This is a genomic window from Helicobacter sp. 23-1048 (genome assembly GCF_053654545.1).
Genome location: NZ_JBSIUT010000001.1, coordinates 1,094,646 through 1,152,316 on the forward strand (window position 1 = coordinate 1,094,646; position 57,671 = coordinate 1,152,316).

The following is a 57,671-nucleotide window of genomic DNA, read 5'->3' on the forward strand; positions in this document are numbered from 1 at the left end:
TGGGTTTTGTGGCTCGCCTTGGACGCTGGCGACTTATATGATTGAGGGCGAGGGGAGCAAGACTTACACAAAGAGCAAAAAAATGCTCTATACCAATCCCAAACTTTTGCATAAACTTCTTGCAAAATTGAGCGATGAACTCAAAGGCTATCTCTCTAAACAAATAGAATCTGGCGTAAATGCGGTGCAGATTTTTGATAGTTGGGCGGGTGCATTAGAGTGCAGTGCATATATGGAGTTTAGTTGGCGTTATATGAGCGACATTGCGCATTTTTTAAAGGGCAAGTATCCACACATTCCTGTAATGCTATTCCCCAAAGGAATTGCTGGCTTTTTAGAGCATATCAACGGGGATTTTGATGTCTTTGGCGTGGATTGGAGCACGCCTATGGAGCTTGTGAAAGCAAAACTTGGAAGCAAATATGTCTTGCAGGGGAATCTAGAGCCCGCGAGATTATATGATAAAGAGGCGATGATAGCAGGTGTGGAGGAGATTTTACGCGTGGTGGGTAATGAGCCCCATATCTTTAATCTCGGGCACGGAATGTTGCCAGACTTGCCAAGAGAGAATGCCATAGATCTTATACAAATCGTGCGCGAAAAGACAAAGCGTTAAGCGTGAATTTAGAGTGTTTTGCCAAGTAGATTCTCAACGCCTATTTTTATCATCTCATAGACCATTTCAAACCCCTCCACATCGCGGAATCCATACGGGTCTGGCACATCTTTATTATCCAATCCAAACTCGCCAAGTTTTCGCACTTTAGCAGATTCAAACCCGAGATTGAGAATATCGCGGTAATTTTGAGAATCTAGCGCGACAACCATATCAAACTCCAAATCGCTATACACGCTAATTTGTCTCCCGCGCAAGTCATCAATGCTAAAGCCGTGCTTTTTAGCGACATTGCGTGAGCCATCGCAAGGTGGCTCATCGATATGCCAGCGACTTGTCCCAGCGGAGTCAATGCGCAAACCCAAATCGTGCTTTTTGTTGATTTCTCGTGCAATCCCCTCCGCAAGAGGCGAGCGACAGATATTACCAAGACAGACAAAGAGAATGGAGTGGGGCTTTGGTGTGGGCATTTGGATTCCTTATAAATTTTTGCAATTATAGCTAAACAAGCGCGCAATGCAAAGTCAAAACACCAAAAGCGATAAAATATTTAATAAGATTTGATTTGCTAGATTTATAAGAATCTAACAAATCAAAATTTGTAGTTTTTTATGGCGTCATTTGCGAGTTTTGTTAGGCTGTATTCTGATTTTAACAATACAATGACTGCGATGGTTAAAATACTTGAAATAACACCGCCCATAAAAATCCAATAAACTGGAAGACGAGATGGATAACCACCCTTCAATGAATTTAATATATCAGGGAAAAACTCAGGAATTATAAAAAATAAAACTCCAACAAATATTTTAAATCCTATGCTTTTAATTTTTTTAAAAATAAAATAGCCAAACAAGGTATAGGCAATAAACAATAGACTAAATATCCAAGTAATGTATTTGTATGAATCGACTAGAGTGACATAGCAAAGTATACCTATAAGTCCAAATATCGCGATAGCAGGGATTGTAAGCATAAATCTTACAAAAAAGCTTTTTTCAAACAATAATCCTTTGGTATTATTTTTTAAACTCTGCACCTCGTATCGTCCATTGAATGTAGGTGTAGCACATACTACGACTTCATCGCCATCACTTATGGGATTATTGCCATTCCATACAAAACTTGTATTGCCAATGTCGAAATATGTAGAATGATTGTGTGTGGTAGTTATTTTGCCACCACCAGAAACTACACCAAACATATTTGTGTTGACACTTACGCGACCACTTGTATCACTTACCACTTCTTTGTTGCTATTACTTACAATGCCACTAAAAACAAAATCATCAACATTATCTGCACTAATTTTTTGCTGATTTACATTTGGTTTGAGATTATTATTGTTTGCGTTTGGAATTTTTTTTGGTATATTTCCGAGCTGATTTATTAAACCAATAGCTCCCAATCCACCCAAACTACCAGCCAGATTCCCTAAATTACCCAAAGTTTGCCCTAGTGCATTGTTGTTTTGTTTAGATTCGCTGCTAGATTTACCACTTTTGATGATGAAAATATCCACCGCCTTGCCATTTTCAATCTCAAAATCCACTTCACAACCATTGATATTTTGCACATCTTGTAGATTTTTGATTGCACCTTCATCGTAGTAGTATCTCACGCCATCTTCACCACGAATCGCCCCTTGTCCTAAAATTTTGCCTGTCAATTTGAAATCCTTGCGTTTGAAATTTTAAAATGCGTATTTTAGCAAATGGGGGGGGGTGTCAAGTGGTTGGCGCAAAAAATTGCTATTTTTACAAACAATGATGAGAGATTGAGCGAATTTATCCAAAATAGCCAACAAACACAACTAAATCAAAATCGCTAAGCCAAAATAATAAAGCGAAGCGTGGCTACAAAATGGCAGAATCTCCCCATATTTTGTCGTAATTTTTCTCAATTATTTTAATATTATAATTTTTACACATAAATGACAATCTACTAATAAATACAATTCAAATGTTACTTTTTAATACATTTAAAATAAATATTGAAATATTTAGATTTTTGTTTTACTTTTTTAAACATAATAACTTTATGGACTTCAACTCCAATAAGTCCATAAATCAAACTATAAGGAGTCAATATGAAAGAAATCACGCAAAAAAATGCAAAAGCGAGATTCTACAAATTTGTTTCATTTAGAAATAAATTTTGCCTATATCTCTCGCTTGTGATTTTAGTTTGTTACTATGGTTTTGTAGCAAGTGTAGGATTTTTCCCCGAAGTGTTAGGCTATCGTTTGGGACCTAGCTCTATCACGCTAGGCATTATACTTGGCATTGCGATTATTGCCATAAGTATCGTAAGCACAGGTATTTACACGCTTTTTGCAAACAAATACTTTGACAAAGAGCAAGATGAAATTTTAGAGGATTTAAAAGAGAGTGGCGCATTAGAAGAAATGATAGCAGGCGATACGCAAGGCGCACACCGCGCAAATAAAGATTCCACCAATGGAGGTGTAAAATGAAAAAATTGCTAGTCTTTATGGCATTTATCGCGCTTGGGTTTGCGAGTGTAGCAAACGGCGCAGGATTGGATACGGCGAGCTTCACGCAGGGCGAGCGCAATTACTTTGCCATTGGAATGTTTTTGGTATTTGTCCTTGCCACGCTTGGCATTACTTATTTTTCGAGTAAAAAATCACAATCCGCCGCAGGATTTTACACCGCTGGGGGCAATATCACGGGAATGCAAAATGGCATTGCCATAGCGGGGGATTATATGAGTGCAGCGAGCTTTCTAGGCATTGTAGGGCTTGTGTTTGCAAACGGCTTTGATGGACTCATCTATGCGATTGGCTTTTTGGTAGGGTGGCCCATTGTGCTCTTCCTCATCGCTGAGAAGTTTCGTAATTTAGGCAAATACACCTTTGCAGATATTATCGCCTATCGTTTGGAATCAAAACGCGTGCGCACGATTTCGGCGATTTCTGGCTTAAGCGTGGTGGTGTTTTATCTCATCGCACAAATGGTGGGCGCAGGCGGACTAATCCAAGTGCTTTTTGGATTGCCTTACTCGTATGCTGTCATCATCGTGGGAATCTTGATGATTTGCTATGTAACCTTTGGCGGAATGCACGCCACTACTTGGGTGCAAATCATCAAAGCGTGTCTTTTACTCGGTGGCGCGACATTTATGGCGATAATGATTCTTTATTTAAGCGGATTTGACTTAACGCGTTACTTTGAAATGGCAATTAGCAATCACGCTAAAGGCGCGGCGATAATGGAGCCGGGCACTTTCTTGCCAGACCCTGTGAGCGCGATTTCACTAGGGCTTGCGCTAATGTTTGGCACGGCGGGATTGCCCCATATTTTAATGCGATTTTTCACGGTCAAAAACGCAAAAGAAGCGCGAAAATCGGTGTTTTACGCCACAGGACTAATCGGGTATTTCTACATTCTTACCTTTGTGATTGGCTTTGGGGCGATTGCATTTTTGCTTGGCAACCCTGATTTTATCAATGAAGCAGGGCAATTCACAATCCCGCCAAATATGGAAGCTGTGCTTTTGGCAAAAGTGCTTGGTGGCGATATTTTGCTAGGCTTTATCTCAGCAGTGGCGTTTGCTACGATTCTCGCGGTGGTGGCTGGGCTAGCGATTTCTGGAGCGAGTGCGATAAGCCACGATTTGTTTGTCAATGTCTGCAAGGACGGCAAATGCGACCCAAAAACCGAAATGCGCGTAACAAAGGGCGCGACTATCGGACTTGGAATCTTGGCAATCATTTTAGGGCTTGGCTTTGAGGGGCAAAATGTCGCCTTTACTGTGGGACTAGCCTTTGCTATCGCAGCAAGCGTGAATTTCCCCATAATTTTGCTTTGTATTTATTGGAAAGACTTAACCACAAATGGCGTGCTTTATGGCGGAATCATAGGATTAGTAGCTGTCCTTGCGCTCGTGGTGCTAAGTCCTAGCGTGTGGGTGAGTGTGCTAGGATTTGAGAGTGCGATTTTCCCATATAATCACCCTGCGATTTTTTCTATGCCTCTCACATTTGTGGCGATTTGGGCGATTTCAAAGATGGATGTAAGCAAACGCGCTAAAATCGATAAGGCTGGATTTAGCGCACAAGACTTCCGCGCTCAAAGTGGCATAGGTGCTAGCGAAGCAGTGGCGCATTAAACCTCTACGCTACCGCTATGTTTGCAAGATTCTGTCTTTTGACAGAATCTTGCGCCAGATTTTTAAGAAATTCCTAACTTTTTACTTACTTTAAGCCTTTTTTAAAGTTTTTTTTACTACAATTCACGCTTATCTTTAAATTCACACATACCAATCCTTTAAGTGGTTGCGCGTGCAACAAGTGTGCGCTAATGGGTATGGCGGATAAACCAAACTTACAAACAAGGAGAACAAATGGTAACAATGAAAGATTTGCTAGAATGCGGTGTGCATTTCGGGCATCAAACAAGAAGATGGAATCCAAAGATGCAACGATTTATCTTTGGCGAGCGCAAGAATATCCACATTATTGACTTACAAAAGACCTTACGATACTTTCGATATACTTACAATATCGTCAAGGAATATGCTGCTAGTGGCAAGACGATAATGTTTGTAGGCACAAAAAAGCAAGCAAGCGAAACTATTAGACAATATGCAGATTCTATCAATGCTCCGTATGTGAATTTCCGCTGGTTAGGCGGAATGCTTACAAACTTTAGCACGATTAGAAAATCTGTGCGCAAACTTGAGATTATCGAACAAATGGAAGAAAGCGGACAGATTGACTTACTTACAAAGAAAGAAAAACTTATGCTTATGCGCAAAAAAGATAAACTAACAAAGTATTTGGGTGGTGTGAGATTCCTTAAAGGTGTGCCTGATGTGTTGTTTGTCATCGATGTGGTGAAAGAGAGAATCGCCGTAGAAGAGGCAAGACGACTGAATATCCCCGTAGTCGCGCCACTTGATACGAACTGCGACCCAGACCTTGTGGATTATCCGATTCCGGGAAATGATGATGCGATTCGTTCTATCCAGCTTTTTTGTAAAGAAATCACAGAAGCTATCGTAGAGGGTAGGGCGCAAAATAAGGATAATATAGAGCAAGAATTCACGCAAAATGCACCATTAAGCACGAGTGAAGAGGAAATGCAAGAAGTCATAAAAGAAGCAATCGAAGAGACTTTGAGCGAGAATCCAGAAATGTTAGAAAGTGAGTTGCAAGAGGAAAAAGAAACCAAACCAAAGACAAGAAAGCCTCGCGCAACCAAAAAAGCTAGCACAGCAGAGTAGTGTAAAGGAGCTAGGCAATGGAAATTTCAGCACAATTAGTAAAACAACTGCGCGATATGACTGATGCAGGAATGATGGATTGTAAAAAAGCCCTTGTAGAAGTCGGTGGAGACATTGATAAGGCGGTAGAATATCTCCGCGAAAAAGGACTAAGTAAAGCAGCAAAAAAAGCCGATAGAGTAGCGAGCGAGGGTATTATTAGCGTGGAAGTCTCAAGCGATTTTTCTAAAGCCTCAATGCTTGAGATTAACTCTGAAACAGACTTCGTAGCGAAAAATGATAACTTCAAAGAACTCGTAGCAAAAAGCACAAAAATTGTCTTTGACAATGGCTTAAGCGAGATTGATTCTTTGCATAACGCGAGTATTGATGGCACAAATTTTACGGAGTTTTTACAGCAAAATATCGCTAAGATTGGTGAGAATATTGTCGTGCGCAGGATTGATAGTATCCAAGTGCAAGGAAACGCGATAGTCAATGGGTATGTGCATTCAAACGGACGCGTGGGCGTGCTTATAGCAATGAAGTTTAATAACGCAAATTCTAAGTCAAAAGCAAGCGAGCTTGCAAGAAATCTCTGTATGCACGCTGCAGCGATGAAGCCACAAGTGTTGAGCTACAAGGAGCTTGATAGCGAATTTATCCAAAAAGAAAAAGTTGCACTCATCGCAGAACTTACTAAAGAAAATGAGGAGTTGAAGCGACTTGGCAAGCCGTTACACAAAATCCCACAATATGTAAGCGCGAGTGAGCTCACACAAGAAGTGTTGGATTCTATGAAAAAAGAACTCCAAGAGAATCTTAAAGCACAAAACAAGCCCGAAGCAATTTGGGATAAGATTTTGCCCGGACAAATGGAGCGATTTATCGCAGATAGCACATTATTAGACCAGAGACTTACACTTTTAGGGCAGTTTTATGTAATGGACGATAAAAAGACCATAGCCCAAGTGCTCCAAAGTGTGTCAAAAGAAATCAACGATGAGCTAGAAATCACAAAATATGTGCGCTTTGAGCTTGGTGAGGGTATTGAGAAAAAGGTCGAGGACTTCGCTGCTGAAGTCGCAGCACAGCTTTAATTTTGACACAATATGGCAATGTGGCACTTGAGGTGTGTCGCATTGCTTTAAGAATCTAAATCTCCACAACAAAACAAGTTATTGCTTCCCTAAAATATTTTTCATCATCATTTTGCCTTTTTGTGTGAGCACAGATTCAGGGTGGAATTGCACACCAAAAAGCGCGTAATCTTTGTGTTCTAATGCCATTATTTCATTATCATTACTTCTAGCAGTAACAATAAGCTCTTGTGGCAGAGTGGATTCTACCACGGCTAAAGAATGGTAGCGTGCTACACTTGTCATAGATGGGAATCCTGCAAAAAGTCGTGAGCTTGTATCAAGCGTAACTTGTGAGGTTTTGCCGTGCATTATACTTTTGGCATAGCTTACTTTCGCACCAAAGGCTATGGCGATTGCTTGGTGTCCTAAACACACGCCAAAAATAGGAATCTTCCCCGTGAAGTGTTTTACCACATCTACGCAAATCCCTGCATTTTCAGGCTTACCCGGACCCGGTGAGAGGACGATAAGGCTTGGAGATAGTGCTTCGATTTCACTCAATGTCAGCTCATCATTTCGCACTACACGAATTTCTTGGTGGCTTTCATCGCCTATTTCACGCAAGGAATCTCCGAGCAACTGATAGAGATTATAAGCAAAGCTGTCGTAATTATCGATAAGTAATGTCATTGTTTCCCCATTTTCTTTGTTTTATTAGCTACTTAGATTCTGTTTGTTTTGCCACTTTGTGTCTTTTCCACGGGGCATACCATTTTGGTGGATTATATCGCAATGGCGAGTATTCAAACATCCACGACATATTTTGGACTTTTGCAATATTCCACGATTGTATGTTTTGGTTGAAAGAATGCGCGTGAGCAAACATAAAAGACATATCCCTTACATTAGCGACATTCCACGATACCAAAGGCTGATTAAAGGACTTCGCCTCAAAAAACATATTTGCCATATCTGTAACCTTACTCACATTCCATTTATCTAATGGCTGGTTAAAATTGTGCGCGTAGCTAAACATATTATACATTTTTTCTACTTTGCTGACATTCCAATTATTGAGCGGTTGGTTAAAGGCTTGCGCGTAAGAAAACATATAGCTCATATTTTTAACCTTACTCACATTCCACGATACTAAAGGCTGATTAAAGGACTTCGCTCCGCTAAACAAAAGTGCCATATTTTCCACATTGCTTACATTCCATTTATCAAGTGGCTGGTTAAATGACTCCGCATAGGCAAATAACGAATCCATATTTTTTACATTAGCGACATTCCAAGATTCTAAAGGCTGGTTAAACGATTGTGCTTTGGCAAATGTAGAATCCATATTCGTAACCTTACTCACATTCCATATTTGTATGTCTTGGTTAAATGTAGGTTGGTTGTAAAACATATAGCTCATATTTTTGACCTTGCTTGTATCCCACGATTCTATCCCGCTAAAATCCCTTCTATATGACGCGGAGTGTTCGCATTTTTCTTGTTGTTTTTTTGAAAATGTAGAAATTTTATCACATAGATTTTTCCCATTTTCATCATTGAAATTAGCAAACAAAAAACTCATATCAGTAATTTTGCTCGTGTCAATGTCGCTTAAAGAGACATTTTGATTTTTAAGGAGTCTTACGAGTTTATCTCTCGTGTTGGGGCAGTATTTTTTGGGACAGGAAGATTTAGATTGTATTTGTGAATCTGGCTTAGCATTTGTGCCTAAATCCATATTTTGCAAGTTTTGTATAATCGAGCACCCGTTTATATAGCCTGCTACAACGAGAATCCACGCAAGTGTCATAATGTTATATAAACGCATTTTTACTCCTTAAATCATCTCATTTGAGAATTATTGCACCAAGGCACATCTCTATTTAGAAACAAAAACTCATATCTGTATGCTACTCGTGCTAATCTCGCCTTGTTTAACTTGTATGATTGTAGCATTTTTGGGCTTTAATTAGTGGAATCTAAAAATTTTTTTGCCAGATTCTCGTATTTTTAGGTGTTTTGACTTTATTGTATCCCGTCATTTGCTTCATTGAGTGCATTTAGGACGGCTTTGGCTTTGTTTAGGCACTCTGTATGTTCGGTTTCACCCACGCTATCAGCTACGATTCCCGCACCTGAGCGCACCACAAGCTCATCACCCTTTTTATACACCAGCCGAATCGCAATGCAACTATCCATATTTCCGCTAAAATCCAAATACCCAATCGCCCCGCCATACACACCGCGCGGACTTTTTTCTAGCTCGTTGATAATCTCACACGCGCGAATCTTAGGCGCACCAGAGAGTGTCCCCGCAGGTAGCACCGCGCTAAGTGCATCAAGTGCGTCCAAATCCTCGCGTATTTCACCCAGCACACTTGAAGCGATGTGCATAATGTGAGAGTAGCGCACGATTTGCATATATTTTTCCACCGCCACAGAGCCTATTTTAGCCACTTTGCCAATGTCATTGCGCCCCAAATCCACGAGCATATTATGCTCCGCGCATTCTTTTTCATCGCTCAAAAGTTCGCGCTCTAAGGCTTTATCCTCGATTTCATTTGCCCCACGCGGACGCGACCCAGCGAGCGGATAAGTATGCAAAATCCCATTTTGAAGTTTGGTAAGCGTCTCAGGCGAAGCCCCAGCCATTTCGATACAATCGCTACTAAAATAAAACATATACGGCGAAGGATTTGTGCTACGCAAGATTCGATAAGTATCAAAGAGGCTACCACTCGCCTTTGCGCGAAGTGGGTTGCTAAGCACCACTTGGAAAATATCGCCCTCTTTAATGTAATCCTTTGCTCTCTCTACCATAGCACAAAATGCGTCTTGCGTGAAGTCTGGCGTAATGTCGCTTGTGAGTTTGAGTGGCAATGGCGGAGGAATTGTGCCTAATGCCTTGCGTTTTGTGAGAATCGCGCATAAATTTTCGAGCTTATCTTGCGCCTTTTGGTAAGAGTTTTCCAAATTATCAAGGGCGACATTTGTGATAAGGACGATTTTTTGGCGCAAATTATCAAAGGCGATGAGCGAATCAAAGAGCATTAAATCTATGTCGTTAAACGGGCTAGATTCTGTGTTTCGCGCAGAATCTGCAAACATTTTATCTAATTTAGGCTCGCTATATCGCAAATATGAATATGAAAAATACCCCACAAGTCCGCCACAAAATGGGGGCAACGAATCAATCTTTGGGCTTTTGTATTCCGCGAGAATCTCGCGTATTAGTGCATTTGGATTGCCATTATGTGCGGGAGATTCAACGCCATTTAGATAGACGATTTCGCCCTTCGCGGTGATTTCTAGCGTTGGCTCAAATCCCAAAAAGCTCCATCGCCCCCATTGCTTCCTATCCTCCACGCTCTCAAGCAAAAATGTATGCGTGGAGTGTGATTTTAAAATCCGCATAGCTTCTATGGGTGTGATAAAGTCGCTCAAAAGCTCCATTGCCACGCTTACACGCTTATATATGTGTAGATTTGGAATCGCACGGATTTCACTAATCGTAGGATAGATTTGTGGCATTTAGTTTCCTTATGTTTAAGTGATTTGTGTGTGAATTATAGCAAAATCAAGGAATTTATTAGGTTATAATGTTAAGTAAAAATTAGGAGTGCAGGTATGAAAAAATTTCTCTCTTGTGTGATAGTAGCAGTGGTGTTTATCGCGTGCGGGGAAAAGGAGCAGGGCGAGGCAAATAAGGCTCTAGCGTTGCATAATGACTTTGTCGCGCAAAAGCAAAGTGAAGAAGTCGTAGCACTACAACAAAGAGCAAACGCGAGCGGATATAAGCTCATCACTGCGCCACAACTTGAGGAGGCACAGGAGGCGATTATCATCGCTACCCTTCCGCGTGGAATCTACAATCTAGGACTTATAGAGGGCGCGAAGCATTTTGAATTTGCTAAAAGCATTACATTTAATGACAATGGGAGCGAGTGGAATTGGGATAAGGACGCGTTAAGCAGGGATAAAAGCGAGTTTGTTGAATTTTTGGGAGAGGATAAGGGTGCGATGATTGTCTTTTATGATGAGGGCGAGGATATTTTCGCGCCTTTTGGTAGTGCGCACACAGCGTTGATTTGGGCGCGACATTTAGGATATGAGAATCTCTATCGTTTGGTTGGAGGATTTGGTGCGTGGAAAGGGCTTGGGTTGCCTATTACTACCCAAATGCCAGAATGCTGTGTGAATCCACACGCCAAAGATTCTCACACAAGCGAGCATAAATACTAATGTTTGTCATCACAGGTGGTGGCACAGGCGGGCATTTAGCGATTGCTAAGGCATTGGCTTTAGAGCTCAAATCCCAACAAATCCCCTGTATTTACATAGGCTCGCTTAGCGGGCAGGATAGGCAGTGGTTTGAGGGGAGCGATGTATTCACGCAGACACATTTCCTTGATAGCACGGGCGTGGTAGATAAGCGCGGACTTGGCAAAATCAAGGCTTTGTATAAAGTTTATAAGGCTGTGTGTGAGTGTAGGGCGATTTTTAAGGCACATAGTATAAAGGCGGTGATTAGTGTCGGAGGATTTAGTGCGGCTGGTGCGTCTGTGGCAGCGATAAGTAAGTCAATCCCGCTTTTTATCCACGAGCAAAATGCCGTATCTGGCACGCTTAATAGTGTGCTTTTCCCTTTTTGTAAGGCGGTTTTTGGCTCTTTTGCTTTGCCTAGTGCGAAGTTTGTGGCTTGTGATTATCCCGTGAGAGAGGAATTTTTCACTAAAGCGCGCACAAGAAGCACGATAAAGCACATTCTATTTTTGGGAGGCTCGCAGGGTGCGCTAGCGATTAACGATTTAGCATTAGAGCTCGCGCCTATGCTTATCAAGCAGGGATTAAGCATAGCACATCAATGCGGAGAGCGCGATTTTGAGCGAGTGAGGGAGCAGTATAAGAATCTTGGATTGCTCGATTCTATCAATCTCTTTGCCTTTAGTCCTAATATCGTAGAAGCACTTTGTCAAGCTGATGTGTGCGTTGGACGAGCGGGTGCTTCTAGCGTATGGGAATCTTGCGCGAATGGACTTCCGTGCTTTTTTATCCCCTATCCTTACGCGCATAAAAATCATCAATATCTCAATGCGCGGACATTAGCCGATGAGTGGCTATGCGGGCTTTGTCCGCAAGCGGAGTTAAGCGCGCAAAAGGTGTTGGAGTTTATAGATTCTCTTAAACAAGGCAATATAGCGGATATTTCAAGCACCCTACAAAGCAAAATCACTCCAAATGGTGCGAGGGAAATCATCGCACGCATTAAGGATTTGACTTCTTAAGGTAGCGGGATTTGTGATTTGCCTCTCAACCCCCATAAACTTCAAATTTACTGAAATAAACGCTGTTTTCTCTCTTAAATAAAAAGTTTTTCGCCTATTTTTGTAATTTTTATATTTCATTTATTATTTATATTATTATCTTATTTTAGTTTTATTTATAAAATTTATATTTTGTTAATTTATTTATTTTAATTTACTTTTATTTAGTAGAATTATAGCATTTTTATACCGCCTAGATTCTTTGCATTGAGATTTTTGTGTTTTTAAGGAATGCTTAGGCAAAATACCACTTAAAGGAGTTACTATGACTTACATAGATGCGATAAATAGGGACTTTGAGACCCATACATTACAAATGCTCTCCGCACTCACCGCGCTTAAAAAGCAACTCGAAGTGCTCGAATCTCTCAATCTCCAAGAAAAAATCACAAGTTTGGAATCTCGCATAGCCCAAGCCAGCGATTTAACCCACAAAATCAAACTTATAGAATCTCTCGCCCAAGAAAAGCAATCTCTCAAAGAAATGCTCGCCCAAGTAGAGCAACCACACTTTGAGCTTAGCACTCAAACAAATGACGATAGCACAAACGCAGGCGTGCCGATAGTCGAGGAAAAAAGGCAAGTCAAAAAGGTGCAAAAGCGTGTGGCGACTTGGATTCACAAATATTTCGCTGGGTTAAACCCTTGCAACGGGACAATTTTGGTGCGATTTTTAGAGCTCTCCGCGCAAAATACGCGCCCCGTGAAGCGATATGAGCTCGAAGAATCGTGTAAAGATGTCTCAAATTTCATCACCAACTACCATAATATGCGTAATATGCTTCCCACCAATCACGGCAAAGTTTTTGAGGAGGAGTATGGCGAGATTACGCTATGGCAGCCTGTGGCAGACATCGTGTTAGAAGCGTATAATAGGGCGCGAGATTCCAGACATTTATCGCATTAAATTACAATAAAGTATTAACTTTTTATTAACCATACTACACGAGAATGCAACTTGCCTTTAGTGGTGTTTTTTTTTTTTTATAAAAATTCACAAAAGTGCTACATTTTCATAAAGAAGTTGAAAAACACTTCAAAAGGAGACAAAATGCAAAATTTCATTGCAAAGGTTCTATTTCGTGTAGTCGTTGTGGCGGGCGTGGGCTTATCAGGTTTGAGCACGCTGAAGCCAGCTGATAGTGGAGCAGGGTTTTTTATCGGTGGTGAGCTAGGATACAGTGCGATATTTAGCAAGACTACACCAGATAATGAATCTGCTTCAACTTTCCCACTTGGGAATCTCGGTGCGAAGTTTGGCTATATAGCCCCGCTTAATGATAAATTTGGGCTAAGGGTGTATCTTGGTTATAATTGGGCTTACAACACAAGCAATACCAGCACTCCAGCAGACCCAGCGCAGGGGACTGCAGCTAGTAGCACAGGGACTTTGCTTTCATATCATCAAATCGCGGGTAATATCGATGTGCTATGGAAATTTACAGATATGTTTGGCGCGTATATAGGTGCGGGCGTGGGCTATGGCTCTTATAGTAGCGTTAGCACTACGGATAATGTAACCACCACGACTAATGTCGCAAGTGGAATGGTTATCCCTGTGAATGTCGGTGTAGAGACTTACATAGGAGGCAATCACACTTTGGGCTTAAACTTTAAGATTCCAACGATTGCTTACAAAGGCACAGATACCGCCGCTACTACGACAGAGGTGAGAAATCTCATCGTTACGCTAGGATATTCTTATAAATTCTAAGAATCTTAGGGCAATGCTTGAGTAAGTGGCATTGCCCTCTTGCCGTGCTTATTGTTAATTGTTATGGGAGATTCCCTCTTTACATACTTTTAGATACTTTTTGCGTATTCGTGTGCGTTTTTCATAATATCAATGACACTAATCCTGCTTTGGTTTTGGAGCTCATCTTTTTGCGCATTTTCTAGTCTGGCTTCATCGCGAAATGTCGCACGCACCAAGTCCATTCCCGCGTAAAATTCTTTCATCAGCACCACGCAGACATAATGCCCAAAATCCGTGCATTGCAATATCTTCTCCCCCGCGCTATTTGTCGCATTTGTTATCGCCCCGCTTAGGCGCAAGCCCGCTATCTCTAATGCCAAATCCCACTCCAAATTACACTGCATATTTGCGTTAAACTCCGCTACATTGAGCCTGCCTTCAAACAGCTCACACAAAAACACATAGCGCAAAATATCGCGCCTGCTAAATTCCGCGTTTGCCATATTTGCATTGTGCTTGTGCGCGATAGCCGAGCAGTAGTCTTTGAGGTTAAATGTATTGATATACAGTTTGCCATTGATAAAGCTAAACGCCCCACTGCCCGCGCCCAAATATTGATGATTGGAGCTTACATATTCATCGCTTAGATTGCTTTGTGGGGTATCGTCATTGATTTTTTCATTAGGATTTATTTTGCCAAACCCCCACGCATTGTTGCGCTTCCACCCGCTAAATTCCGCGCAAATGAGCTCATAAAATTCGCGTTCATTGTCGCTTAGAGCCACGCCTAGCGCGGATTGGATTTTGGAGCGCGTGAGTGCGGAGCGCATAAGCGGGTAAGTGGTGATTTGCTCTGCGCCTAGCGATTTAGCGATAGCTAAATCACGCAAAAGTTGCTCTTTTGTTTGGTTTGGGAAGTTAAAAATTAAATCAATGCTTAAAGTTGGCAAGATTCCTTGCGCTTTTGCGAGCTTTTCTTGCAACTGCGCGCTTGAGCCAAATTTCTCATACCGCCCAATTTTGCGTAAAATCTCATCATCAAAGCTCTGCACCCCACAGCTTAGACGCGTGATAAGCCCCTTAAATCGCTCTAATTGCGCAGGCGCGATATGTGTCGGGTCGCTCTCACACGAAATCTCTTGTATGCCAAAGAGATTCTTACACAGCTCCAAAGTCTTTAATAGCTCGTCCTCATTGATAAGCGTAGTCCCGCCACCCACCACAAGCGTGTGGAAATCAAAGCCCTTTGCCTTAATGAGTTTTAGCTCTTCTCTCAATGCCTCAAAATACGCCCGCGCTAAGCTCTCATCATAAATGTATTTGTGGAAACTACAATAGGGGCAAAGCGTGTGGCAAAAGGGAATGTGGATATAAAGCATTGTGGGCTTGCCATTTGGGAGAATCTCGCTCGCGTGCAAGCGCACTTTGAAACTGCGCTTAAGCACTCTTTGCATAGAGTGGCTCGCATAGCGCGTAGCAAGGGATTGGATAAAAGTGGCAAACATAGCTTAGCTCCATTCGTTTAAATATAAGGCGTGAAATTGAAATTTGAGGCTATTTGAAACAAAGAGGCGATTATAACCAAAATAAATCAAAAAGATACAAAGGAATTGTAAAATCCACATAAATTCCCTGCGATTAGAGAATCTATGTGGTTTATAGGATATGAGAAGTTAATTGATTTTGATTTGTGCTTTAGAGCGGAGCTCCATAATTTTATCATTGATGACTTTGCCTACGGCTTGCATTTGCGCATTTTGCAAGATGATTTGCTTTGCCTGCTCGTAGGGAATCGTCTTAGCCTCGCTCTTGCTCTCTAAATAAATGATATGGTAGCCAAATTGTGTCCTCACAGGCTCTTTAGTATAAGTGCCCGGCTTTAAGTCAAACGCTGCTTTGGAAAATATAGGGTTCATAGCCGAGCGGTGAAACTCGCCCAAGTCGCCACCATTTTTTTGTTGCTTTGCTGCTGGGTCGAGCGTTTTTTGGTTTGCTAAGTCGATGAACTTCGCTTCAGCCTTGCCTCGCACCTTGTTAAGCTCGGCGATGATGTTTTTTGCTTCAAGCTCGTTATTTACGAGGATATGACGCGCTCTACCTGTTTGGTCGACAAATTGGTCTTTGTTGTTGTTGTAGATTTCTCGTAGTTGAGAGTCGCTGATGTTTGGCATTTTTGCCTTTTTGGCAAGATTTTGTTGCCACATTTGGAAGAGCATTTGCATTTTGAAGCCCTCTAATGCCTGCGTGTAGTCTTTGCTCCGCTCGATTCCCTCAGTGCGGGCAGATTCTAGCACGAGTTTATCATTGATGATAGTGTTGAGGAATGCTTCTCTTTGCTCTTTTGGGAGTTTTTCAAAGTCAGATTGCTTGACATTATACATCTCAAAGTCCTTTTCCGTGATAGCCTTGCCATTAAGCGTGGCATAAGTTTTCGCCATAGCTGGCAAACTTAATAGGCTTAATAAACATACGATAGCGAGTTTTTTCATTGACAGCTCCTTTAGTTTGAGTGGATTTGTGCGATTTGTGCTATGACAATCACGCGCATTCTATCCCGCGAAAGCTAACAAAAAGTTAATCTCTTTTCTTTTGCGTGAATCTTTGTTGTGAAATCATTGTGAAATCATAATGTAACATTTTTACCCCCCTCCTCATAACTCTTTATAAAAATTTCACTTTTCTTTCACATTTCGTTATAATGACTCCTAAGCCTTGCTATCTTTAAGGAGGCGAATTTTTTACTAAGGAGTTGAATATGAGGAAACTTATGGTTTCTTGCGCATTAAGCGCGGCAATGGCAATGCCAGCAATGGCAGCAGTAGAGGTGTATAGCGATAGCGAGACACAGACAAGTGTGAAGATGTATGGTGTGCTTTTGGGTTATAGCGGTGCAGCTGGCAAGACAGGGGAGCAGAGCACGGTAGGAGCGGATTATTTACAAGGATTGCAAGTCAATTCTCGTTTGGGCTTTGATACTACGATTGATAAGTTCTTTATTCGCTTTGAGCTTGGCGCACAAGAGCCCGGAATGATTAGTGGCAACACTACAAACGCACCGGGGATTCGTAAATTTTTCGGGCAGTATGACCTTGGCTCAGCTGGGAAAATTTCTGTGGGAAGAGATGATTCACCTACTGTTGAAGGAGGGTTTAATACAGACTTTTTAGGCCAAGATACAGGGAGCACAGGCTTTGGCTCAGTTATCCCGGGGAATCGCGATATGCAAGTAGCATACAGTAACGGAGGGTATAAAGTAGCCCTTATCACTGACCATTACAGAAAGAGCGAGATTCCTAGAATCTCAATGGCATATCAATTTCGCAACAAAGGCATAATCAAAAACTTCAAGGTCGGTGCGACTTACAAGTATTACAACCATAGCGTGGCAAACTCTGGTGGGACATATCCCGGAACTAGCACTACTAATACTATAGGGAATGCTCAGGGAGCGCACGCGTGGAATGTGCTTGCAGGGATTAAACCACAATTTGGTCCTCTCTCTCTCTCTCTGTATTCCTTAGCTATGGTGTGAATGCACATCTGTATGGAGAAATGAGAACAAGTGCTGGGCAGGGCGAGTTTAACTACGCGACTATCGATGCTGGGCTAAATGCGAAGCGCGGTGGTGGATTTTTTGAGGTAAGCTATGCGGCTTCACAAAAGCTCGCCATTACACTTGGCTCAGGATTCCAGCTTACTTATGGTGGTAATGGTGGTAATGGTGGTACCCCCACAACCACATATGATGACACAATATCGGACGAGCATATCCTAAGCTATAAAGTCTCTCTCCAAACACCTTACAAAGTGTCTAAGAACTTTAGCATAGTCCCACAAATTGGCTACTATAACGCATATTTGCGAAGAGCAGATGTGCATAGAGGCAGTGCTATTGGTATCGTGCGATTCCGCTTTGATATATAAGACTTAAGGGAGTTTTACACTCCTTTAAGGATTTGGATTCTCACCCAACGCTTATGAAGCGATTGGGTTTACTCACTCCCACTCTATCGTGGCTGGGGGCTTGGAGCTTATGTCATAGACTACGCGATTTATCCCCTCTACTTCGTTTATGATTCTATTGCTGACTTTTTCTAAAAACTCAAAGCTCAAATGCGAAAATCGCGCCGTCATTCCGTCAATCGCCTCTACGGCGCGAAGTGCGATGGTGTTATCATAAGTGCGATTATCGCCCATCACGCCCACACTCCGCACATTAAGTAGCACGCAAAACGCCTGCCACACGCTACCATAGAGCCCATTTTTATGCAATTCCTCGATAAAGATAGAATCCGCCTCGCGCAATATCGCCAAACTTTCCCGCGTAACCTCGCCCATAATGCGAATCGCAAGTCCGGGTCCGGGAAATGGGTGGCGCATTAGCATAGATTCTGGGATTCCGAGTTCGCGCCCCAAACTCCGCACTTCATCTTTAAAGAGTTCGCGCAATGGCTCGATGAGTTCAAATCTCATCCACTCAGGTAGTCCGCCGACATTGTGATGAGATTTGATTGTCTTGCTGGGACCCTTTACGCTTACAGATTCGATGACATCGGGGTAGAGTGTGCCTTGTGCCAAAAATTTAATCTCGCCATTTGCGTTGTGCGCTCTTGCTTCGCGCTCAAAGACTTCGATAAAGCTTTCCCCGATGATTTTGCGCTTTTGCTCTGGCTCGGTAATGCCTTGTAAGCGACTTAAAAACAGCTCGCTTGCGTCTGCGGTGATAAGCGGGATTTGTAGATTCTGCTTAAACATTTGCTCCACTGCCTCTCTCTCGCCCGCGCGGAGTAAGCCCGTATCGACAAAGACGGGGATTAGATTCTCCCCGATTGCTTTGTGGAGTAATGCCGCCACCACGCTAGAATCTACTCCACCACTTACCGCGCACAGCACTTTAGCGGACTTGCCTTTGTGCGATAAATCACGGAGCTTGTCGCTCGCTTCCTCGATAGGCGTTTTAGCCTTATCTCGTTGCTCGCAACTTCGCAACCCTGATTTCTCATCACAAATGCTTCGCCCTTGCTTATTAAACTTTGATTGTGTTTTTTTGTCATATTGAGGTTTTGAAAAAGCCGAAATATCTCTATCGCTGGACTTTTGAGATACTTCGCTACGCTCAGTATGACAATGTTGCGATTCTTTGGATACTTCGCAAGGCTTAGTATGACAAGCGGTGTTGTTGGAGTTTTTATCGTCATTGCGAGCGGATTTGTCAAAATCCGCGTGGCAATCCATTTCCTCTAAACCCACGATTTTTCGCACTTTGGCGATTTCTAACTCGGCAAAATTGTGCATATTCCAATCATCACTCGCCCCGCAAATCTCACGCGCAAAGTTTGAGAGAATCTGCGCTCCGCACTCGCTATGCACCACTTCGGGGTGGAATTGTATCGCATAAATTTCGCGCTCCAAATCTGCAATGGCGCAAATCTCGCTATTTGCACTACTACCAATCGCGCTAAATCCACTCGGCAGGGCAATGACTTTATCACTATGGCTCATCCACACGATACAATCTTGCTTCACGCCACTAAAGATTCCGCGTGAATCAATGATTGTAAGATTTGCCTTGCCAAATTCTTGCGCACTAGATTTTGCGACTTGTCCGCCGAAAAAATGCGCGATAAACTGCATTCCATAGCAGATTCCCAAAATGGGAATCCCTAGCGTGAAAATCTCGCTATCAGGCTTATACGCGTCTTTTTCATACACGCTTGCAGGACCGCCACTTAGGATTAGCCCGCGCGGATTTTTCGCCTTTATAGATTGCGCGCTCTCAAAATAGGGCATTATTTCCGTATAGATTCCCATTTCGCGCAAACGCCTAGCGATTAACTGTGTGTATTGGCTTCCAAAGTCAAGCACGATGATTTGGGGGTGTAGCATTTGCGAGTGTTGTGGATTGTGTGGCTTTTGTGTTTTTTGCATAGAGGGGGTTTTAGCGGATTTTGCACTCATTATGTCTCCTAAATTTAAGGCTAAAATCGCATTATAGCAAATTTGCCTTAAGCCCTTATAACAAAATGACGAATGTCAATGCCAAATATTGAAACTTACAACCCGCTAAAAGTGTAAATATAGCGCACGCCCACGCTCCAATACTGCGTAAAATCCCCGCTAAGTCTTGTGGTGGTGTTAGTCGTTTGGGCGTTTGTCTTGGCGACTTTGAGCGAGTTTGCATTAAAGTTGCTCACAAAAAATGGCACGCTAAAGATAAGCTCGATTCCGTGATGTTGGGCGAGTTTGGCTCGTGCTCCAAGATTAAGTGCCAAATCAAAACTCGCCTTTGGGAATCCATCGCCAAGTTGGCGCATTTGCATATCAAGCGTATCTATATCTTTGCCGACATAGCTTTTGCCACCGATACGCACACCGATAAATCCCCCAAGATGAAGCGAATTTTGCGCTATGATATAATCTAGCAGGGCATCGACATTTACCCCATAGCGTAGCATTATGGGATTGAGCGATTTTTGTGCGTTTGAAAAATGCGTATGCGTAGCGTGTAAATCGCCATATATACGCATTCCTAGCTCACCTTTGCTAGCAAATTGCCTCCAAAATCCCTCATAACCCACAATAAGCCCATAGCCCCCACCAATCCCGCGCATATCAAAGGAATCTATGGGAGTGATTGTCGTGGTGGTGGTTGTCCCGCCTTGAGCGGTGGAAGTGTTGTTTATAGTGGTGGTTTCTACTTCGTGGTGATGGGCAAAGCCAAATGTGCTCAACGAAGATTCTATCCCTATGATAAGCCCGCTTGCTTGGCTAAAATCTTTGGATTCCAAAGGCGTAATTGCGTCTCGCGCTTGAATTGTGTTATTTGTATGTAAAACTTCACCTTGTTTATTTGCGAGAGAATCTCCGCTTTGTTCGCCTTGTAGATTTTGGCTCTCATAGGGATTGCTATCGTCTTTTAAATCTTTATTGTTTTGTGGATTTTGATTGTCATACTGAGCGTAGCGAAGTATTTCTTTGTCTTGTGTTTGAGATATTTCGCCTTTTTGTAAAGGTTGGGTATGACAATACGACACAAGCACCACTACTGCGATTATCTTTTTCATTGCTTTTCCTTTGTGTAGAATCTCGATTTAGAATTTATAGCCCACTTGCACCCAAAACTGCCTGCCTAGCTCATACACCGCATACGCTCCAGCTGAAGCAATACCGGGGATTATCGAGCCATTTGTCGTAGCTGCCCCTGTGGCTTGGAGCGTTGTCATATTGCGTGCGTTTAGGACATTATAAATATCTACATTGACATAGAGCGTGTGTGAGCCTCGCACATTGAGTTCTGTGCCCACTCGCATATCCCAAGTAAATGCCGCAGGGAAGTGCATTTTATCAAAGCGCAAATAGGCTTTTCCATCAATGGTTATACTTTGTGCAGAATTTATCATTCGCTCAAATCCCTCGCGATAGCGAAAGAAATTATTAAGTATCCACTTTGTGCGTAAGATTTTAAAGTTATGCGTGGTGGTAAGCCTTAGCGTGAAAGGGCGGGCGAAATTCTCCACAGGTCTATCGCGGTAGCGAATCAGCTGTCCGTCATAGTAAATGAGCTCGTTATTTGCGTATTCATCATCGTCCCTATCTGTGCCATTATGGGTGTTTTGCCAGATATTATAGCTGCGTTTGACTTGGGTTAAATCATAGGCAAATAAGTAGTGATGTGAGATTCCAAAGGTTTGGATAGGCGCGATATTTTGTAGCACGAGCGCGACAATTTGGCTTTGTGATTTGCCATTATTATTCCAATATGAATCGCTACGAGTTTGCACATTCCCTGTGTCTTGCCTCATCACTTCATCTCTACCAAAGCGCATAATGTATTTCGCGCTAAACTCAAAAATCCCAAGTTTTTGCGTGATACCAGCCATTAGCTCATCATCATAAGGCACGCGGAGTTTATCAAAGTGAAAAAAGCTAGATAGATTGTAGTCATTTTGCTTTACCCACGCGGTTGGGGTATTTACCGCGATACAATCTGCTTGAGCTTGGCTATTACACATTGACCTGCGCCACACTTCCCAACTTTTGCTCTGCTGTGCATAGAGCCAATAGCTTAACAAATTGCGCCCATAGTAGCGATTCGCTCCAAGTGTGAGCTGACTTTGCCACTCTCTTGGCGCGGGGGTTACATAATTAAGCGCGAGTCTAGGTGCAAGCGTGTGTTTGCCCATATAACTATCGCCATCAAGGCGCACTCCGGGGCGGATATTCACATTTCCTAAAAAGCCAAAATCCATATTTATGTCATTTTCTGCATAGATTCCATAATTCACACCATTAAAGACAAAATCACTTGCCTTAGCGATTCGTATTGTATGAGCAAATTGCCCGCCAGCACCGCTACCGCTTGTGATAGGCGTGCCATTAGTGCCACCTCTAAGCAATGGCGAACTCGAGCATAGCCCATCATAACCTAAAGAATCTGTCCCACAGGATTGATTTTCATTCATTTGTGTGGGATTGCCCTGCATCCAATACGCATCAGCTGGGCGATTTCGCCCAATGTAGAGATGAGAGAGCTCAAAGCCTACGCGCACGGTGCTAGTGAGGCGGTTGATTTCTAATGACTCAAAGCTAAAATCGCTTTTATAAGTTGTGGTAATTTGACTTTGGTCTAAATCCCCATAGCCTCCCTCAAAGACAAGCAAGTTTGTCCCTCCACCATTTTTCTCCACACTGCGATACCATTGGTAGAAGTAATTTGCATCGCTTCGCCGAGAATTTTCTACAAACGATAAACCAAGCGATTGTGTCCATAATCCCACAGGCGTCTGCCATAATGCCTTTGCACCTGCTTGGATTCCCCCAGTTTGCATTTCGTAGTAGCTATTCATCGCTGCGTCATTGTAGTAGGTATTGTGTTGTGGGGCGTAGCCTAGATTTGCTTCTAGGGTGAGATTTTCAGTGGGATTATAATGCGCTTTTAAGTAGTAGTTATAAGATTCTCGCTTTTGCTCGCGCTTTTTGTCTAAATCGTTGCCATATTTATAAGAGGCGAGATTGCGATATGGGTTTAGCGGGATAATGCTCTGTGTGGTGGTGAAGCTCGCCACTAATCCTAAATCTTTGGTAATGTAGCCCTCTAGGCTGGATTTTACCGAGTATTTGAAAAATTCTGGTTGGTAGCGTTCATCTGCGCTCAAAAAGAGACTGCTCTCTGCGCGGTTATCATAATGGTATTTGGTAAGCGAGAATTTTTTCGGGTCGGCATTGCCCTGCGTGAATTGATAGCTGATATTGCCGTGCCAGCCTTTAATCCCACCATCGTCTTTGCGTGCCTTGCGGACATTTGCCTCCACTACACCACCTGTGAATTTGCCATACGCCGCGCTGACATTAGAATCTAAAACCGTGATAGATTCGAGTAGGCTTGTATCGATATTTAGCCCTTGAGATCCTGTGGAGCGGATATTTGATTGGTTGTTTGTCGTGCTTCCGTGCGGGTCTAAGTCGTTATTCATATTAAAGCCATCAATTTGGAAGTTGTTTTGATGAAAGAGGCTACCACTTATGGATATGTTGGCAGGGTCGATTTCTCCCGGCGTGGTGCTTTTTAGCTGAGAGTTGTCAAACTGCACATTGGGCAACACGCGCAAAATGCTCGTAATATCGCCATTTCCGCTTGGGTTAGAATCCAAGAAATTGCGTCCTACTTGCGTGCCACTTTGATAGGTTTCAAATTCTTTTTCGCCATAAGCTGTTACTTTGCCAAGCTGGACTTTTTTGGTTACTTCTTGTTTGTCTGTGGGTTTTGATTCTTGTGTTTGTGTGTCTTGCTCATTTTGGGCTAAAATTATTGCATTGCGTAATGTATAATTGCCCCCCCCCCCTAATAGATTATCATTAGCTAAAGCAAGATTAACTATTATTAAACACAAAATAAGGCTTTTGGCATTCATTGTGCAATCCTCAACAAATGATTTGATTAAAAGAAAGAACGGCAGATTATAATATTAACAACCTTAAAATCAACTTAAATAATAAGAGATAATTTTATTATTATACTAGATATTTTAAGAATGCTACTAATGACAATGCGCAATGTGGGACTTTGAAATAATTACAACAAAACCAAACAAAAAAATATATTGTAGAGAGAGCAAATTGAGAAATTTTATGCTACAATCACGGCTTATTTTATACCATTTAGGAGGTCATTATGGCTTTAGATATGGCGAAGAAAAAAGAGATTATCGCAAAGTTTGGGCGAGATAAAAACGATACAGGCTCATCGGAGGTGCAAGTCGCGCTTTTAACCCAGCGCATAGCAGACTTAACCCAACACTTAAAAGCAAATCCCAAAGACCACTCATCGCGTTTAGGCTTGCTTAAACTTGTAGGTTTGCGAAAGTCTTTGTTATCATATTTGAAACGCACAAAATACGAGTCGTATGTCAAACTCATTAAGAGTCTAAAACTTAAGGACAGATAGGGCTTTAAGTCCTATCGCCTTGACAATCCTTTTATATCCATATTATCTCTAAGACGCTTTTATAATCTTTATTCCAAGAGTTTTTTAAACTTTCTATAAAATCAATAAGAGCTTTATAGGTTTCCTATAAATCTTTAGAAAAATTAGAGAATCTTTTGGGCAATCGCTTTAATTTTCTTATACACACTATCAAAATCCACGCCATAAGTGCGTGTCTCGCCAATGGTTGTGATAAAATTCGTATCGCCTATAAATCGAGGCACGAAGTGCAAATGCAAGTGCTCTGGGATTCCCGCTCCACCCGCACGATGGATATTCATACCCATATTTATCCCGCTTGCGCCATATTCATAGAGAATCTCAAAGGCCTTTTGAGAAAGAGAGTGGATATGCTGCCATATTTGTGCGTCTAGATTCTCAGGGGAGCTACAATGTGCGTGCGGGATAATCATAAAATGTCCGGGCGTATAGGGAAAGAGATTCATCACTGCGAAGCACATTTCATCGCGGTAAAATACGCGGTGTTTCTCATCATCATTTGGAGTTTTTGAAATCGCACAAAACACACATTCATCACCCTTATCCCCGAAGTATGCCTCGCGCCAAGGGCAGTAGAGTGCTTGCATTAAAGATTCTTAAATAAAGCTTGGCGCATCATTGCTAAAGAGCACCAAATCATTTGGAAGCGTGCAGGCTTTTAGCATTGTTTCAAGTGATTCTTTACTTGGCAAAATGATTTTTTGCGCGCTTTTAATATGGCTAGAGAGCACTTTTGTATTGAGAGAGCCCGTGATAATGGCAATGTCAAAGACTTCATCAATTTTTTTGGCGAGTTGGATATTTGCCTCTTTAGTGCTCTCTACGATACCGGGCGTGATGATTACGCGTCTTCCATTATAAAGCGAGGAGAGGCGCACAGCCTCGAGCATTCCGTTGAGATTCCCATTGAAGCTATCATCAATGATAAGTTTTTGATTTACTTCTATTTTTTGCAAGCGGTGCTCTGTTGGCTCAAGTCTTTTGACCGCACGCACAATCTCTTCGGCTTTTATTCCAAGTTCGGTGGCGATACTCACTGCCACAGCGATATTGTGTGCGTTAAATGTGCCTAGAATCTGCGTCTCAAACTCCACCCATTTGTCTTTGATTTTGAGCTCAAATGTCGTGCCATCGAGCGTGGCATTGACATTGCGACACGCTGCGGGGTAGAACTCTGTATTGCGTGGTTTGATAGTCTCAAAATCGTGAGGCAAGAGGTTTTTTTCATAAATGTATGCTTTTTTTAATCTATTAGAATGCAAGAGCTCAAATTTCGTCTCTACAATGTTTGCGAGATTTTTAAAGTATTCTAAATGTTGCTCGCCAATCTCGCCAATAATGGCGTATTGCGGATTTAAAAATTGCGCGATTTCATCAATATCGCCCTTTTGACGCGCACCAGCTTCGGCTATGTAAATATCTGTGGTGTAGGTAAGATTCTCGTTAATATCTGCAATAATGCCAGCAAGCGTATTGACACTGCGTGGAGTAGCATATACGGCGTATTGCGTGCCAAGAATCTGTCTAAGATAGTTTTTAATGCTTGTCTTTCCATAGCTTGCTGTAATCGCTATAATCTTTAACCGACTAAATCGCTCCAACTTTTCTTTTGCCATTTTTTTATACTGCTTCAAAAGAGCAAATTCATAAGTCTTTGACACAATATGTCCAAAGATAAGTGGGAGGATATGAGAAATAGGTGTGTTTGTCTCAAAGCTAAAACTCAACGCCTCATCTAAGGCTAAAAATAAAAAGCACAAAATAAAGAATCTTATCACCCTTTTGGTGAATTTTAAAGGTTTATCTTGTGAGAATCGCCACGAACACAACGCCACAAAAAGCACACCCACAACAACAATACAATATTTCTCAAATCCAAAAACTTCAAGCGTTATAAACACGCCAGCAGGCAAGAGAAAAAACCAAATATGCCAAAGTGGCTTATGATGACGGAAAAAGACACGAAAGAGGCTGTAATTATACCATTGCAACAGCGTGATAAAATAAAATGCTATTTCAAGGTTTAGAATAAAACGCGTGGCAACGCCTAAAATGTATTCATCACTCATTTATTATCCTCGCAATATACTAAATTCACTGAAAGTTTTTCTCTCTTCACGATTTGATTGTATATGTGAGACATTTGCTCGCAATGGTCCTTTTTGAAGCATCTCACAATAACTTCGTAGCGTTTGCTCTTTGGCTTGGGCATAGATTTCCACACTTCCATCTTGGAGATTTTGTGTGCTTCCCTTTATGCCTAGCTCATCGGCTTTAGCTTTGGCAAATTTACGATAACCAACTCCTTGCACCTTGCCATACACAAGGATATGCCAACAAGTAAGAGAATCGAAATCGTGCGATTGATTTGATTGCACTTCATAAGATTGTAGCGAAATTTTAGAATCTAAAGCCTCTTTAGGAGTATTTTTATGTGTAAAGTAAGATTGTATAACGCCAGCTTGATTTAAGAAAAAATAATGCCCGCCATCAAGTGCGAAAAAGTAGGCATTTGGCAATAAGTTGGCGATTTTTTCTCCACTGCTTAGCGGTGTAGCGTCATCTTGTGTCCCCCAAAAGACATAACTTTGCGCATTACAGGCTTTGAAATGCTCACTAAAATCTTCATTTACGACATTTTTAAATGTTTGATACATCGCCTCATTAAGATTATCAGCGTCCTTTGAACGGAGGGCTTTGGCATTTAGTCCTAGAGTTTTAGCGACTTTGGCAAGAGTGATTTTTACGCGCGTTTTGAGGGATTTGGGCGTTAAGATTCCAGCACTAGAGAGCAAGATAAGAGTGCGAAGTTTAAGTGCATTAGTAAGTAAAAGCGCGACCTTTCCACCAAAGCTATGTCCTACGAGGATATACGCGCTTAAATCAATATCACTCACGCTTTGTTGTAATTGGCGTAAGAATGATTCCATAATATTGGCGTAATCGCTTGTATAAAGTGCTTTATCGCAAGGACTTCCACCAAAGCCGGGCAAATCCACATAGCAATGCACAAATTCTGCGAAACTTTTGCCAAAGGCTTGCTTCATTAGCTCTTTATTGCTTCCCCAGCCGTGTAAAAATACCAGCATACCGTGCGGATTTTTTACTTGGAGATTGTGTAATTCATAGCTTAATGGAAATGTTTGCTGCATATATGTAATGTTTTTTATCGCCATACACACTCTCTTTCTAGTTTTTAAACGCCAAAATTATTTTTGTATATCGCATTATAATGCGCGGATTTTAGCGTTTAGTAAAATTTCAGTTAGAGGAGTTTATTTGCCTTTGGCACGCTGGATTTTTTCTATGTAAGCATAGGAAATTTTTATGCGTTTTTTATGCGGAAGATTTGCGCTAAGAGAGTTGAGGACATTTTTAAAGTCTTTAAACAAATAATTTGCCCCAGAACCCGGAATAGGGTTAATCTCGTTGAGATAGACTTCATCATCAATCACAAAAAAATCGCAACGGATAATCGCTCCCTCAAAGGCATTTTCATAAATTTGCGTAAAGTTTTTTTCAATCTTTGTGCGAAGATTCTCGCTTATGTCCGCTTGGAGAATCTGCTGTGTGCGTGAGAAATCTAAATATTTTTTCTCAAAGTCTAAAAACTCGCCTTTTTGTGGCTCTTCAATAATGGAAAAAATCCACTCATCTTCGCCATTGTCATTTTTTACCTTGCACCCCGCGAGATTGTATTCTTTAATGTTGTGGATAAAAGGCTCAATGACAACGCACTCATCATATTCAAACGCACTCTCAATGGCATAAGCAAGTTCTTTTTGCTCCGCGACCACACTCACACCGATAGAGCTTCCAAGTCTCGCTGGTTTCACAATTACAGGATAGGGAAAATTTGGAGTAAAATCGCTAAGTTTTTTGTCAAATTCAAAGTCGTGGGTGTATAGGACTTGATAGGGCAGGGCTTTGATTTTGCGTTCAGCACAAAAGAGCTTTGTCAAAGTTTTGTTAAAACTGAGCGCGCACGCTTCCACTCGTGGCGCAATATAGGGAATCTTATAAAACTCAAACAACGCGCTTAGGATTCCATCTTCGCCATCTGCGCCGTGTATGAGGCTATAAGCGGTTTGGATAGGGATATTTTTGCGTGTTTTAAAAATTGTATTGGTGTAATAAAATCCTGCAAATGTAGGGAAAATTTCCTTGCATTGAGTTTTATACTCTCCTTTGGCGAAAAATGAGGATTTCATATTTTTGCTTGGGATAAGCCAAAAACGATGCGTAGAATCTAAAAAAATAAAATGTGCTATGTCGTTGCCTAAAACCTTTTTAAGCGCAATCGCACTCACAATGCTAATCTCGTGCTCAAAACTTATCCCACCAAAAATCACACTAACTTTCAATGCTTACTCCTTGCCTCATTTGAAATAGATATTTTACCAAAGTTTGAATTGTGTTTCAGTGCTTTTGTAGAGATTTTTTCGCACACCGCCTATGTCATATTCTACGGCAAATCCATATTTCACCGTTGTATTGCCTGATTTGCGTATTTTGGCTTTTTCATACACATCTGCTGGGATAGCTAGCGAGCCTACACCTGCCGAAGAATGCGGGGGGAGCTTTTTATTTGCGTTTCCATCGGTTATGAGATTCCCATCCATATACAGCGCAAGGTGAGAAATGTCTAAAAACTCCTGTGTTTTGTTCTCTATGCTAAGAGCCACCGTGCCTTTAGAGAGATTAAACGAATTTGCCTTGAGCACAAGATGTTCGTTTTCTATGCTAAGGGCTGGGACGGATTTGTCTTTTAAAATCTTGCCCGCTGGCGTCTCGCCTCTGAAATTTGGCGCATACATATCTGCCCCGCGTGAAAGTAGCAATGCTATCATTTCTTTATGATTATTTTTTGTGGCGTAGTGTAGTGGTGTATTGCCCAAGTGCTCATCGGCGACATTGACTTCCGCGCCTTTTTTGATGAGTTCTTTTGCCACCTTGACATCGCCTAATGCCACGACTTTAAGCAACGCCGTCTCGCCGTGGCATACCGCATTGACATCTGCTCCACGCTGGATTAAGAGATTTACAATTTTTAGATTCCCTTTTCGTGCTGCGTCATAGAGCGGAGTGCTATCGCGTAATCTCGCTTCAATATCTGCTCCAAGTGATATACCCTTACGCACTTCTGTGTAACTATCGCTAAAAAGCATTGTATTATATCTGTCATTTGCGCCTTGTGCTAGGGTAAATGCAAGCATTACAATCATCAAATGTCTCATTGTTAGGATTCCTTAAGTTATGGATTTGCATTTTAGCTGACTTTAAGCAATTTTTAATCCCTAAAGACGACAAGCAAAGTTGCTTTATCACTATGTAAGTAATTGTGAGATAAAAATCTTTTAATTCTCATTTTATAATTTATAATAAAAATATTTTAGTAGATTCTCATACTATTAGGGTTTTTATAGAAACTTTTATTGTTAATAAATAAAAATCATTATTTTTTTGCTATAATTGCCAACTCAAAACAAAGTGCTTTAAAGCATTTTGTCATCTCATTATTAAAGGATTAAAGTATGAAAAAACATATATCTGTCTCACTAGCATTGGCTTTAAGCGCGAGTTTATGGGCTGATGATACAAGCACGCAACAAGAGGCTATGCAAGAAGCCAAACTTGGTAAATCCACGGTTACAGCGCAAGTTATGCGCTCAGAGCTCGATGAGCTCAATCGCAGTGTGTATAAGATTGATAAAGAGCAAATCGCAGAAAAAGGCTATCGCAGTAGTGAGGATATATTTCGCTACACGCCTTTTGTGGGGTTAGCAAATGTTGGCTTAGGGAGCAACTTAGATTTACGAGGGCAGGGCAATCGCGCAAATACTAGCGTGCAAGTGCTCATCAATGGGAATTATTCTAATATGCTTGATTCTAGCCACGGAGTTACGCCACTTAATACTCTCTCGCCAAATAGCATAGAATCTATTGAGGTTTTGCCCGGTGGTGGCGCGGTAATGTATGGTAACGGCACGAGGGGGGGGGGTTGTTAATATCCTTACACAAAAAAGATATGAGACTCCATATTTTAGTGCGGGACTTAGCTATTCTAATACCATTGCTAGCGTGGGGAATAATTATAACGCCGATGTGCGCGTTGGCGGGAAGATTGGCGATGGCACTTATATCACTACAAGCGCAGCTTATATCGATAGAGGCGGACCTAGACTAGGTGATAGGACTAATGGCGCGCAAGGCTCATTTTCGCTCACAAAGGACTTTGGCCCTGATTCAAGTGTGAGTTTTGATATAGATTACTTTGCAGGGATTATCCGCACCACGCCAAATAATTCCTTTAATGACATAGCCAATCCAAGCAAGTCTGATAGAGGCACAGCGGGCACGGGCTCAATGAGAAACTCCCAACGCCGTCTTGATGTAAGCCTAGCGTGGAATATGGCTCTAAGTGAAAATAGCAAGTTTGATGTGCGCGCATTTTATCACTTAAATAAAATCAAATACGAAGATTCTATAACTAATTTAACCAATTATCGTTATGGGACTTTTGCCTTTGCTACGACTTCTGCTGACCAAAGTGGCTCACTTTTTGACGACCAAAAGGCTGGTGTGAATGCCAAATATGATTTAAATCACACCAATGGACGCTTTATGCTGGGATTAGAATCTGTCTATCAAATCAGCAATCGCACAATGGAGCAACTCATTAACGCAAGTGGTGGGACAGGCGCAGTTACCGCGTATAATCACCCAATGCACATTGCCTTTAATGGTAATAAATGGAATACCGCGCTTTTTGCGTTAGAAAAATACGATTTTGGCAAGCGATTCTCACTTACAGGTGGTGCGCGATATGAATATGCTTACTATGATATAGATGTGCTCAATCAACAAACGATTACTATGACAGGTGGCGCACCAGTGCCGATACGCATTAACGCAAATGGCTATCTTAAAGATTCGTTGCATAACTATGCCTTAGAACTTACACCAAACATTCGATACAGCGATAATGGCAATATATTTGTAAAATACGAAAAAGGGTTCTTTTCGCCTAGCCCCAACTCTATGCTTACACGCAGTGGTAGCAATTATATCACAACGAACTTAAAACAAGAGGATTATCATACTTTTGAATTAGGATTAAAGGACTTTTGGGGCAGTAGCGTAGCATTCAGTGCGAGTGTGTTTTATACACTTACGCAAAATGAATTTTACACCATTGGGAACGCACACTCCGCAAGTGGCGTAGTCTATGGTAATTATGATAGGACAAGTCGCGCAGGTGTGGAGCTTTTCTCCGAGCAATATTTGCTTGGTGGGGATTTGAGCATAAGCGAGAGTGTTACTTATATCGATGCGAGAATCTTACGCAACAATGGCGCGAGTGTAAAAAACCTACTTATCCCTTATGTGAGTAATTATAAGGCGACCATTGGGCTTAATTACAATGTAAGTAGAAACTTTGGAATTTGGATTCAAAATAGCTTTTATGGGCAAAGCAAAGATATTGAGACTTTTACTACCACAGGGCAGGGGCAAGCTCAAACAAGGACAAGCAATGGACAAAAAACAATCCCCGCATATAGCCTCACAGACATTGGGCTCAATGTCAAACTTGGAGATTTCTCTTTGAGCGCGGGCGTGCGTAATGTCTTTGATACATTTTATTATAGCTATTACAACGGAGATGCGAGTGATAGTGTCGCTGGCTATGGATTCTTAATCGGTGCTGGGCGCAGTGCATTCCTCGAGGGCAGACTGAGTTTTTAGTCTTTTAGATTCTCTAAGTTTGCTTATTTTTGACTGACAAAAAGCCCGAGCAAAGTGAGAATCCCGCCGATGATAAGATAAGGCGTGAGAGACTCGCCCAAAGTGAGAGTGGCGATAAACACGCCCACCACAGGAATCGCATAGATATACGCGCTCGCTTGCAATGTGCCAAGTCGCTTTAGGCAGGCGTTCCAGCTTAGATAGCATAGCGCGCTTGCCACAAGCCCTAAAAAGAGCAAGTTTAGCGCGTTGGTGGGATTACTAAAGCGCGAAGATTCTATAATCTTGCTAAAATCCCCACCGCTTAGCTCCACGCTCTGCCACAGCGCGAAAGGAAGCGTAAAAATAAGCCCATAAAAAAAGATTTTGCGCGTCATTGCGATAGCATTCTCCCCGCGATACACACTAAAAAGTCGCTCCAAAATAATCGTATAAACCGACCAAACAAGCCCCGCTAAAATGCAGAGCATATCGCCAAGCGGGGATATTTCCACGCTAAAGCTACCATTAAGCACCACAAGAATAATCCCAACAAAGCATAGCCCAAAGCCAAGAAAATAGAATCTCCCAAGCCTTTTGCCAAAAATCACTCGCGCAAGAAGTGCGGTGGTAATGGGGTTAAACGCGACTAAAAGCGAGGCGTTTGACGCGCTTGTGTAGTTAAGCGCGATATTTTCTAGCAAAAAATACAAACAAGAGCCACTAAGTCCAGCTCCTGCGAATAATAGCTCATTTTTCACGCCACGAAAGGCGATAGCTGTGCGACATAAAAGCGCGAGGAATATATATGCCAAAAAGAAGCGGATAAAGAGAATCTCCGCAGGTGCAAAATCGCTTAATAACGCCTTTGTCGAGCTAAAAGTGCTCCCCCACACGATAATGGTAAAAATGGCTAAAAAATGCCCTATAAGGTCATATCTAAAGGTCGGCATTAAACTTGCTCCTTAGTTAGAAAATTTTAAGACAGCAATTATAGAGATTTTGGCAATAAAAGCAAGGGTTTTAAGTAAAGAGTGGATAGAATCACAAAGATTGCCTTCTATCCAAAGTTGTATTAGTATTTCCATACATATTTAGCTACGAAGTTGCGTCCGGGCTCAATAAGTGGATTTGTGAGATTTATGGGGTCTGCGAGTGGGAGTGTAGTTCTAGTCCATTCAGATGCTGGATTGATACCAATTTCATTAAAGAGATTTGAGACGCCCACAATGATTTCCATATCTTTTAGATAATGATTAAAAGCACCCAGCTTTATCCCTAAATGAATGTCAGTCATTGCATACCCTTTTGTAGCGATTTCGCTTGCGCTATCTATGCGTTTTTTAGGCGCATAATATCGCTCTCGCACGCTTAAATAGGCTTTGTTAAAATTTAGTCGCAAGGATAGATTCCCGCTAAATGGTGCAATATGCTTGATGGGTTTATTATCCGTTACATTGTGTCCGTGTAGGTAGGCAAAGGCATAGTTTAGCTCGACTAAGCCACTCTCTCCAAAGCTATGATTGCCTTCGAGTTCCGCACCCGTGATATATGCCTTGCCGACATTTTCATAGCGAAATGTCGCATCGCCAGCCTGTGTGGTATATGGGTTTCGTGCGCGCATATTGTGATAGTTGGTAAAAAACCCAATGAGCGAGACAAAGTGATTTTCGCTGTGGAATCGAAAGCCAAATTCTGCAGTTTGGCTGTATTCAGGTTTGATATTTGGGTTTGCTAAGATACTTTGTGCTGCTGTGCTAGAGCCTCCTCCACTATAAGTATTGCCTATGCGCTCGCTAATTTGTGGTGCGCGGAAGTTGTGGCTTATGTTAAAAACATTGCTAAAATATGAGCCTAAAAACACGACAGAGCCTAGAGAGCCTGTGAGCGCGCCTGTATGGATTTTGTTGTTTTCATCGATAAGGGCAGAAATCTCGGCTTGATTGAAGCGATTAGCCCAATTTCCCTCTTGGTCGCTGTGTCTCTTAGAAATCCAAGTGTAGAGGTAATCTCCGCGAATAGCCCCTGAGAGAATCCACGGCTCAAAGACTTTATAATCATCTTTGACAAACACCGCAAAATTCGTATTTGTATAGGCGCGGTTTCTTGTCGTAATGACATTTGTAGCAGTATTGATTTCATTGCCCGGCGTTAAAGAAATCTCACTCATAAAATCTGCTCCATAGCTTAAAGTGTGCTTGCCAATATGACTATCAAAGAGCAGACGCCCACCTATAAAGTTATTATCAAAAGTTTCGCGTTTGCGGTTTTGATTGGCATAGAGGATTTGAGAATCTAGGTGGCGATAATAGAGATAGGCTTCCATAGAATCTGCAAAACTCAAATCCTTAGCCTCAGCACCAGCACGCAAATAATACTCAATGCTTGGAGAATCTTCTAAGCGGATTTTATTTGTATTTGTAGCAGAGATTTGATAGCTTGAGCCCGGAGCTGCTGCTGTCCCTCCTGCTCGCTCTGCTGATACATTAGTATAGCGTCCTTGCAAATAGTAGCGCACACTTGATTTGGTTGTATAGCCTGCGTTGAAATCTACTCCATAGCCTTGATAGCCAGAGTTTGCTACCTTTAAATATTTACCATCGCTTTGCACAGGGCTTGTGTAATCTCCACCCATTCTGCCATTTGCTCCGATGAGCAAATCCCAGCCACCGCCACCACCTAGCACCTCTGCGCGTCCTGCTACACCGTCATTTACGCTTTGATATTCAAGTGAGCGCACCCTTGCAGTAGCTTTGAAAGTCTCGCTTTGAAGGTTATAATTACTTCTGCGCGTGCGGAAATTCACTATGCCATTGATACCTGAGCTACCCCACAAAAAGCTACCTGAGCCACGCAATACTTCAATAGAATCAAAGCTATATGGGTCAAACATATTAAATTCCGCTGTGTTGCGCCCAGCAAATGGCACACCATCAATCATCACTGTGCTACGCCAATCGCGTGAGTTTTGCCCACGAATGTTAATTTGCCCGTTGATTGCGCCTTGTCTTGCGAAGTTTATCCCGGGGACAGATTCTAACACATCTTGCACTCCACCAAGTGAGGTTTTCTCTAGCATAGCGTTAGAATCAATAATGCTGATTTGCTTTGGTTGTAATTCGATTGGGAGCTCACTTTGTGAGACTTGTGCAGTTACACTTGATTTTTCAAGTTGGATAGATTCTTCTACATTAGTGCTTTGAGAGTTGCTATTATTGTTTTCTGCCCCCCCCCCCATTATCATTTGCTAGAAGCATATTTCCTAGTAATATGCTTGATATTAGGCTTATTTTTATGGTTGTATTTTTGGTAGTTTGCATTATAGCTCCTTAAAGTTTTAATATTCGTTATTAAAAATTAAATAACGATTGGAGTTATACAATAATTTTTGTCATTTGTAAGCAAAAATATAAAAATTGCAGAAATTTTTTGTTAGAGACTTTTAAATCCAGTCTAAGCAAATGGCAATTTCCCCGAGTTGCCCTTGTTATGCCAAATACTTTGGATATTTATTGCTTGGTTGCATTAGTTTCTTTTTTTACGAAAGGAGGTTACGAAAAAGAAAAATCTTTCATTGGTCGGTATAACAAGTTGTGGCGACTCAGGGGTATCCTATGTCTTAGTGGGTTATCCATAGGATACGCGCGTATTATAGTGTTTTTTTTTTATAAAATCCATTTACTAAGTAAAATTTATGTAAAATTTTCGCGCAGAGATTCCCAAACTTCCCAAAAATCTCCTAAATCCGCACGATAAATTCATCGTGGCTAAAAGGGCTAACCTTAGAATGTAACTCCAAAGGCACGCTATAAAGCTTACTTAAATGCGTTTGGTTTAATAATTCCGCACTTGTGCCAAAGAGCGCGTTAGAATCTATTTCGCCCTCGTTGCGAAGTTTTGAGAGCAACAAAACTTTGTGCGATAAAAATAGCGCGTGGGCTGGGAAATGCGTATTTAGCACGATAGATACGCCCTGCTTGCTTAAAGATTTTAGCGTGTCTAAAATCATCTTTTGATTGGCAAAATCTAAGTTTGATTCTGGCTCATCAAGGATTAAAATCTCTGGCCGTTTGACTAATGCGCGGGCAAAAAGCACCATTTGGAGTTCGCCACCGCTTAGCGAAGCGCAGTTTTTATCGGCTAAATGTGCGATTCCTAGCTCGTGTAATACCTCTCTAGCACGCATAAAATGCTCTTCTTTTGGCTGAAATTTAATAGCATTATTTAGCCCTAGCACCACCATTTCAAGCGCGCTTATAGGCAGGGTTGCACCCTTAATCTGCGCGACATAGGACACTTTATCCCACATAGCACCTCTAAGCTCGGTGATATGTCGCCCTTGCAATAAAATTTCCCCACTGCTTTTCAAAAATCCCAAAAGGCATTTTAGCAATGTCGTTTTTCCCGCGCCATTGCGCCCTAAAATGCTTAAAATCTCGCCTTTTTGAAGCGAAAAACTAATGTTTTTTAAAATGTGCATTTTTTGTAATCCCACAAAACGCCAAAAGCACAAATCTTTGACTTCTAGCAGGGACACTTGAGAATCTCGCCCAGCATTTTGTAAAACATCTTGCGACAAATCATTTCCAAAATCTTGCGCAATATTGTGCTTAGATTCTTGCGAAGTGTCCTGCCTAGATTTTGGCAAGGATTTTGACTCCATAATCTTATTCATAGCTTTATGCCTCCTTTGTTTTTATGCAAAATGTAGATAAAAAATGGCGCACCAATGAGTGCTGTAAGGATTGAGATGGGAATCTCATTTGCGCTAAGCGAGCGTGAGAGCGTATCGATGATGATGACAAAGCCCGCGCCAAGTATGCCACTAAGTGGCAAAAGCCGTGAGCTCTCGCTTCCCACGAGCAATCGCGCAATGTGAGGCACAAGCAATCCCACCCAGCCGATAATCCCGCACAAACTCACGCTCACGCTTACAATAAGCGTGCAAGAGAGGATTACCACTGCCCTCAAGGCGTTTAGATTTACCCCTAGAGATTTTGCCTCCTCCTCGCTTAGAGAGAGGATATTTAGCTTCCAGCGTGCTAAAAACAACGCTACGCAACCAAGACACACTGCGACTACGCCTAATGCAAGCTCGCCACTCCACACTCTTGATAGAGAGCCAAGAAGCCAATAAGTAATGCTAGGGAGCGTATCTTGCGGGTCGGCAAGGTATTTCACAAGGCTTACAAGGCTAGAAAACAGCGCAGAGATGATAATCCCGCTTAAAACCATACTAATGGTGCTAAGTGGGACAAAGCGCGAGTAGCTAACCGCCACGACAAGCACCAAAGAGATGATTCCAAACACAAATCCAAACGCAAAAACGCCAAGCATACTGCACCCAAACATAAGAGCGAGCACCGCTCCAAAGCTAGACGCGCTTGTAACGCCCAAAATATCAGGGGTTGCTAAAGGATTGCTAAAAAGGCTTTGAAACGCGCAGCCTGCCATACTTAGCCCCGCTCCCATAACGATGGCAAGTAGCACACGCGGAGCGCGAAAATCTAGCAGGACAAATGTATCCACTTCGTTATCAAGGCGATTTCCAGCGATTAGTGAGAGTATATCGCTAATATGAACTTCATACCGCCCAATGCTAAGCGCAAATAGTGCAATAAGAAGCACAACAGCAATGCTTAAAATGTAAATGAGAGATATTTTTAGAGTAGAGTAGGGCATTTGCACTCCTAGATTCTAAATTGCGATAACACACATTAGTATTTCCACACATATTTAAGTGTGAAGTTACGACCGGGCTCTACAAGCGGATTAGTAACAGAAAGCGCGTAATTTGCATTCATTCCTGTTACGGGGTTGCGCCCTATGGCATTAAAGACATTAGAGATTCCAAAAATAAGCTCCATATCTTTCAATGTGCTTTTAAACTCCCCAAGTTTTACCCCAGCATACATATCTGTCATTGCATACGCAGCAGTTTTACCCTCTGGATTAGAATCTTGTGGGTCTATGCGAGTTTTTGCACCATAAAACCGCTCCATAACGCTAATATAAACTTTATCAAAGTTAAATTTCAACATTGCATTACCATAAATTGGTGCAATATAGGCTATTGGTTTGTTGTTGGTAATATCGTGTCCATAGTTATAGGCAAGATTGTAGTTCAATTCCACTTTAGAATCTAAAAAGTGATGTCGCCCCTCTAGCTCCGCACCTGTGATATAGGCTCTCCCTACATTTTCGCTGCGTGTGAGATACGCATTGCCCGGATTTCCTCCTGTGATTGCATCGAGTAATGTTTGATTGGTATAGACACGCGTTAATATCATATCGTGGTAATTAGTGAAAAATCCTGTAAGCCCTATAAAATGCTCCCCTGTATTAAAGCGAAATCCGAGCTCTGCAGTTTGGCTGTATTCTGGTTTTATATCAGGGTTTGCGACTACATATCGCGGAGCAGAAGCACCTAAAGACATTCTGCCTGTGCCACCTGGGTCTTGGAAATTATGACTTATATTGATGACATTGCTTAAATAATCTGTGATAAACCACACAGAGCCAAGTGAGCCTGTAACCGCGCCTGTATGCACGGGTTTATCACTAATGGTGTTAAGCAATGCGGCTGGATAGTTCTGCTCTATGCTAGTAAGCGTCTTGCCAAAAGTGGTAAGCACATAGTCTCCTCGTGCTGCAGCAGAAATAATCCAACTATCAAATACTTTGTAATCATCTTTTGCAAATATTGCAAAATCTGTATTGGTGTATTTTCGCACAGCTGTCCTTGATGTGGTAATCCCACCTGTGTTATCGATGATTTCTTGTGCCACTTGTGTGCCTTTTATGGTGCTTTCTATTTCTAGTCCATAATTTACATAGTGTTTTCCAAAGTTCCCATCAAACACCAACCTTGTGCCTACAATGTTGTCATTATAAACTCTTTGATGGATATTGTTTCCGGGCGTGTAGCCGTTTGTCCCACCAGAGCGATAATTCCAAATATCTGTATCCCAATGGCGGTAATGCACATAAAAATTCATAGAATCTGCAAAGCCTAAATTGCTTTTTTCTACCCCAGCGCGAATGTAATACTCTGTGATTGGCACTTCAGCCACAGAGATTCCATAATATGAGCCCGGTGCTGCAGCTACCCCAGCTCCGCCACCTGCGCGATGAGATTCTATATGTGAGTAGCGTCCCTGTGTGTAGTATCTCGTGTGATTTTTGTTTGTGTAGCCAATGTTAAAATCAAGGTTAAAGGTTGTGTAATTGGAGTTTGGGGCTTTTAAATAATTACCCTGACTTCCTGCTGTGAGAGATTGCAAGGGTGTAGTGTAGTCATCACCTTGCCTTGTGCTCGCTCCTATTAGCACATCCCAACCATTACCACCACCCAAAATCTCCGCTCTACCAGCAAAACCATTATTGACACTTTGGTATTCTAGGGCGCGGATTCTCGCTGTTGCGCTAAATTCTTCGCCACCAATGTTGTAATTGCTTCTGCGCGTGCGGAAATTTATCACGCCATTCATCGCATCACTTCCCCATAATGCACTCGCTGCACCACGAATAACTTCGATAGATTCAAATTGATAGGGGTCTAGCACATTGAAATCTAGTGTCGAGCGACCAGAAAAGCGCACACCATCAATCATAATAACCGAACGCGTGTTGTTTGAGTTTTGCCCGCGGATAGTGATTTGTCCGTTGATTCCCCCGCTCCTAGAATACAAAATCCCCGGGACTTGTTCTAGTAAGGCTTGCGGTCCGCCGACACCCATTCTCTCTAGGATTTGAGATTTTTCTACTACGCTTATTGCCTTGCTTTGTAGCTCGATAGGCAGTTCGCTTTGAGAGACTTCAGCAGTTACAGAGCTCTTTTGGAGTTGGACATTTTGCGCAGATTCTCCATTATGAGAATTAGTGTTTAAGTTTTTTTGATGAGCTGAATCTAAGTCAGTATCATCAGCCAAAAGACAAGTAGCAAGTATGCTTGAGAGTAAAATAAGATTGCCCTTATTCATAGTTTCTCCTTTTTAGATTATAAGATTTGTTACTAAACTTTGAAAATGTAACACAAAATTCATATATATATATATATATATATGCTAACTATTTGGGTATTATTGTAACGAAATTACTCAAAAATAGGTTTAAATATCAAAATGAGTAATAAACTAAGAATAAGGAGAAAACAATGAGTATGCAAGCGTGTGCTCCAAGCGATGTCTTGGAAATAACTACAAATGAGGTAAGCGATAATCTCGCTATAAGGTTGAAAGAAGTGTATAACCATAAAGAGATTCTCAAATATGGGAAAGTGGCATATTTTGACACTTATGGTTATGAAAAAGATGGAATCTACAATCACTTTCTTTACAAATGCGCGTTAGAATATAGAGATGTGTATAGTGATTTGGCTGGGTTTGAGTTGCAGAAGTATTGTGCTGTGGTTTTGCCTATGGGCATTGATGAAATAGCACTATGGGAGCATAGAGACAAACTCTATGAGTTTTTGGATAATGGCGGGATTGTAGTTAGCTTTTGTCATAACTACACGGGGATTTTGCCAAATAATGCGGGCTATATAAAAAGCCCCGTAGAAATCCGCGATAGAGAAATACGGCTGACAGGACACGGTCTCACAGAGGGCGTGCGCGAATATGATATAAACTTCCGCAGAGGTGTAAAAGGGTTTTTTAATCGCGGGTATTTTGAGATACCAAAATATCTTTTAGAATCTCAAAACACAAATACACATTGTTATACTGAGCCTTTAGGCGAAGTATCCAAAGAATCTACATTTTCTTGTCATACTGAGGCTTTTGAAAAAAGCCGAATTATCTCAAACTTACAAGATAGAGATATTTCGCTTGCGCTCAATATGACAAACAACGACAGAGATATTTCGGTTTCTAGGAAACCTCAATATAACAATGCGGATACTTCACTAGCTCCGCTCCCTCAATATGACAAAGATTCTATGGATTGCCACGAATTTGCTAACGCAAATTCTCGCAATGACGGATTTCCCCCTCCCATTGCGGAGGGGGATAAAGGGGGTGGGTATAAACCTTTTGAAATCTTTTTGCGCGATAGCGAGGGGAAATGCGTGGGCTATATCGATAGAATCTCTACAAATGGCGTGATTCTCGCCACTGCTGGCGCGGATTTGCTTACCTTTGGCGTGTTTGAAAACAATAGTGCTAGGAGGTTAGGGCTAAATCTGCTAAGCTGGCTAGGAAATGAGCTAAAAAATAGGGAATCTAATCCGTCATTGATAGCGAGCACAGCGCGTGAGCGTGGCAATCCACACGCTACAAATTGTCATACTAAGCGTAGCGAAGTATCTCAAAATAACCAAAACAGAGATATTTCGCTACACGCTACGCGTTTTGCTCAATATGACAACAATTCTGTGGATTGCCACGCCGACAAGTCGGCTCGCAATGACACCCACCCCCACCCAACGGGTTGCGAGGCGTTAGCCAAAGCAAAAACCCCCTCCGCAAGGGAGGGGGTTTTTATGGCTACAACCTCACATTGTCATACTGAGGGCGAAGCCCGAAGTATCTCGGGCAATAATATATCAAATAATCTAGAATCTAGAGATTTTTCGCCTACGGCTCAAAATGACAAAGATAAAGATATTTCGCTCGCGCCCAATATGACAAAGCCTGCCACAAATGCAAGCCAAAGTGGGCGGTTTCACTTTGACATAGAAACCATAAAATCCCAAAAGCCCAAAAATCCCCTACGCAAAAATCCTACGCTAAAAAATGCCATAATCACAGGTGGAGCAAGCTATGAGCGCAACTTTTTCTACAACAAAGACGCAAAATACGCGCATTTTTTTGACAAGCGAATCTACCACAAAGACGCGCAAAATACGGATTTTAGCGGGCTTGATTATATCGTCATCGCTTCTAGGGCAAATCCGCGCTTTTTACTGCCCTGCAAAGAGAAATTTGTAGAGTTTCTAAAAAATGGCGGGAGCATTGTGAGCTTTGGCGAGGTTACGCAGGGATATTTGCCAAATATCGCGTGGAAAGAATATGGCGTGAATTTTTGGTGGTGGCTCTCTCAAGGTGCGGATATGTCCTTTGAGGTGGGCGAGTATGGCAAACGCCTCTTTAGCAAAATGGAGCTTTTCACGGCTAAATGGCACTATCACGGCGCGTTTTATCCGCCTAAAGATTCGCAAATGATTTTGGCAAACGAGCTAAATGAGGCGATAATCTACAAAGATACGAGTTTCAAAGGCGGGCTGTATGTAACCTCTCTTGACCCAGATTTTCATTTGGGGCAGGGCTTTATGCCAAAGACGGAGCCGTTTTTTGATGCGTTTATGGAGTGGATAGAAGAAGATATTTTACATTCTAGAATGTGAAAAATTCGTCTTTGGGTAGTCATTGCAGAGATTTGAGAGTTTGCCACAAGGCACGCACGAGTAGTGCGCTAACCTTGTGTCAAACTCTCAAAAACTCCACAAGCATTACCGCAAAATACTAGAATTTAGGTTTTGTAAATGTGCTTATTTTCTTGTCATTGCGAGCGAGCAGTGGCGAGCGTAGTAATTCACAACCAAAAAAACTACAAAAAGTATTATTGTGGCAATTTGTGATTGTGGATTGCCACGCGTTGCGTTGCAACGCTCGCAATGACGATGTGCATTGTCATACTGAGGGCTTTTAAGCCCGAAGTATCTCTCAACTTCGCAAAAAGAGATATTTCGCTATCGCTCAATATGACAATATGCGACTTAAAAATTAGGTTGGACAAAAAATAGATTGCCACGAAGTCGTGCTGACTTCTCGCAATGACAAACAGGGCTAAAAGTCCAGCTCGCAATGACAAAAAACAATATTACAATAAAGGACAAAACAATGAACACACACAAAAACATACTTTTTGCAATGTTTGCAAATCTTGCATTTATCGCGCACGCCTTTAGTGCGAGTTTCCCGCTGACACTTGTCGATGATGATGGGATAAAAGTAACTATCACAAAAGAGCCACAAAAAATCGCCATAGCAGGGATTTGGCCCCTGCCATCTGTGATGATAATGCTTGATAATAGCGCGAAAAGAATCGCGTATATGCCACAAGCCTCTAAAAACGCGCTTTTGTATTCCTTTATGATAGATTTTTATCCGCAAATCGCGCAAATCCCCACAGGCAATAGCGAAAATATCGAGGAGTTGCTAAACTACAAGCCCGATGTCTTTATCTGTCATAGCGCAAATAAGGCTATTTGCGCGCTTATGCGCAAAAGTGGCGTGCCAACCCTTGCCATAAGCGTGGCAAAATGGGGATACAACTCGCATAAGACTTTGGAGGGGTGGTTTGGGCTAATCGCCCCCCTGCTAGATAAAGAATCTAAAGCAGAGCGGATTTTGCAAGAAATCAAAAAACAAGAGGAACTAGCACAACAATCATACACACAAAATCTACCTTTGCAAAATCTCCCCACACAAAATCCACAAAATCTTAGCGTAAAAAATGCAAAAAACTCTAGCACACATAGAGCGCACACCCAAAAAGAATCAACCGCGCTTCCAAAAGCGATTTTTATCCACACTTATGCAAGCGATGAAAAGCTCGTAATCGCGGGCATTTTTGGCAAGTATTTGCTAGATTTTAGCGGTGGGATTCACGCGCTAGATTCCCTGCGGAGTGCGACTACTTCGATTGAGGAAATCTACAAACTAAACCCTGATATTATTTATATCAACAACTTTACGCCACTTTTGCCAAAGCAGATTTTAGAATCGAAGCGGTGGCAGGGCATAAAAGCGGTGCAACAGAAGCGCGTGTATAAACTGCCATTAGGGAGTTATCGTCCATTTGCCCCGGGCGTGGATTTGCCATTGCTTCTTGCGTGGCTACGAGCACATAACGCAGAATTTATAGAATCTAGTAAAGCAAATTTAGATAGCGCAAAAGAAGTGATAAAAGAGGACTACAAGGCGTATGCAAAGCAATACTACAAAGAAATCTTTGGGCTAGATTTAAATGACGCACAAATTGACAAAATCTTTAATCCCTCAAGCAAGGCTGGGCATTTGGATTAAAATCTACTTGATTAACGCGCTGATTTGCTTGAAATGCTCATTTTTAGATTCTAGCATTGCGCCAAAGAGGAGTGATTCTACGCACGAGATTTTCGCACCACCGCTTCGCATTAGCTCGATAGCGTTTAGGTGGTTTGCTTCTTTGCGCGAGTTTAGCGCGTCTTGCGCTACCCACACGCTAAGCCCTAAATCTAGCGCGTGAAGCACGGTTTGAAGCACGCAGATATGACTTTCAATCCCGCAGATTATGAGGTTTTTTGCCCTGTCTTGTGTATTAAGCTTGGCGATAAAATCCATAATCTCGCCATTGCCAAAAATACTAAAACTTGTCTTTTCTCGCACGCAGATTGTAGAATCTCCTCTGTCAAATTCCACGCGTTTATCGGTGTTTCCAAGCCCTTTTGGATACTGCTCGGTGATAAGCGTGGGAATGCCTAAAATCTGCGCCCCGCGCAAAAGCGTGTTGGTATTTTTGATAAGATTTTGGTAATCAAACATCAGCGGGAGTAGCCTCTCTTGCACATCGATGACTACTAAAAGGCTTTCATTTGGCTTGTAGAGCCCGTATTCAAATGGTTTCATTTCTACACCTTGTTTAAAAAAAATTGCCTTAAAATAAGTTGCAAAACATTAAATGATTGTCTGCCATACGAAGGCTTAAAAAGCCGAAGTATCTCTACATTGCCTCTACGCCTCGCACAAAAATAGAGATATTTCGCTTGCGCTTAAGTATGACAAAATTCAATAAAAACAAAAAGCACCTAAAATCGCGCTTCAATCCAACAATAAATAGCCTGTGCTTTAAATTTTAAAATTTAAAGTTTTGCCACAATCGCCTTGGTATCCCTAGCGATGACAAGCTCTTCATTTGTGGGGATTACGCACACTTTGACTTTAGAATCTTTAGTGGAGATTATCGCTTCTTTGCCACACGCGTTGTTTGCTTCCTCATCGAGCTTCACGCCCAAAAACTCTAAATGCTCCACAATCATACCGCGTATAAATTTCGCATTCTCCCCCACGCCCGCGCAAAAGGCAATCGCATCTACGCCTATCATCACCGCACAATAGCTTCCAATGTATTTTAGCACGCGATATGCAAAGGCAGCGCGAGCGAGTTTCGCCCTCTCATCGCCTTTTAGCTCGGCATCAAGCAAATCCCTAAAATCACTTGATACGCCTGAAATCCCAAGCACGCCAGATTTTTTGTTTAGGATATTTACGATTGCTTTGGTGTTTAGCCCCTCTCTATCGGCGATATAGTCCAAAATCGCAGGGTCTAAATCCCCGCTTCTAGTCCCCATTATAAGCCCCTCTAGTGGCGTTAGCCCCATACTTGTATCCACACATTTGCCGTTTTTTACCGCAGAGATGGACGCGCCATTGCCAAGGTGGCAGACAATGATTTTAGAATTTTTATAATCAAGTCCCAAAAACTCCGCCGTGCGCTGTGAAACATACTTATGGCTTGTCCCGTGAAAGCCATATCTGCGCACTTTGTGCTTCTCATACCATTCATACGGGACGCCATACATATACGCGCGTGCTTCCATAGACTGATGAAACGCCGTGTCAAACACCGCTACCATAGGCGTTTTTGGCATTTGCTCGGAGCAAGCTTTGATACCCATTAAATGTGCGGGATTATGCAGAGGCGCGAGAGCGGAGCAATCCTCGATATGCTTTATCACAATCTCATCAATAAGCACAGATTCTTTGAAATACTCGCCACCGTGCACCACGCGATGCCCGATAGCAGCGATTTCATCTAAAGATTTTATTGCGCCGATTTTTTTGTCGGTTAGGATTTCTAGCACCGCAGAGATGGCGTTTGAGTGATTGACTAGGTTTAGCGTCTTGCTTACTTTTTCTTCGCCTTTTTTGTAGTTTAGCACGCTTCCTTCAAGCCCGATTCTATCGCAGATTCCAGAGGCTAGGACTTTTTCGCTATCGACATTTATGAGCTGAAATTTTAGCGATGAGCTCCCGCAATTTACCACTAATACATTCATTTTTTCTCCTTTTTGTTGGTATGCCTGACACATAGTCTTAACTCAATCTTAAAGGACAAAACATAACAAAAGTAAAAAATAATGTTAATTTATCAACATATTGTGTATAAATTACACAAATTCTACAATAACTTTACTATAAATTTCTATGAGAGATTTTTGGTTTTTGTGTGTATATTCAAACATTTGTTTAAATTCTCCGCTTTCGTGGCAAATTTGGCTAAAAAAAATGTATTACCCTTAGTGGTTTTATTCACTTCGTATTGATTGAGTAAATTTTGGCAAAAATCTGCGTTTATTGTAAAGTCTTAAAATCTGTCTTAATAACTTGGATTATGTTTTTAATCCCCTCTTTTGATTTATGACTAAATTTGCGGTTTGTGTGATGTTGCTTGTAAGATTCTTAAAATATTTGTCTATTTTGTCTTTAATCTGTTCGTGTATGCTAAAAGCTATAATTTGCACTGCCTGTGCTATTTCTTAAAAATTTCGTTAGTTTATAAATGCGGGCTTACCCGCGCTATTATTTATTTAAACAAGAATTTATTTTATCGTTTCTAACCTTTATAAAAAATTCTAAAAATTCCTCGTAGCTTAGTTCTCTTTTTTCTTTGAGAAGTAAAGTTGGTATTGCCCCATTTATAAAACCTATTGTGTATATTGTAGAATTATAAATGCACGCTCCGTCTTTAAATATGGTAACTTCACCTATCATTTTTTCTTTAAAAAGATTGTCTATATACTTTCCGTAGGTTTCTATTCTCTTTTCTTTTTCGCTTTCACTTAGAAAGCATTCGCAATCGTTCCCTATTAGGTTTAGTGTTAAAAATATAAATACTAAAATCCTTTTTTCATTTTGCCTTTCCCCTTATGCTTGGATTATTGCGATTCGTCATTTTCTAAAATAACACGCTCTTTATTTAATTCTCGCCACTCTATAGGTTTCACTTTTGCCATTTTGTATTGAATAGTCAATACTATTTACTGCTGTGGTGATGAGGCTAACCATAATTTCGTTAGTTTCATCACCGTTATGCGCAATACACGATAAACAATGCTGTCCTATTGTTATTGCGCTATTTCATCGCGCCTTTTGCGCTTTGCACGAGTTTATTAAAGCTCTCAATGTCATTTAACGCCATATCGGCGAGAATCTTCCTATCCATCTCGATATTTGCGAGCTTTAGCCCGTGCATAAACTTAGAATAGCTTATATCCTGCATTCTGCACGCGGCGTTGATACGGATAATCCAAAGACTTCTAAAATCGCGCTTTTTTTGCTTCCTGTCGCGAAACGCATAGCACAAACTTCGCTCTAGTTGCTCTTTTGCCTTGCGAAAATGCTTCCTACGCCCGCTATAAAAGCCTTTTGCCTGTTTTAGGACTTTTTTGTGTCGCCTACGGCGCACTATGCCTGTTTTTACTCTCATTGTTTCTCCTTTACCTTTTTTAGGTGTAACTCTTATTTCACGCTTGTGCTTTTGGGCGTATTTATGAGATTATTTCGGCTATTTCGCCCGCGATGAATGACATATTCTATCTTGGCTCATAGCCTCATAAAGCCCACAAACACGCCTCAAAATCCCTGCGCTTATTTTTATTGTTTTTAGAGTTAATCTTGCCCTTTTTGTGCTATTTGAAATTCTGCATTTCGCAACTTAAGGGGGACTTTGACTGAAACTTCTCTTTTTTACTCGCATTTTTTTGTGCATTTTAAAATGTGCAAGCCTTATAAACGCTCCACATTAAGCGATTTATCCACATTGTGAAATCTATGCCACAACGCTACGCTTGGCAAAGTAGATTCTTCACAGAATCAATATTTGCGCTATGCACAAAATGGGGCGATTTTAGTCGCGCTTTGCGCTTGGGCGATTTTTTTGTCAATATATGACTGCGAAACGCACTACCGCGTTTGATAAGATTTTTTTTGCATTTAAATCTTTTTGCCGCCCCGCGATTTGTTTTCATCTTTGGCATTTGCTACCTCCTTTCATAGATTTTTAGATTTCGCGTTTGTGCTTTTTATTCTTTAAGTTTTTCGCATTATTTTTTGAAACAAAACCTGCCATTTTAGCAAATTTATCAAAATTTCACGCAAAATCTAGGCTAAATTCTTAGCCTTAAATCCCGCTTGAAAATCCACAAACTCACTTCGTCTTTCACTTGACTTTCTTAGGCACATACAGCACGGAGAGATACCGCCCCTCTAGCTTTGGCTCTTTTTCTGCTATCGCGATTTCCTCTATCATTGCTGCGACTTTTTTTAGCGTATCAGCCCCAGCTTCAGGGATATTTACCTCGCGCTGTTTTAAAAACACTTTAAACCGCACATGTTTTCCAGAATTTAAAAACTCGATTGCGTGTTTTACTTTGTAGTTGATGTCGTTTTGGGCGATTTGGGTGGAGAGTTTGATTTCTTTGATGTCGATTTGCTTTTGCTTTTTGCGCGCTTCTTTTTGTCGCTTTTCTTGATGATAGCGGAATTTCCCATAGTCCATTACTTTGCAGACGGGCGGTTTGGCATTTGGCGAGATAAGCACCAAGTCCAAATCCTCCCTCACGGCGATTTCTAACGCCTCCCTAGAGCTCATCACCCCATACACTTCGCCACTATCGCTGATACAGCGCACTTCGCTAAGGTTTATTTCCTCATTTATTAGCACTTCTTCTTTACTCAAAGCTCACCCTTTGCAATTTAGATTTTACCATTTCCAAAAATTCTCCTTCGCTTAGATTGTATTGTGAATCCTCTTTTTTTACGCGTCTATCGCGCAATGCTAGCATTTTGGATTCCACTTCGTTTGCACCGATGACTGCGATTAAAGGCACGCGGGCTTTTTCTGCGTTGCGCACGCGCTTTGAGAGGGTTTCATTTTTATCGCTCACTTCGCTATATGCACCGATTTCGCGCAGTTTTCGCTGGATTTCTTTCGCATACGCGTTTTGCTCTTGCCCGATAGGGATAAGCACCACTTGGGTGGGCGCAAGGGCGAAAGGAAACTCCCCGCTAAAATGCTCTGTCAAAATCGCTACAAACCGCTCAAAGCTCCCTAAAATCGCGCGGTGGAGCATCACAGGCCGTTTAGCTTCGTTATTTTCATCGATATATTCTAGCTCAAACCTTTCAGGCAAATTCATATCCACCTGCACCGTGCCACATTGCCATTTTCGCCCTATCGCATCGGTTATCTTTATGTCAATCTTAGGTCCATAAAACGCCCCGCCTCCCTCATCTATGCCGTATTTTATGCCGTTTTTTTCTAGCGCGTTTTGTAGCGCAAGCGTGGCGGATTCCCAAATAGCATCTTCGCCTATGGACTTGCTTGGGCGCGTGCTTAGCTCCATCTCATAGCTAAAATCAAAGGCTTTCATTATCTTATGCGTAAATTCTAGAATCTGATTAACCTCGCTTTCAATCTGGCTAGGCAGGCAAAAAATATGCGCATCATCTTGGGTAAATTCTCTCACCCTCAAAAGCCCGTGAAGCACGCCACTTTTTTCGTGGCGATGCACGATTCCGTATTCATAAAATCTTAGCGGCAATTCGCGGTAGCTTCGCTTGGCACTTTGATAGACTTTGATATGCCCGACACAATTCATAGGCTTTATGCCGTATTCTTGCTCATCGATGGTGGTGAAATACATATTTTCTTTGTAGTTGGCATAATGCCCGCTTTTGCGCCACACATCGCTTTTTAGGATTTCAGGGGCGCGCACAGGCTCATATTCGCGCATTATCAGCGCACGGGTGAGTAGCTCTTCTATTTTGCGTCTAAGCCTTGCTCCTGCGGGTAGCCATATCGGCAGTCCCGCGCCGATTTCTTCATCAAATGTGAAAAGCCCCATTTCTTGCCCAAGTTTTCTATGGTCGCGCTTTTTTGCCTCCTCCATTTGCGTTATGTAGGAATCTAACGACTCTTTATCCGCAAAGGCAATGCCATAGATTCTTGTTAGCATTTGCGCACTCTCATCGCCCCCTAGATACGCTCCTGCGATTTTGGTAAGCTTAAAATGCGCTAAAAGTTTGGTATTTGGCAAATGCGGTCCCCGACACAAATCAAAAAAATCGCCCTGCGTGTAAATCCCAAAGCTATCCCCTGTAATCTTACTCATCACCGCGAGTTTGAGCTCATCATCGGCAAATCTCTCTTGCGCGTCTTTGCGAGTCATCGTGGATTTGGTGATTTCATAGCCTTTTTGGGCGATTTCTTTCATTTTCTTTTGGATTTTGGGCAAATCCTCCTCGCTAATCTTAGAATCTACCTTAAAATCATAATAAAACCCCTCATCTACCACAGGCCCTACAAAGAACTTCGCCTCAGGGTAAAGGCTCTTTATCGCTTGGGCTAGCAAATGCGCGCAAGAATGACGGATAATCTCTAGGGAATCTTTGCTATTGTCAAAATAAATATCCACCCCACCATTTAAAGCACGCTCTTTAATTGTGCAAATATCAAAAATTTCTCCATCAATATTTTTGCCAATAATTGTCTTACTCAAACTATACCTTTAAAATCTCATCTTCTTTGTGTTTTAATGTTTCATCAATTTTTTTAATAAATTCATCAGTAGTTTTTTGCACGCTATCTTGTGTTTTTTTGCTTTCATCTTCGGTGATTTGTTTGTCTTTTTCAAGTTTTTTGATTGCATTGTTTGATTCTTGACGGGCATTGCGGATAGATATGCGTCCCTTTTCTGCCATTGCTTTTGCTTGTTTAGCGATTTCTACGCGTTGTTCTTTTGTCATTGGCGGGAAGTTTAAACGGATAGATTCCCCGTCATTATTGGGATTTGCACCTATATTTGCTTCTAAAATTGCACGCTCAATCTCTTTTAGTAAGCCCTTATCCCAAGGCGTTATGAGAATCGTGCTTGCATCTTGGATAACTACTGAAGCCATTTGATTAAGCGGGGTAGGGTTACCATAATAATCTGCCTTTACACTATCGAGCTGAGCAGCACTCACACGCCCACTACGAAGCTGAGAAAACTCCTTTTTAAGAGCGTTGAGAGATTTTTCCATATTTTCTTTGGTTTGAGCTAAAATTTCATCAGTTTGCATTATTTTCCTTACAATTTTATGGTGCGCTAGGAGCGGTTGGCGCACTTGGAGCTTGATTTTGTGAATCTTGTGAGAACGGATTGAACTCATCAGTAACCTTTAATGCGTCTTCAGCTTCTTGTCCAGCAGAGGGTTGCAATGTGCTTGGGATAGTAGAATCAAGTCTATCTGTAACGCTTGTTTGTTTGTTATGGATATAAGCAAGAGCAATGGTATTAGCGATAAATAATAATCCAAGAAAAAGTGTGGCTTTAGCTAAAAATCCAGCAGGTCCCTTTGCGCCAAACATACTTTCATTGCTTCCACTATATGCGCCTAGCCCGATACTTGAGCTTTTTTGTAGCAACACCACAATGGTGATAAAAATCGTCAAAACGATTTGAATGACAAGCAGAGTATTTGCCATATTTCTTACTCCCTAAAATAAAATTTTATATAAATCAAACAAATATGCTAAAATCGCACATTTTAGCAAAAAAATCTTTAAAAATTACTAAGAATCTATAAGTTTATCCCCCACTTTTAATCGAACTCCCAAAAAATATGTCGTAATATCCATTGGAGTTTTTGAGGGAGCTTGGACTTTACTAATCTCTAAACTTCCACACTCACAGCCAACAACTACACTTTTTGGCAAGATTCTTAGAATCTGTGCGGGCGTGAAGTGTCCCTGTGTGTCAAAACTTACAATTTCTAAAATCTTTAATCCATTTTTTGCAAAAATACTAGGCCAGCCTTTGAATGCTAAATATTTGCGATAAATTGCCTCTGCATTATCAAAGCAAATTTCTCCATCGCTTTTTTTAATCTTTTTACAATAGCTTGAGTCTGCATTGCATTGTGGTAATGGGAGAATCTGCTTTTCTTTTTCAAAGTCTTGTAAAAATTGTTGCAAGATTTGAGCACCCTTGATTGCGAGGGTATTTGCAAGTTCTTCGATGTTTTGATTGGTATTTTTAACAAAGCTCATACCCAAAATCGCTCCGCTATCAAGGCTTTCTTCCATTTGCATAACACTTATGCCAAAAAATTTTGGATTTGCCATAATCATTTCTTGTAATGGACTTGCTCCACGCAAATGAGGCAGTATAGAAGCGTGGAGATTCACACACGGGGCAATGTCTAAAAATTCTTTTGAGAGAATTTGCCCATACGCCACGACTACGATGATTTCTGGGTGCAATCCCCGCACGCTATCTAAAGTCTGTGCGCTAATGCGCTCGGGTTGTAAAATGGGTAAGTTAGGAATCTTAGAGAGTAAAAAACTCTTTGTCTCTGGGGGTTTAAGTTCTTGTTTGCGTCCAAATGGCTTATCGGGTTGAGTAAGCAACCCCACGATAGTGTGTTGCGTGTTTTTTAGTAACTCTTCAAACACTACTTTAGCAAAATATGGCGTTCCAGCAAGCAAGATTCTCAAATTTCATTCCTTATATTGTCCAATTTCCAAAAAGCGTGCCACTTCGTTGCACTCCATTAAGCAAAAATTCTTGTGTAATTTCTAATTTATCACCATTGCTTAGAAACATTGATTTTTCCCGCTCTATGAGGTATTGTGCAGCGATAAGTTTTGTTACAATTCCGCCTGTGGCGAACTCTGCATTTGGATTTTGTGGAGCTTGCAAATCTTTAGAATCTATGTGAGTGATATGGGGTAAAATTTTGGCATTTGGATTTTTTGTGGGATTATCATCGTAATATCCATCAATGTCGCTTAAAATCACCAAAATTGTCGCGTCAAAAGAATGCGCTACATACGCACCGAGCCTGTCATTATCCCCGATAAATTCACTTACCGAAGTAGAGTCGTTTTCATTGATAATTGGGAGCACATTATGCACCAAAAGCGTGTCTATACAATCTTTAGCGTGCTGTATTTGTGTTTGGGAATCAAAGTTATACTTTGTCAGCAAGACTTGAGCGACTTCGATACCAAATACACCAAATTCATCGCGGTAAATCTGCATAAGTAGAGGTTGTCCAATGCTTGCTAATGCTTGTTTGTTTGGCATTGAGTGTTTGTCTATTTTTATGCGAGTGTATCCTGTGGGTGTAGCACCAGAACTTACCAAAATAACATCATATCTGGCGCGTAGAGATTGTATGAGATTCACAAGTTTGGCGATTTGGGTGGTTTTGATTGTCTCTCCATCTGAGATATTTGAGCCACCGACTTTGAGCACGACACGAGGTTTATTCATTCTATTTCCTTAATTTTTAACGATATAAACTTTGTATTATACATAATCAATTAAGATTCTATAAAATATTTAAAACAAAATAAAGAGAATCGTATGCTAAAACTCTCTCGCACAAATGCGTGGATAATGCTTTTTGCCGCTATTGGCTTAGAAATCTGCGGGCTTAGCCTGCTAAAAGTCTTTGAGGCAAATCCTATCTTAGGCAAAGTCATTTTAATCGCGCTAATGAATCTCTCATATTTTCTTATGTCGCTTACACTGCGACAAATCGCTGTGGGCGTGGCTTATGCCACTTGGGAAATCATCGGTGGGATTGGCGTGCTACTTGTTAGCTTTGTGTTTTTTGACCCCGTTTTGACCACCGAGCAGTATTTTGGCATTGTCATAGGTTTTGTGGGGATTATTTGCATAATCTTAGGCGAAGAGCATAGTGAGGAATCACCGCAAGAATCACATAAAGATTTTAATCAAATGCAAGAATCTAGCCTAAAATCTAGCGCGGAGGCGAAATCTGTGGCGGATTTTAGCGCGGGTTTAGATTCTACTATGGAATCTAGAGCGGATTTTGGTGCAAAATCTCACACGGATTTTAGTCTAGATTCTCAAGCAGATTCTAAGAAGGGGCGCAAATGATAGCATTTTTGTTAGTTGCACTCTCTGGCTTGCTAGATGTGTTTGCAAACCTCGCACTAGCGAAATCAAATGGCTTTAAGAATCTAAAATGGGGGATTTTGGCGTTATTGCTTGTAGATAGCGTGTTTTTGTTTTTGGCATTTGCGCTTGATTTGGGAATGGAGCTTCCTGTGGCTTATACTTTGTGGGGAGCGATAGGGATTTTAGGCACGGTAGTTGGGGGGTATTATTATTTTGGACAAAAGCTAAAACCCATTGGCTTTGTGGGAATCGTGCTTGTGCTTATCGCGGTGTATTTGCTCCATTTTGCGTAAGATACTATCGTTTGTGTCATTACGCTTCTTTTATCCATAAAATCAAAGGAGTATAAATGAGATTTTGCAAGAAATTACAAAGCACATTGTTTATATTGCTTCTTGCAAACTTTGGCATTATATCCGTAGCCTTTGGCTTAGATACAGATTCTTTGCGACAAAAGCGAGACATTATAAATGGCTCTTTTGTCAAACAAACACACACTGATATGCTATATAGTAATACCATATATGAGGGCAAGGGGCGCATAAGTGGTGTGTTAGTGTGGAGAACTGGCGTCATAGCAGATATGGAAGGTTGGGGATTTAGAGAGCTATTGTTTGTGCCTGATAGAAATAGCGTGTTTAATGATGATTATTTAAAATTTACGCTATGCAGAAGTGATGATGAAAAGCACTCAACAAAACACCATTGCCTAAATGACAATATAAACGCAGAATTATCTCACGCATTGGGAAAAAATTGGCTTGAAAAATATGCCTTGTCAGATTTTATGGTAAGGGCAGAAGTGGATATTGCTAATCATAAGAATTTTATGACAGATTGGATAGAGGGTGGCATAGATTATGTGGATTTCAAAGATTTAAAATTGCATTATGACATACATATTGACTATTGGCAAAACAATATAAATCAACTTTTTGAAAATCCACTCGCAGAGCCAAAAATTATGATAAAAATTTTAAGGTATGCCTCCAAAGATTCTTACATAAACTTACGCGAATCGCCAAATGGCAAGATTCTCTATGCGATACAAAAAAATGAAGTTGCGACATACAAAAAGACGCCCGATGAAGAGTTTGGAATATTATTTTGCAAAATGACAGAATCTAGCGCAAACAAAGGTAGAATCGTATTTTTAGGCAACGATTCTGCTAATCCTAAATGGTATAAAGTCGCCTATATCCCACCAAATGCAAAGGATACAAGAGAGGCAATCTATGGTGTGATTCATAGCTCCCAAGTGGGGTTTGAATGCGGAGAGTAAGATTTTAGCAAAGCATTAAAGAGCTACAATCTCAATCCAAAAGCGCGAGAATGAAGCGGATTTAGATACAATTCACGCGAAATCTAAAAAAATATTAAGGTAGCGAAAAATGAAAAGCACATTGTTTATATTGCTTATATGCTTTAGCATTGTATCCGCAGGGAAAATAAACAACCCAAAATTTGATGATATGCTAAAAGGCGATATGAGTTATTTTAGCGCATTGCAAAAAAGCCACACTGAAAATACCAAAATAATGTATAAAGGCGAAATAACGCTAAATGGTGTGCTTGAATGGCACGAATACCAAGATGAAGTGGATATGTATTGGCGTTTAATCTTTTTCCCAGACAACCCAAAGGCTTTGCCACGATTATCAAGCTATGACAATCAATTTGGCGTTGTATTAGTGGATACTTTGCAAAAAAATACAGAATTTCAAAAAAGTAGCTTTGTGCAACTAAAAAATATTTTGGGAAATAAAGTGGATAAAAATGATGAGTATATTTTTGGTGGCATTGCCGTGCGCGTAAATATCACTTTGCAAGATTATTTTATAGAGACAAATGTAGATAGCGATAGCGATTCACGCTACTTTGCAAATATGAAAAGTCATTCCGTAAAAACATTAGGCGACATAAGAAAATGGTATATTAACAGAATAGAACTTCCTAGCGAATATATGCTATCCTACGCTTCAAAAGATTCTTACATAAACTTGCGCGAATCGCCAAATGGCAGGGTATTAAATCAGATTTTAAAAGAGAGCATTCACTCGCGTTGTGCAAATGATTTTAATGATATAACAAAAGGTTTTATTATATTTTTAGGCAAAGACTCTGCCAATCCAAAATGGTATAAAATCGCCTATATCCCACCAAACGCTAAAGACACAAGAGAGGCAATCTATGGCGTGATTCACAGCTCACAAGTGGGATTTGAATGCGGTGAGTAAGATTCAAAGTTAGAATCTCAATCAAAGCAAGATTTTTAAAAATCCCACACGAATCCGCACTTATTTATTCACTCCAGCCTTTTTCTTTGCGCTATAAATCTCTACTTCCCACCGATTTACGCAACCTTTGTATTCATCATACCCTTGCGCGTATTTTTCATCGCAATCATCGCTTTGACAAGCGACATATTTATCATAATTTTTTAGATATTTGTAAGAGCAGCCTTTGCCACTATAAGCCTCTGCATTGTCATAATCCCCGCGCTTAAAATAATCTCTAGTGATACTCAAACACGCATCGCCAAACTCCAATTCACAAGCCTTTTGCAAAAATCTTTGCGCCTTTTTGGTGTCTCTTTTTGCGCCGTAGTTTTCCCAATCAAGACTACTATAAAATCCATATAGCTGATAGCAGGATTTGCCGTCATTTTGGGCGCATAGCTTTTCGCGCGTGGGATTGACTTTGTCGCAAAATGACCCAATGTCATAATAGTAACCATCGCACAGCATTCCATAGTAATACAGCGATTTTTGGCTATCTTTGGCGATTCCTAGCGATTTGTCGCCATTTTCATAGATTTTTGCCAAATCCTCGCAATTATTATTTGGATTATCTCCTATATGCGTGTGGCAGAGTTTATCGGCGTAGTGAATGTATTTTGGGCTATTTGGTGCGATACCCATTTTTTCATCGCCCTTTTTGTATATATCTACAACTTCCCAGCAGTAATCCTCAGTCCTTGTATAGCTATCATCATTACAGACTTTATCCCACGCTAATTCGGCTTTTGAGAGATTTTTAGGCACACCTAACCCTCGCGCAAACATTCTCCCCAAAACATAGCACGATTCGTTTTCATCAATATCGCTCTCCAAATCACAATCGCCCTCCAAATAGCCTCTAGCTTTGTCGTAGTCGCCTTTATAATAATAAAATACGCCAAGTTTTCCGCAACCCATATTATTTTTGCAATCATTGATAAATGCCTTTTCATAAAAGTCATCTTGCGCTTCACAAGCCTTTTGCAGTCCAAAATGACAAGCTTTTGAATGATATTTTTCTACTGATTCAAATTGCATTGAACCGCTTGAAATTTCAAAGCCATATACTTTGTGCGATTGCGCCCAAAATGCGCCTAACTCAAAACAAGCCTGTGCTTCATCTGCTTCACAAGCCCTCTCTAACTTTTCAAATGCCTCATCTCTTTCATCACAAGCCATTTTTCCATTTGGCAATGTTTCATCATTACGACATTGCGATTCTAGCTTTAATAATTCATCGATTGTCTTGCCCGTATATGCGCTCTTTTGCGTGGCA

General features: G+C 41.3%; 52 protein-coding genes and 1 pseudogene (2 of these 53 cut by a window edge). 21 read left to right on the plus strand and 32 right to left on the minus strand.

All coding sequences use genetic code 11. From position 1 onward, the window contains the following. Positions 1-616 carry the 3' portion of a uroporphyrinogen decarboxylase gene (gene hemE / locus ACWIWK_RS05400; RefSeq protein WP_454152032.1) on the plus strand. The gene continues 404 nt to the left of window position 1, outside the view, so 616 of the gene's 1,020 nt are visible here — the last part of the coding sequence; the start codon falls outside the window, past its left edge; the stop codon is at positions 614-616. An 8-nt stretch (positions 617-624) separates the two neighbouring features. Here the strand turns inward: hemE and ACWIWK_RS05405 are convergent, their stop codons facing one another. Beyond that, entirely contained in the window at positions 625-1,086 is a 462-nt protein-coding gene (locus ACWIWK_RS05405; RefSeq protein WP_454151525.1) for a low molecular weight protein-tyrosine-phosphatase, read from the minus strand. A gap of 122 nt (positions 1,087-1,208) precedes the next feature. Beyond that, positions 1,209-2,285, minus strand: coding sequence for a hypothetical protein (locus ACWIWK_RS05410; RefSeq protein ID WP_454151526.1), 1,077 nt, complete (start codon positions 2,283-2,285; stop codon positions 1,209-1,211). 420 nt (positions 2,286-2,705) lie between these two features. Between ACWIWK_RS05410 and ACWIWK_RS05415 the strand changes: the two genes are divergently transcribed. The 4 genes from ACWIWK_RS05415 (at position 2,706) to tsf (ending at position 6,945) form a co-directional block, all read left to right on the plus strand. Further along, positions 2,706-3,092: a DUF485 domain-containing protein gene (locus ACWIWK_RS05415; protein ID WP_454151528.1), complete on the plus strand. Its 387-nt coding sequence runs from the start codon at positions 2,706-2,708 to the stop codon at positions 3,090-3,092. Then, positions 3,089-4,750 carry a cation acetate symporter gene (locus ACWIWK_RS05420; protein ID WP_454151530.1) on the plus strand — a complete coding sequence of 554 codons (1,662 nt, stop codon included), beginning with the start codon at positions 3,089-3,091 and terminating at the stop codon, positions 4,748-4,750. The genes ACWIWK_RS05415 and ACWIWK_RS05420 overlap by 4 nt, the downstream gene beginning before the upstream one ends. A gap of 234 nt (positions 4,751-4,984) precedes the next feature. After that, positions 4,985-5,866, plus strand: a complete 882-nt coding sequence (gene rpsB / locus ACWIWK_RS05425) for a 30S ribosomal protein S2 (protein WP_454151532.1) — start codon at positions 4,985-4,987, stop codon at positions 5,864-5,866. 17 nt (positions 5,867-5,883) lie between these two features. Continuing rightward, positions 5,884-6,945, plus strand: coding sequence for a translation elongation factor Ts (gene tsf / locus ACWIWK_RS05430; protein WP_454151534.1), 1,062 nt, complete (start codon positions 5,884-5,886; stop codon positions 6,943-6,945). 78 nt (positions 6,946-7,023) lie between these two features. Here the strand turns inward: tsf and ACWIWK_RS05435 are convergent, their stop codons facing one another. From ACWIWK_RS05435 to ACWIWK_RS05445, 3 genes are all read right to left on the minus strand, one after another. Beyond that, positions 7,024-7,617 carry an anthranilate synthase component II gene (locus ACWIWK_RS05435; RefSeq protein WP_454151538.1) on the minus strand — a complete coding sequence of 198 codons (594 nt, stop codon included), beginning with the start codon at positions 7,615-7,617 and terminating at the stop codon, positions 7,024-7,026. A gap of 28 nt (positions 7,618-7,645) precedes the next feature. Further along, a complete protein-coding gene (locus ACWIWK_RS05440) occupies positions 7,646-8,755 on the minus strand; it encodes a BspA family leucine-rich repeat surface protein (protein WP_454151540.1) in 1,110 nt (369 codons plus the stop codon). 197 nt (positions 8,756-8,952) lie between these two features. Further along, complete coding sequence (locus ACWIWK_RS05445; RefSeq protein ID WP_454151542.1) at positions 8,953-10,458, minus strand: anthranilate synthase component I family protein; 1,506 nt, start codon at positions 10,456-10,458, stop codon at positions 8,953-8,955. 96 nt (positions 10,459-10,554) lie between these two features. Between ACWIWK_RS05445 and ACWIWK_RS05450 the strand changes: the two genes are divergently transcribed. The 4 genes from ACWIWK_RS05450 (at position 10,555) to ACWIWK_RS05465 (ending at position 13,965) form a co-directional block, all read left to right on the plus strand. After that, positions 10,555-11,169, plus strand: a complete 615-nt coding sequence (locus ACWIWK_RS05450; protein WP_454151544.1) for a rhodanese-like domain-containing protein — start codon at positions 10,555-10,557, stop codon at positions 11,167-11,169. After that, positions 11,169-12,212, plus strand: coding sequence for an undecaprenyldiphospho-muramoylpentapeptide beta-N-acetylglucosaminyltransferase (gene murG / locus ACWIWK_RS05455; protein ID WP_454151546.1), 1,044 nt, complete (start codon positions 11,169-11,171; stop codon positions 12,210-12,212). Before ACWIWK_RS05450 ends, murG begins: the two co-directional genes overlap by 1 nt. Before the next feature lie 304 nt (positions 12,213-12,516). Next, positions 12,517-13,158, plus strand: coding sequence for a hypothetical protein (locus tag ACWIWK_RS05460; RefSeq protein WP_454151548.1), 642 nt, complete (start codon positions 12,517-12,519; stop codon positions 13,156-13,158). A gap of 144 nt (positions 13,159-13,302) precedes the next feature. Then, the gene (locus ACWIWK_RS05465; RefSeq protein ID WP_454151550.1) at positions 13,303-13,965 is read left to right on the plus strand and encodes an outer membrane beta-barrel protein; all 663 of its coding nucleotides are present in this window, start codon (positions 13,303-13,305) and stop codon (positions 13,963-13,965) included. A gap of 89 nt (positions 13,966-14,054) precedes the next feature. Here ACWIWK_RS05465 and ACWIWK_RS05470 read toward each other — a convergent pair whose 3' ends face one another. Together ACWIWK_RS05470 and ACWIWK_RS05475 are read right to left on the minus strand one after the other, a co-directional pair. Further along, the gene (locus ACWIWK_RS05470) at positions 14,055-15,452 is read right to left on the minus strand and encodes a coproporphyrinogen III oxidase family protein (RefSeq protein ID WP_454151552.1); all 1,398 of its coding nucleotides are present in this window, start codon (positions 15,450-15,452) and stop codon (positions 14,055-14,057) included. 168 nt (positions 15,453-15,620) lie between these two features. Continuing rightward, entirely contained in the window at positions 15,621-16,436 is an 816-nt protein-coding gene (locus tag ACWIWK_RS05475; RefSeq protein WP_454151554.1) for a peptidylprolyl isomerase, read from the minus strand. 266 nt (positions 16,437-16,702) lie between these two features. On the opposite strand from ACWIWK_RS05475, the gene ACWIWK_RS05480 reads away from it, so the two are divergent. Then, the gene (locus tag ACWIWK_RS05480; protein WP_454151556.1) at positions 16,703-17,479 is read left to right on the plus strand and encodes a hypothetical protein; all 777 of its coding nucleotides are present in this window, start codon (positions 16,703-16,705) and stop codon (positions 17,477-17,479) included. A gap of 20 nt (positions 17,480-17,499) precedes the next feature. Further along, a complete protein-coding gene (locus tag ACWIWK_RS05485) occupies positions 17,500-17,871 on the plus strand; it encodes a hypothetical protein (protein WP_454151558.1) in 372 nt (123 codons plus the stop codon). Between the two features lie 72 nt (positions 17,872-17,943). Here the strand turns inward: ACWIWK_RS05485 and guaA are convergent, their stop codons facing one another. From guaA to ACWIWK_RS05500, 3 genes are all read right to left on the minus strand, one after another. Next, entirely contained in the window at positions 17,944-19,905 is a 1,962-nt protein-coding gene (gene guaA / locus ACWIWK_RS05490; RefSeq protein WP_454151560.1) for a glutamine-hydrolyzing GMP synthase, read from the minus strand. A gap of 95 nt (positions 19,906-20,000) precedes the next feature. After that, positions 20,001-21,011, minus strand: a complete 1,011-nt coding sequence (locus ACWIWK_RS05495; RefSeq protein ID WP_454151562.1) for an outer membrane beta-barrel protein — start codon at positions 21,009-21,011, stop codon at positions 20,001-20,003. Between the two features lie 27 nt (positions 21,012-21,038). After that, positions 21,039-23,858: a TonB-dependent receptor plug domain-containing protein gene (locus ACWIWK_RS05500; RefSeq protein WP_454151564.1), complete on the minus strand. Its 2,820-nt coding sequence runs from the start codon at positions 23,856-23,858 to the stop codon at positions 21,039-21,041. A gap of 260 nt (positions 23,859-24,118) precedes the next feature. Here ACWIWK_RS05500 and rpsO point away from each other — a divergent pair, with 260 nt between their 5' ends. Continuing rightward, positions 24,119-24,391, plus strand: a complete 273-nt coding sequence (gene rpsO, locus ACWIWK_RS05505; RefSeq protein ID WP_454151566.1) for a 30S ribosomal protein S15 — start codon at positions 24,119-24,121, stop codon at positions 24,389-24,391. Between the two features lie 143 nt (positions 24,392-24,534). Here rpsO and ACWIWK_RS05510 read toward each other — a convergent pair whose 3' ends face one another. The 6 genes and pseudogenes from ACWIWK_RS05510 to ACWIWK_RS05535 all read right to left on the minus strand — a co-directional run bounded on the left by ACWIWK_RS05510 (position 24,535) and on the right by ACWIWK_RS05535 (position 29,667). Then, positions 24,535-25,017, minus strand: coding sequence for an HIT family protein (locus tag ACWIWK_RS05510; protein WP_454151568.1), 483 nt, complete (start codon positions 25,015-25,017; stop codon positions 24,535-24,537). A 9-nt stretch (positions 25,018-25,026) separates the two neighbouring features. Beyond that, the gene (locus ACWIWK_RS05515) at positions 25,027-26,499 is read right to left on the minus strand and encodes a Mur ligase family protein (RefSeq protein ID WP_454151570.1); all 1,473 of its coding nucleotides are present in this window, start codon (positions 26,497-26,499) and stop codon (positions 25,027-25,029) included. A 3-nt stretch (positions 26,500-26,502) separates the two neighbouring features. Beyond that, entirely contained in the window at positions 26,503-26,808 is a 306-nt protein-coding gene (locus tag ACWIWK_RS05520) for an acylphosphatase (protein ID WP_454152033.1), read from the minus strand. A 69-nt stretch (positions 26,809-26,877) separates the two neighbouring features. Then, positions 26,878-27,606: pseudogene (locus ACWIWK_RS05525) on the minus strand (alpha/beta fold hydrolase); the annotation flags it as partial. Positions 27,607-27,705: 99 nt separating this feature from the next. Continuing rightward, positions 27,706-28,794: a D-alanine--D-alanine ligase gene (locus ACWIWK_RS05530; protein WP_454151572.1), complete on the minus strand. Its 1,089-nt coding sequence runs from the start codon at positions 28,792-28,794 to the stop codon at positions 27,706-27,708. Positions 28,795-28,827: 33 nt separating this feature from the next. After that, positions 28,828-29,667, minus strand: a complete 840-nt coding sequence (locus tag ACWIWK_RS05535) for an ankyrin repeat domain-containing protein (RefSeq protein WP_454151574.1) — start codon at positions 29,665-29,667, stop codon at positions 28,828-28,830. Between the two features lie 297 nt (positions 29,668-29,964). Here ACWIWK_RS05535 and ACWIWK_RS05540 point away from each other — a divergent pair, with 297 nt between their 5' ends. Together ACWIWK_RS05540 and ACWIWK_RS05545 are read left to right on the plus strand one after the other, a co-directional pair. Beyond that, complete coding sequence (locus ACWIWK_RS05540) at positions 29,965-30,438, plus strand: TonB-dependent receptor plug domain-containing protein (RefSeq protein ID WP_454151576.1); 474 nt, start codon at positions 29,965-29,967, stop codon at positions 30,436-30,438. Next, positions 30,407-32,176, plus strand: a complete 1,770-nt coding sequence (locus ACWIWK_RS05545; RefSeq protein ID WP_454151577.1) for a TonB-dependent receptor — start codon at positions 30,407-30,409, stop codon at positions 32,174-32,176. Before ACWIWK_RS05540 ends, ACWIWK_RS05545 begins: the two co-directional genes overlap by 32 nt. A 23-nt stretch (positions 32,177-32,199) precedes the next feature. Here ACWIWK_RS05545 and ACWIWK_RS05550 read toward each other — a convergent pair whose 3' ends face one another. The 5 genes from ACWIWK_RS05550 to ACWIWK_RS05570 all read right to left on the minus strand — a co-directional run bounded on the left by ACWIWK_RS05550 (position 32,200) and on the right by ACWIWK_RS05570 (position 40,137). Further along, positions 32,200-33,108 (minus strand): DMT family transporter, encoded by a 909-nt coding sequence (locus tag ACWIWK_RS05550; protein WP_454151579.1) that lies wholly within the window; start codon positions 33,106-33,108, stop codon positions 32,200-32,202. Positions 33,109-33,230: 122 nt separating this feature from the next. Continuing rightward, positions 33,231-35,393: a TonB-dependent receptor gene (locus tag ACWIWK_RS05555; protein WP_454151581.1), complete on the minus strand. Its 2,163-nt coding sequence runs from the start codon at positions 35,391-35,393 to the stop codon at positions 33,231-33,233. A 501-nt stretch (positions 35,394-35,894) separates the two neighbouring features. After that, complete coding sequence (locus ACWIWK_RS05560; protein ID WP_454151583.1) at positions 35,895-36,830, minus strand: ABC transporter ATP-binding protein; 936 nt, start codon at positions 36,828-36,830, stop codon at positions 35,895-35,897. Then, a complete protein-coding gene (locus ACWIWK_RS05565; RefSeq protein WP_454151585.1) occupies positions 36,827-37,837 on the minus strand; it encodes a FecCD family ABC transporter permease in 1,011 nt (336 codons plus the stop codon). Before ACWIWK_RS05565 ends, ACWIWK_RS05560 begins: the two co-directional genes overlap by 4 nt. A gap of 35 nt (positions 37,838-37,872) precedes the next feature. Further along, on the minus strand, positions 37,873-40,137 hold the full coding sequence (locus ACWIWK_RS05570) for a TonB-dependent receptor plug domain-containing protein (protein ID WP_454151587.1): 2,265 nt from the start codon (positions 40,135-40,137) through the stop codon (positions 37,873-37,875). Between the two features lie 173 nt (positions 40,138-40,310). Here ACWIWK_RS05570 and ACWIWK_RS05575 point away from each other — a divergent pair, with 173 nt between their 5' ends. The 3 genes from ACWIWK_RS05575 (at position 40,311) to ACWIWK_RS05585 (ending at position 44,187) form a co-directional block, all read left to right on the plus strand. Beyond that, complete coding sequence (locus tag ACWIWK_RS05575; RefSeq protein WP_454151589.1) at positions 40,311-42,503, plus strand: hypothetical protein; 2,193 nt, start codon at positions 40,311-40,313, stop codon at positions 42,501-42,503. Positions 42,504-42,643: 140 nt separating this feature from the next. Continuing rightward, positions 42,644-42,808 (plus strand): hypothetical protein, encoded by a 165-nt coding sequence (locus tag ACWIWK_RS05580; protein WP_454151591.1) that lies wholly within the window; start codon positions 42,644-42,646, stop codon positions 42,806-42,808. Between the two features lie 191 nt (positions 42,809-42,999). After that, entirely contained in the window at positions 43,000-44,187 is a 1,188-nt protein-coding gene (locus ACWIWK_RS05585) for an ABC transporter substrate-binding protein (RefSeq protein ID WP_454151593.1), read from the plus strand. A gap of 3 nt (positions 44,188-44,190) precedes the next feature. Here ACWIWK_RS05585 and ACWIWK_RS05590 read toward each other — a convergent pair whose 3' ends face one another. The 10 genes from ACWIWK_RS05590 to proB all read right to left on the minus strand — a co-directional run bounded on the left by ACWIWK_RS05590 (position 44,191) and on the right by proB (position 53,462). Continuing rightward, a complete protein-coding gene (locus tag ACWIWK_RS05590) occupies positions 44,191-44,769 on the minus strand; it encodes an isochorismatase family protein (protein ID WP_454151595.1) in 579 nt (192 codons plus the stop codon). A 233-nt stretch (positions 44,770-45,002) separates the two neighbouring features. Further along, positions 45,003-46,199, minus strand: a complete 1,197-nt coding sequence (locus ACWIWK_RS05595) for an acetate/propionate family kinase (RefSeq protein ID WP_454151597.1) — start codon at positions 46,197-46,199, stop codon at positions 45,003-45,005. Between the two features lie 1,076 nt (positions 46,200-47,275). Next, complete coding sequence (rplT, locus tag ACWIWK_RS05600) at positions 47,276-47,629, minus strand: 50S ribosomal protein L20 (protein WP_454151599.1); 354 nt, start codon at positions 47,627-47,629, stop codon at positions 47,276-47,278. 355 nt (positions 47,630-47,984) lie between these two features. Next, the gene (rpmI, locus tag ACWIWK_RS05605; protein WP_023926866.1) at positions 47,985-48,179 is read right to left on the minus strand and encodes a 50S ribosomal protein L35; all 195 of its coding nucleotides are present in this window, start codon (positions 48,177-48,179) and stop codon (positions 47,985-47,987) included. Between the two features lie 182 nt (positions 48,180-48,361). Beyond that, positions 48,362-48,880, minus strand: coding sequence for a translation initiation factor IF-3 (gene infC, locus ACWIWK_RS05610; RefSeq protein WP_454151602.1), 519 nt, complete (start codon positions 48,878-48,880; stop codon positions 48,362-48,364). Next, positions 48,873-50,702 carry a threonine--tRNA ligase gene (thrS, locus tag ACWIWK_RS05615; protein WP_454151604.1) on the minus strand — a complete coding sequence of 610 codons (1,830 nt, stop codon included), beginning with the start codon at positions 50,700-50,702 and terminating at the stop codon, positions 48,873-48,875. Before thrS ends, infC begins: the two co-directional genes overlap by 8 nt. A 1-nt stretch (position 50,703) precedes the next feature. Continuing rightward, positions 50,704-51,264 carry a ribosome recycling factor gene (frr, locus tag ACWIWK_RS05620; protein WP_454151606.1) on the minus strand — a complete coding sequence of 187 codons (561 nt, stop codon included), beginning with the start codon at positions 51,262-51,264 and terminating at the stop codon, positions 50,704-50,706. 16 nt (positions 51,265-51,280) lie between these two features. Then, positions 51,281-51,670, minus strand: coding sequence for a preprotein translocase subunit SecG (gene secG / locus ACWIWK_RS05625; protein WP_454151608.1), 390 nt, complete (start codon positions 51,668-51,670; stop codon positions 51,281-51,283). An 87-nt stretch (positions 51,671-51,757) separates the two neighbouring features. Beyond that, entirely contained in the window at positions 51,758-52,681 is a 924-nt protein-coding gene (locus ACWIWK_RS05630) for a methionyl-tRNA formyltransferase (RefSeq protein ID WP_454151610.1), read from the minus strand. A gap of 10 nt (positions 52,682-52,691) precedes the next feature. After that, on the minus strand, positions 52,692-53,462 hold the full coding sequence (proB, locus tag ACWIWK_RS05635) for a glutamate 5-kinase (protein WP_454151612.1): 771 nt from the start codon (positions 53,460-53,462) through the stop codon (positions 52,692-52,694). 93 nt (positions 53,463-53,555) lie between these two features. On the opposite strand from proB, the gene ACWIWK_RS05640 reads away from it, so the two are divergent. The 4 genes from ACWIWK_RS05640 (at position 53,556) to ACWIWK_RS05655 (ending at position 56,353) form a co-directional block, all read left to right on the plus strand. Next, positions 53,556-54,095: a DMT family transporter gene (locus tag ACWIWK_RS05640; RefSeq protein WP_454151614.1), complete on the plus strand. Its 540-nt coding sequence runs from the start codon at positions 53,556-53,558 to the stop codon at positions 54,093-54,095. Further along, positions 54,092-54,409 carry an SMR family transporter gene (locus ACWIWK_RS05645; protein WP_454151616.1) on the plus strand — a complete coding sequence of 106 codons (318 nt, stop codon included), beginning with the start codon at positions 54,092-54,094 and terminating at the stop codon, positions 54,407-54,409. The genes ACWIWK_RS05640 and ACWIWK_RS05645 overlap by 4 nt, the downstream gene beginning before the upstream one ends. A gap of 56 nt (positions 54,410-54,465) precedes the next feature. Next, a complete protein-coding gene (locus ACWIWK_RS05650) occupies positions 54,466-55,398 on the plus strand; it encodes a hypothetical protein (RefSeq protein WP_454151618.1) in 933 nt (310 codons plus the stop codon). 109 nt (positions 55,399-55,507) lie between these two features. Further along, positions 55,508-56,353, plus strand: a complete 846-nt coding sequence (locus ACWIWK_RS05655; RefSeq protein ID WP_454151620.1) for a hypothetical protein — start codon at positions 55,508-55,510, stop codon at positions 56,351-56,353. A gap of 60 nt (positions 56,354-56,413) precedes the next feature. Here ACWIWK_RS05655 and ACWIWK_RS05660 read toward each other — a convergent pair whose 3' ends face one another. Continuing rightward, a protein-coding gene (locus ACWIWK_RS05660; RefSeq protein WP_454151622.1) for a tetratricopeptide repeat protein crosses the window boundary here: on the minus strand, positions 56,414-57,671 show its 3' portion. The gene runs 101 nt beyond the window's last position; only the last 1,258 of its 1,359 coding nucleotides appear in the window; the start codon falls outside the window, past its right edge — the gene reads right to left on this strand; it ends in the stop codon at positions 56,414-56,416.

Coding starts and splice junctions, on each gene's coding strand:
- ACWIWK_RS05555 (WP_454151581.1), bottom strand. CDS start 35,393: ATGGGGGGGGGGGCAGAAAACAATAATAGCAACTCTCAAAGCACTAAT.
- ACWIWK_RS05645 (WP_454151616.1), top strand. CDS start 54,092: ATGATAGCATTTTTGTTAGTTGCACTCTCTGGCTTGCTAGATGTGTTT.
- ACWIWK_RS05545 (WP_454151577.1), top strand. CDS start 30,407: ATGGTAACGGCACGAGGGGGGGGGGTTGTTAATATCCTTACACAAAAA.
- ACWIWK_RS05655 (WP_454151620.1), top strand. CDS start 55,508: ATGAAAAGCACATTGTTTATATTGCTTATATGCTTTAGCATTGTATCC.
- tsf (WP_454151534.1), top strand. CDS start 5,884: ATGGAAATTTCAGCACAATTAGTAAAACAACTGCGCGATATGACTGAT.
- rplT (WP_454151599.1), bottom strand. CDS start 47,629: ATGAGAGTAAAAACAGGCATAGTGCGCCGTAGGCGACACAAAAAAGTC.
- ACWIWK_RS05560 (WP_454151583.1), bottom strand. CDS start 36,830: ATGAATAAGATTATGGAGTCAAAATCCTTGCCAAAATCTAGGCAGGAC.
- ACWIWK_RS05450 (WP_454151544.1), top strand. CDS start 10,555: ATGAAAAAATTTCTCTCTTGTGTGATAGTAGCAGTGGTGTTTATCGCG.
- ACWIWK_RS05445 (WP_454151542.1), bottom strand. CDS start 10,458: ATGCCACAAATCTATCCTACGATTAGTGAAATCCGTGCGATTCCAAAT.
- ACWIWK_RS05475 (WP_454151554.1), bottom strand. CDS start 16,436: ATGAAAAAACTCGCTATCGTATGTTTATTAAGCCTATTAAGTTTGCCA.
- ACWIWK_RS05515 (WP_454151570.1), bottom strand. CDS start 26,499: ATGAGTGATGAATACATTTTAGGCGTTGCCACGCGTTTTATTCTAAAC.
- ACWIWK_RS05595 (WP_454151597.1), bottom strand. CDS start 46,199: ATGAATGTATTAGTGGTAAATTGCGGGAGCTCATCGCTAAAATTTCAG.
- ACWIWK_RS05585 (WP_454151593.1), top strand. CDS start 43,000: ATGAACACACACAAAAACATACTTTTTGCAATGTTTGCAAATCTTGCA.
- ACWIWK_RS05565 (WP_454151585.1), bottom strand. CDS start 37,837: ATGCCCTACTCTACTCTAAAAATATCTCTCATTTACATTTTAAGCATT.
- ACWIWK_RS05480 (WP_454151556.1), top strand. CDS start 16,703: ATGAGGAAACTTATGGTTTCTTGCGCATTAAGCGCGGCAATGGCAATG.
- ACWIWK_RS05510 (WP_454151568.1), bottom strand. CDS start 25,017: ATGCAAGCACTCTACTGCCCTTGGCGCGAGGCATACTTCGGGGATAAG.
- ACWIWK_RS05570 (WP_454151587.1), bottom strand. CDS start 40,137: ATGAATAAGGGCAATCTTATTTTACTCTCAAGCATACTTGCTACTTGT.
- murG (WP_454151546.1), top strand. CDS start 11,169: ATGTTTGTCATCACAGGTGGTGGCACAGGCGGGCATTTAGCGATTGCT.
- frr (WP_454151606.1), bottom strand. CDS start 51,264: ATGCAAACTGATGAAATTTTAGCTCAAACCAAAGAAAATATGGAAAAA.
- rpmI (WP_023926866.1), bottom strand. CDS start 48,179: ATGCCAAAGATGAAAACAAATCGCGGGGCGGCAAAAAGATTTAAATGC.
- ACWIWK_RS05435 (WP_454151538.1), bottom strand. CDS start 7,617: ATGACATTACTTATCGATAATTACGACAGCTTTGCTTATAATCTCTAT.
- ACWIWK_RS05650 (WP_454151618.1), top strand. CDS start 54,466: ATGAGATTTTGCAAGAAATTACAAAGCACATTGTTTATATTGCTTCTT.
- guaA (WP_454151560.1), bottom strand. CDS start 19,905: ATGAGTGCAAAATCCGCTAAAACCCCCTCTATGCAAAAAACACAAAAG.
- ACWIWK_RS05535 (WP_454151574.1), bottom strand. CDS start 29,667: ATGAGACATTTGATGATTGTAATGCTTGCATTTACCCTAGCACAAGGC.
- ACWIWK_RS05540 (WP_454151576.1), top strand. CDS start 29,965: ATGAAAAAACATATATCTGTCTCACTAGCATTGGCTTTAAGCGCGAGT.
- ACWIWK_RS05440 (WP_454151540.1), bottom strand. CDS start 8,755: ATGCGTTTATATAACATTATGACACTTGCGTGGATTCTCGTTGTAGCA.
- rpsB (WP_454151532.1), top strand. CDS start 4,985: ATGGTAACAATGAAAGATTTGCTAGAATGCGGTGTGCATTTCGGGCAT.
- ACWIWK_RS05640 (WP_454151614.1), top strand. CDS start 53,556: ATGCTAAAACTCTCTCGCACAAATGCGTGGATAATGCTTTTTGCCGCT.
- ACWIWK_RS05575 (WP_454151589.1), top strand. CDS start 40,311: ATGAGTATGCAAGCGTGTGCTCCAAGCGATGTCTTGGAAATAACTACA.
- ACWIWK_RS05420 (WP_454151530.1), top strand. CDS start 3,089: ATGAAAAAATTGCTAGTCTTTATGGCATTTATCGCGCTTGGGTTTGCG.
- ACWIWK_RS05495 (WP_454151562.1), bottom strand. CDS start 21,011: ATGAAAAAGATAATCGCAGTAGTGGTGCTTGTGTCGTATTGTCATACC.
- ACWIWK_RS05590 (WP_454151595.1), bottom strand. CDS start 44,769: ATGAAACCATTTGAATACGGGCTCTACAAGCCAAATGAAAGCCTTTTA.
- ACWIWK_RS05460 (WP_454151548.1), top strand. CDS start 12,517: ATGACTTACATAGATGCGATAAATAGGGACTTTGAGACCCATACATTA.
- ACWIWK_RS05470 (WP_454151552.1), bottom strand. CDS start 15,452: ATGTTTGCCACTTTTATCCAATCCCTTGCTACGCGCTATGCGAGCCAC.
- ACWIWK_RS05465 (WP_454151550.1), top strand. CDS start 13,303: ATGCAAAATTTCATTGCAAAGGTTCTATTTCGTGTAGTCGTTGTGGCG.
- ACWIWK_RS05415 (WP_454151528.1), top strand. CDS start 2,706: ATGAAAGAAATCACGCAAAAAAATGCAAAAGCGAGATTCTACAAATTT.
- secG (WP_454151608.1), bottom strand. CDS start 51,670: ATGGCAAATACTCTGCTTGTCATTCAAATCGTTTTGACGATTTTTATC.
- ACWIWK_RS05485 (WP_454151558.1), top strand. CDS start 17,500: ATGAGAACAAGTGCTGGGCAGGGCGAGTTTAACTACGCGACTATCGAT.
- ACWIWK_RS05550 (WP_454151579.1), bottom strand. CDS start 33,108: ATGCCGACCTTTAGATATGACCTTATAGGGCATTTTTTAGCCATTTTT.
- ACWIWK_RS05500 (WP_454151564.1), bottom strand. CDS start 23,858: ATGAATGCCAAAAGCCTTATTTTGTGTTTAATAATAGTTAATCTTGCT.
- ACWIWK_RS05405 (WP_454151525.1), bottom strand. CDS start 1,086: ATGCCCACACCAAAGCCCCACTCCATTCTCTTTGTCTGTCTTGGTAAT.
- proB (WP_454151612.1), bottom strand. CDS start 53,462: ATGAATAAACCTCGTGTCGTGCTCAAAGTCGGTGGCTCAAATATCTCA.
- rpsO (WP_454151566.1), top strand. CDS start 24,119: ATGGCTTTAGATATGGCGAAGAAAAAAGAGATTATCGCAAAGTTTGGG.